The following is a 57,503-nucleotide window of genomic DNA, read 5'->3' on the forward strand; positions in this document are numbered from 1 at the left end:
CCTTTTTGGTTATGGGCATGGATTGTGTACGGGTTTATATTGTTTACGGGTTTATCAAGAATTTCCGTTGCCGGTAAAACGCGCGGCGTCTGCGGCCGCCCGTCGAATGGCGTTGGATTTATGCACCGTTTCTTGGTATTCGGCTTCGGGATCGCTGTCATAAACAACGCCGCCACCGGCTTGGATATATAGCTTTTGATCCTTGACGATGGCCGTACGCAACGCGATGCACATATCCATATCGCCCCCGGCGCTGAAATAGCCAACACCGCCGCCATACACTCCGCGTTTTTCGGGCTCAAGCTCGTCGATGATCTCCATCGCGCGGACTTTTGGAGCACCAGAAACGGTTCCTGCGGGCATGCCTGCAAAGAAGGCCGACAGCGCATCCTGATCTTCGTGCAATTCGCCAATCACGTTGGAAACGATATGCATGACGTGGCTGTAGCGTTCGATGATGAACTCTTCGGTGGGGCGCACTGTGCCGATCTTGGCGACACGCCCAACGTCGTTGCGGCCCAGATCCAGAAGCATCAAATGCTCTGCCAGCTCTTTCTTGTCGGCCAACAGATCCAGCTCATAGGCTTTGTCCTGTTCTGGCGTCGCCCCGCGTGGGCGCGTGCCAGCAATCGGACGAATTGTGACTTCGTTGCCAAAGACCCGAACAAGAATTTCCGGCGACGCTCCGATAAGCTGAAACCCACCAAAGTTGAAATGGAACATAAATGGAGACGGGTTGGTGCGGCGCAAGGAACGATAGAGCGTAAAGGGCGGCAGCGGGAAATCTTGGGTCCAGCGTTGCGCCGGGACGACCTGAAAAATATCTCCAGCCTTAATGTATTCCTTGGCTTTGATGACAGCGTCTTTGTAGCCTTGATGGGTGAAATTCGACACCGGCTCGCCCAGATCGGCGGCTTCACCCAAATCACGAGAGGCTTGGGGCAGGGCGCGTTCAAGATCACGCACGGCATCCATCACCCGCTCAGCGGCTTGGGCATAGGCGGCGCGCGCCGACATGCCGTCCTGCACCCAAGCGGGTGATACGACGGTGACTTCTCCCTTGGCCCCGTCCAATACGGCAACAACAGAGGGGCGCATCATGCAGGCATCGGGAAGTCCAAGCGGATCAGAATTGATATTGGGCAGATGCTCAACCAACCGGATCATATCGTAGCCCAGATAGCCAAACAGGCCAGCGGCGGCTTGGGGCAGGTCTTCGGGCAGATCAATTTTGCTTTCGGCCAGCAGCTTGCGCAGTTCACTCAGTGGTTCGCCACTTTGTGCTTCAAAGCTATCGGGATCAAATCGCGCAGCGCGGTTGATGCGCGATTTGGAACCATGGCATTGCCAAATCAAGTCAGGCTTCATTCCGATGATCGAATAACGACCGCGAATTTCGCCGCCGGTCACCGATTCGAGCATGAAGCTATCACGCGCAGCACCGGTCAATTTGAGCATCAAAGACACCGGCGTATCAAGATCGGCGGCCAAACGGGTATATACCACCTGATTTTTACCCGCCTTATAGGATGCGGCGAAATCGTCGAAAGAAGGCGTAAGTTCTGACATGGGCCTGATCGGACCTTATTGGAAGTTGGCGTGAACGGCGTTGATCGCCTGGCGGTCGATGTTAATGCCTGCGCGTTGTTGGATGTCTGCGGACAGGGCGCGGAACAGGTCTTGGGAGACGTCAGACGCAGCCTGATCCCCAAACAGGTTGGACAGCATCTGTGCGCTTTCATCCTCGGGATCGGCGGTCAGGATGTCATCAAGGCGCAAGATAACCGCGCCTTCTGGGCCGGGTACAACGCGCACTTGACCGGGGTCCATTTCGAACACAGCGCTTAGAATACCGGCCCCAAGATTGGCACCATAGGCGTTGCGGGTCAGACCCTCTTCGGTTTGCGCCGTCAAGGACAAGGCTTCAAAGGTTTTGCCTTCGCGGAGTTCTGTCGCTTTGAGTTCGGCCTGTTCCACCAGGGCTTTGGTCCGTTCCGCGTTGTCATAGGCAGCAATGACATTGTCTTTGACATCTTCAAACGGGATCGGCGCCGGGGGCAAGATTTCTTCAAGGCGCATTGCGAACACACCCCCATCCCCAAGTTGTGTGATGGAGGGGTAATCATCGGCAGTCGCGGCCACGGCGGCTTCGCGGAAGCCATCATAGGCTGCGATTTCGCCATCACCATCGTTGCCAGTCCAACCGATTTGACCCAGCTCTAAATCTGTGGCCTCAGCCAGTTCTTCCAAAGTGGCACCGGCAGCGAGCTCATCGTCAAAGTCTTGGGCTTGCAGCGCAATCGCGCGGCGGGCGCGATCCAGCGCCAAGGCGTCGCGCAGATCAGGCGTGGCCTCTTCGAAGCTTGTGGATTGGGCTGGAAGAACCGCGTTCACACGGAACAACGCCGGGCCAAGATCAGATGGGGCAGGTCCGACAACATCGCCAACAGACGCGGCAAAAGCGACAGTCGAAGCATCGCCAAGATCCTGTTTGGTTACATCGCCCATATCCGTATCGGACAGGGTCAGATCACGCTCAGTAACCAGGTCTTCGAAAGTTGCCTCGCCCGCTGTGACGCGGTCAACAGCGGCCTGTGCTTCGGCTTCGTCGCCATAGACAAGACGTTCAACCAATCGGCGTTCTGGCATGTTAAATTCGGTCTCACGTTCGGCATAAGCGGCCCGCAGGCTTTCTTCGTCGACTTCAACAGTGTCAAGGATCATCGCCGGGGTGAGCCATACAAACGTAATCTGTTTGGTTTCGGGCCGGGTGTATTGATCAATATTGTCTTCATACCACGCGGTGAGCTGGTCATCCGTTGGGACGGGCAAACCGGTCGTCAGGTTTTCAGAACCGTAAGACGCCCATGTAAAGGCGCGGCGCTCACCTGCGAAGTTCACCAGTGTATCCACATAGGTATCGGGGAGCTTTACACCGGCCAAAACCGAGCCTTGCAAGATAGTGCTGGCGCTGTCGGCGCGCAGGCCTTCTTCGAACTCACGCTCATTCAAGCCCGCGTTCTCCAAGGCGTATTCATAGGCCTGACGGCTGAATTGACCATCGGCCCCGTGAAAGGCCGTTGTATTGAGAATCTCTTCGGCAAGCCGTTCGTCGCCAACAGAAATCCCCATTTTGGTCGCTTCATCTTCAAGCGCGGCATTGACGACCATTTGCGCCAAAACCTGATCGGTGACGCCGGTATCTTGCGCCTGTTGAAACGTCATCGGAGCGCCGTTTTGGGCTTCGATTACAGAAATTTGATTGCGCAGGCTGCGATAATACTCCTGAACACCAATTTTGGCATCACCAACCGAGCCAATGTTGGTCACATTGCCCGAAAAATTGGTGGCCCCAAAGCCGCCTAAGCCAACAAACAGAAGCGCCATAAGGCCGTAGACAAAGATCTTGCCTATGCTGGTTTTTTTCTCGGCCATAGTGTCCTCCGAAGGATTGCTGTTCGTGCGTGTGTCGCCTTGTCTACGACGCGGCTTAAGCCCCTGCAAGGGGCCAGTCGAGGCTGGCGAGACGCTTGGTGACATTCTCGATGCCAGAACGGTTCACATTTGCGAAAGCGACGCGAAACGCGCGGTCAGCTGAGGCATCGCCCTCTGGCATAAACATCGAGGCCGGTAGGAGCAAAACGCCTGCATCCGTGACCAATTTGGGGGCCAAATCCTGGGCGCGTCCGTGGAAGGGATGAGTGACCCAGGCAAAATAGGCCCCGACACTTTGGAGTTGCCAGCCCTGTGCCCTGAGACGTGGGAAGTTTTCATGAATGGCCGCGCGTCTGTCCAAAAGCTCGGCGCGCTGTTGTGCAAGCCAGGGGGCCAAATTGCGCAATCCCCATTCTGCTGCGACCTGGCCAAGCGTCGGTGCGCAAATCGTGATTGTGTCGAGGTATTTTTCGACTTCGGACAGGAAGGCCGCATTTGCAATAATGGCTCCGGTGCGATGGCCGGTCATGCGGAAACTTTTGGAAAAGCTATAGAGCTGGATCAGGGTTTGGTCCCACTCCGGCGTCTGAACAAGATCATGCAACGGGTCATGTTCACTGTGAAAATCGCGGTATGTTTCATCAATGATAAGCTTGATCCCATGCGCGCGTGCCAATTCGAAAAAGGCGCGCAGCAAGGCCGGCGGGTACTCAACACCGGTGGGATTATTGGGGGAGATCAACAAGATCGCCTTAGTCTTGGCGGTGATCAGCTGACGGGCGGCATTTACATCAGGCAGCAGATCACCACCGACCGAGAGCGGACGGGCCTCTACACCCGCCATATCCATGCACATCTTATGATTAAAGTACCATGGCACCGGCAAAACAACGTTATCACCGACACTGCATAACGCCGCAACACAGGCGGCAAAGGCCTGATTGCAGCCCGCAGTGATGGCGATTTGGTCGGCCTCGACCTTGGCCGCATAAAACCGCGACCAGCACTGTGCCAAGGTTTGGCGCAGATTGGGCAGGCCCAACACAGGGCCATATAGATGCGTCTCAGGTGAGGTGAGGGCCTGCGCCATCACGTCTTGCAAAACGGGCGGCGGAGGATCTGCGGGAACAGCTTGGCTCAGGTCGATAAGCGGACGATCCGCAGAAAACTCGACGCCCTCCAACCACTTGCGCGCAGCCGGAATGGGGGGCGCAAAGGTGGCCTGCGTCCAGCTTGTCATATGGGAATCTCCGCCAATCCTCTAGGATCACTTAATCATCTAGGCCAGTGTAGGGTTTGACGTATTGCAGCGCCATATCCCACGGGAAAAAGATCCAGGTGTCTTGGCTGACTTCGGTGATATAGGAATTCACCATCGGCTTGCCCATCGGTTTTGCATAGATGGTGGCGACATGGGCGTTGGGCATGTGGTCCCGAACAACCTCAAGCGTTTTGCCGGTGTCGACCAGATCGTCGATGACCAGAACTCCGGTGCCATCGCCAACCAATTCGGCATTGGGCGCTTTGATAACCTGCGGTTCGGATTGGCTTTGGTGCTGATAGCTTTTGACGCTGATTGTATCAACCATGCGAATGTCCAATTCGCGCGCGATGATCATTGCGGGGGCCATGCCACCACGGGTGATCGCAACGATGGCTTTCCAGCCTTTGCCGTCTGGGCTGAGATCCTGCAAACGCCAAGCCAGCGCCCGCGCATCGCGGTGTAGCTGATCCCAGCTGACATGGAATCCTTTTTCATGTGGCAAACGATCGGTCATCGGGGTCTCCTTAGGTCAGGGCTATTTTTAGCCCAAACAGGGCAATCAAGGCGCCAAAAGCCCGGTCGGTCCAGGCTTTGACGCGGGCATAAATGGCGCGTGGGGTTGGAAGGGAAAAAACGCGTGCAACGGTCAGATACCATAGGGTCTCATTGAGCCCAATAACCGCTACAAGAACCACGCGAGACAAAACAGAGGCATCGGTGGGCAACAGCCCGACAAAGACGGCGCCAAAGAAAACAGCGGGTTTGGGGTTGGTGGCGAAGGCCAAAAAACCCATGCGCATTGCAGACATCCGGCTGCGCGGTGCCTTGTCGGTCATTTGCGGCATCGAATCTGATGCGCTGCGCCACATCAAAACCGCAACATAGATCAGGAAAAGGCCGCCGAGTATTTTGAGGGCAAAGAACAGGGTCGGGACCAATTCGAACAACAGCGCCAATCCAGCCATCGCGCCCGCAGCCCATAACATTGCCCCGATCCCAAAGCCGAGGCTAAGCATGGCAGCGGTCGCAAAGCCTTCTGAGGCGGCGGTGCGCAGACATAGCACAAAGGTCGGGCCGGGGCTGATCGCGGCCAAAAGATGGATCAGCGAGATGGACAAAAAGACAGTCAGCGCCATGCGTTAGCGACCTACCAAAAGTTTGAGCCCCAAGAGACCAAGAATGGCCCCGGCGGCACGATCAAGGATCGGTTTCAGACGCAAATATCCCGCACGGGCCGGCGCAGTGCTCAGCAAAGCTGCGAAACAGCCATAGGCGATGAGCTCCACCGCAAGGTGATTGCCGACGATCAGAGCTTTGTCAGTCAGGCTGAGACCTGCCGGAAAGATGACCACCAAAACCGAGGCCGCAAAGAGCACCGATTTAGGATTGGCCAAATTGACCAAAAGCCCACCCAAAAAGGCCTTTTTGCCCGGTGAGGCGCTGGAGGGCAGCGGTTTGGCTGCATCGCGCCAAAGCCCGTAGGCAACCCAAATCAGATACAAGGCACCGACGGTTTTGATCACGGCAAAGGCCCATGGGAAGAGGATAAACACCGCCTCAAGCCCGAGAAGCGCGGCGGCGGTCCAACAGGCGGCCATCACCGCGAGGCCCGCACCGGTGGCCATGCCAACCCAAATCCCGCCGCTGATCGCCTGGCGCAACGCAAAAAGCAGCGCAGGGCCGGGGGCCGCGAGCGCGGCAAGAAGTGTCAGGTTGAACGCGAGGAGGTGGGTCCAGTCCATGGGATGTCATTCCTTTGCGGGCCTTTGCGGACCTTTTGGGACCTTTGCGGGCCTATACAGCGTGTTTTAGGCCAGTATCGGGGGCCCAGCAAATCGAAAACAGCGCAAAACGCCGGTGCGGGCAAGTCATTTCAACTCGTACCGGCCGTTTGATTGGATAACGTCGGGGATCTGATGGCTGGTTTCGAAGGCGTTGTGGACGGTGGCAAGCTGTTGCCAAAACTCAAACCAAGGCGACCCCGTGGCTTTGGTGAGCCGGGCGTCATTCATCCGAAAGGGGAAGGCATGGACGGGCACCCAGGCCTGCCCGGCGCTAAGAGCCGCGTCGACCAGAACATAGATTTCCTCAATCAGAGGATCTGTCATCGCGTAGCAGCCCACCGAAACGCAATTGCCATGCACCATAAGAAAGCTGCCGGTGCGGTCATGCGCGCGGTCAAAGGCGTTGGGAAACCCCAGGTTGAAAGACAAATGAAAGCGTGAGTTCGGATTAAGGGCCTCCCGCGTGACGTGGTAAATCCCTTCGGGGGATTGGCCATCCCCCTCCTGCAATTTGGGGCCAAGCGCACCTGAGAAGTTGCAAATAGGATAGGTTTTGAACAGTTCAAAACGCGGGCCTTTTTGCACCCAAAGCTCCAGCTCAGCGTCTTCCTTGAAAAGGCGAATGAAAACCGGTGCCGCGAATTCAATCTCCTGTTGCGCCAATTGCGCCACAAGACGCGGACGTTGCTTGGCGCGGATGGCCGAAATATCCCCACGCAGCCCGAGTTGCTCTGCAATGGGGGCGGGAATCATAAGCCGGCTTTTGTAACCGGCAAACAAAATGCCCGCGGCGAGCGCGAGCATTAAAGAGATTTTCCAAACCCGGCGCACTAGCTTTTGGTGATGTCCGGTGCGTCGACGGCCTTCATGCCAACCACGTGATAGCCTGCGTCAACATGGAGGTTTTCGCCAGTCACACCGCTACCCAGATCGGAGAGCAGATACAGCGCGGATTTGCCAACGTCATCAGTTGTCACATTGCGGCGCAAGGGCGAGTTGTATTCGTTCCACTTCATAATATAGCGGAAATCACCGATGCCCGACGCGGCCAGTGTTTTGATCGGCCCGGCAGAAATCGCATTGACGCGAATACCGTCTTTGCCAAGATCTTCGGCAAGATATTTCACCGACGCTTCTAGTGCGGCCTTGGCGACACCCATGACATTATAGTGCGGCATAACTTGCTCGGCACCATAATAGGTAAGTGTCAGGGCGCTGCCCCCCGGTTTCATCATCTTTTCGGCGCGCTGCATGATCGCCGTAAAGCTGTAGACCGAAATATCCATGGTCATGGTGAAGTTGCCACGCGTGGTGTCGACATAGCGCCCCCGCAATTCACCCTTGTCGGAAAAGCCAATGGCGTGCACGACAAAATCAAGCTCGCCCCATTTTTCCTTGAGAACCTCAAACAAATTATCCATCGAGGCTTCGTCGCCAACGTCGCACGGCAGAACAATGTCGCTGCCCAATTGTGCGGCCAAGGGGCCAACGCGTTTTTTGAGCGCATCGCCTTGGTATGAAAACGCCAGCTCAGCACCGGCATCGGCGCAGGCCTTGGCGATCCCCCAAGCGATCGACTTGTCATTGGCAAGACCCATGATGAGACCGCGTTTACCGGCCATCAAACCATTCGACATTTTGGAACTCCAACCCTGTCCTTGTGTAGCCTTGGTCTTTAGGTGATCGACACGAGCGCATCAAGGCCACAGCTATTACGGGTTGCACATTTGGTAGAGCTGAGGGACATCTTTCTCGAAAAGGGAGGCTGATATGTCAGATAGAACCGGTATTTTCGCAGGGGATGACCCGTTTGTTTTGGCGCAAAGCTGGCTGGATGAGGCGGTGACATCTGAAATCAACGATCCCAATGCCATTGCTTTGTCCACGGTTGATGCGGATGGGCTCCCGAATACACGGATGGTTTTGCTCAAGGATATCGAAGCGGACGCCTTTGTCTTTTACACCAATTACGGAAGCGCCAAGGCGGTCGAATTGGACGGGCAGGGCAAGGCGAGTTTTGTGATGCATTGGAAATCTCTGCGTCGCCAGATTCGGGTGCGTGGCCTTGTTGAACGTGAAGATGGTCCGCAGGCCGATGAATATTATGCCTCACGATCCCTCAAAAGCCGACTCGGGGCTTGGGCCTCGCATCAATCCCAACCCTTGGGATCGCGGGCATCTTTGATGGCAGATGTGGCAAAAATAACAGCAAGTAAGGGCCCAAACCCGCCACGTCCGCCGTTTTGGGGCGGTTATAGGATTCGGCCCGTAGAAATCGAATTTTGGGCCGATGGCGCGTTCAGATTGCACGATCGCTTTCGCTGGACACGGCCAGATTGTACCAGTGATTGGGGAATCTCGCGATTGCATCCCTAAAACGGGATATGTTCTGGTTCAAACGGATAGGTTGGGTCAAAATGACCAAGTTTGTCTGTGCCCCTGACACAAAATAGAGCAAATTGTAGACCTTGAAATCCGACTGTTTTTTGTACCAAGACAGTCGGCGGGGATACGTCAGTACATCACTGGAAGGTGAGTTTGAAACAGAACGACAATGAAGTGACACGGTTACTTGGCAAGGTTAAGTGGTTTGATCCCGTAAAGGGATTTGGTTTTGTAGTTGCTGATGAGGGCGGACCAGACATTTTGCTTCACGCAAATGTCCTTCGCAACTTTGGGCAAAGCTCAGTGGCCGATGGGGCGCAAATCGAGATCGACGTTCAAGAGACCGATCGCGGCGTGCAAGCAACAGAAGTGTTGCGAATTGATCCACCCGAGGTCGCGGATAACGCGCCTTTGGCGGATTTTGAACATTTGGACCCAGAGATCATGGCGCAGGCTTCACTCGAGCCAGCCCGTGTGAAGTGGTTTGACAAGGCCAAAGGCTTTGGGTTTGCAAATGTGTTTGGAAAACCCGATGATGTTTTCATTCATATCGAGGTCCTGCGTCGGTCAGGCCTTGCGGATTTGCAGCCCGGAGAGGCATTGGCAATTCGCGTGGTCGACGGCAAGCGCGGACGCATGGCGATGGAAGTGAACGCATGGGAAGCAGCTTTGGTACGCGAGTAGGGGGGCGGTTTGGACCGGCCTTAATTGGTACAGTCACAACGACCTCTCTTATGGCTTTGCTGCTTGGCAGTCAGGTTATGGCAGACAAAACTGCTTTGGAAGAAGGATCTGGAGGAGACCACACCAAAAGTGTTGCTCCTCCAAAGATCACCTCGGCGCCGCTCGTTGAGCCAGCGCCAGGAATTGCGCCTCCTTTTACATTAAACCCTATCCCGGACGTGGCCAAAGGTGACACGATCGAGACGCCCGACGAGGTCAACGTGTCGACCCAGGGTGATGTGCAGAGCGCAGCAGCTGACAACGTTGCCGGGAATTGCCCGCATGAGACGGTGTGGTTGCGTGGGCCCTTTGGGCAGGCGCGCTTTGCCGTGGAAGTCGCCGCAACGAGGTCTGATCGGGCACAAGGCTTGATGCATGTCGCCTATATGCCCAGCAGCAAGGGTATGCTGTTTGTCTACGACTACCCTCAAGAGGTGGCGTTTTGGATGAAGAATACCCTTATCCCATTGGACATTCTCTATGCTGACGAACAGGGAGTTGTCACCAGCATTCAGGCCAATGCGGTGCCTGGTGATCTGACGCCATTGCCCGGTGGCGGGCTCATTCAGTATGTATTGGAAATCAATGGCGGCTTGTCGGCTCAACTCGGGATTGAGCCAGGAGCACAGCTCAAACACCCCGCAATTTCGACCCCAATTTGGCCATGTGAATAATTTTTGAAATTGTTTGAAATTGGGGGTTTCCATCCGGAAAAACTCTCGCTAAACACCGCCTCACGGTCGGGGTGTGGCGCAGTCTGGTAGCGCACCTGTTTTGGGTACAGGGGGTCGTGAGTTCGAATCTCGCCACCCCGACCACTTTCACTAAATCGCTAGATGTAGTCGCCTGCGGGCGCATCCCTCGGCGGGAGACCCATATGTGGTGTACGTCGCGGAGTTGATTCGAGGGGGTTCACCCTTGTTTGTGCCCCAATCGCCACATCTTGGTTAACTTAAGAAAGATTAACGGATTTTGCCGGTTATCTTCAGGTGATTTGTCAACATCTGTGGATAACTTGGCCCGAGCATTGGATTTTCCCAAGTGTTACCGGGATGCCCTCGCGTTAACGTTCTGTGGGTGAATCGGGGGAGGACCACAGCCCCTTGTGGGGGCAAGTTTCGTCAACACAAAATATATGTAGAAACTGTAAAAAAAGCCGTTGACCCAATGGCCAGATAACAGCAGTTTGTGCAGGCCGGTCGGGAAGCACACTAGATATAGTAGCCAAGACCGCACAAGGGATAGAACGCTTATCACTGTTAGGATCGCCGGTTTTCCGGTGGCTGCGCTTCACTCGCGCAGGATAGTCGCTCTTTGCCCGATGTGTTCCGTAACAGGAGGCAATTGTAACGGGACCAGCCAGAGCCGACTCCAAAGGCCAAAATCAGAGACAGGGGCAGCACAGATGAAAATCGAGCGTAAATTCACAAAAGCCGGTCAGGATGCTTACGAAGGTGTCGAGTTTGTCACCACAAGCTCTGAAATCCGCAATCCCGATGGAACAGTTGTCTTCTCGAATGACAATCTCGAAATTCCGGGCAAGTGGAGCCAAGTTGCTGGCGATGTGATTGCGCAGAAGTATTTTCGCAAGGCTGGCGTTCCAGTCGCTTTGAAACGTGTTCCAGAAGACGGTGTACCTGAATTCCTATGGCGGTCTGTTCCGGCCGAGGACGGCACGGAAAAGACGGGCGAAAACTCGGCCAAGCAAGTGTTTGACCGCCTGGCAGGTGCCTGGGCCTATTGGGGCTGGAAAGGTGGTTATTTCAGCACCGAAGACGATGCCCGCGCCTATTTCGATGAGATGCGCTTTATGCTGGCAACGCAGATGGCCGCTCCAAACAGCCCGCAGTGGTTCAACACCGGCCTGCATTGGGCCTATGGCATCGATGGACCCGGTCAGGGCCATTTCTATGTCGACTACAAGACAGGCAAGCTCACCGCGTCGGACAGCGCCTACGAGCACCCACAACCGCATGCTTGCTTTATCCAGTCCGTCTCAGACGATCTAGTCAAAGAGGGCGGCATCATGGATCTCTGGGTGCGTGAAGCGCGTTTGTTCAAATACGGCTCGGGGACGGGCACCAACTTTTCCAGCTTGCGCGCCGAAGGTGAAAACCTGTCGGGCGGCGGCAAGTCTTCGGGCCTGATGGGCTTCTTGAAAATCGGGGATCGGGCGGCCGGTGCGATCAAATCAGGCGGCACAACGCGTCGCGCTGCGAAAATGGTAATCTGTGACGCCGATCACCCTGATATCGAAGAGTTCATCAACTGGAAGGTCAAGGAAGAGCAAAAGGTTGCGTCGATCGTGGCCGGGTCCAAAATGCATGAGAAGATGCTGAACGGTATCTTTGACGCGATCAAAAAATGGGATGGTGCCGTCGAAGCCGCCTATAACCCAAAAGAAAACAGTGGCCTGAAAGAGGCCATTCGCGAAGCCAAGAAGACGATGATCCCCGAAACCTATGTCAAACGGGTTCTGGATTACGCCAAGCAGGGCTATGCGAGCATTGAATTCCCAACCTATGACACCGATTGGGACAGTGAAGCCTATGCAAGCGTGTCGGGCCAGAACTCCAACAACTCAATCCGCGTCACCGATGCCTTTTTGAAGGCCGTCAAGGAAGACAAAGATTGGGAGCTGATCCGGCGCACCGATGGCAGTGTCGCCAAAACCATCAAAGCGCGTGATCTGTGGGAAAATGTTGGCCACGCGGCCTGGGCCTGTGCCGATCCCGGCATCCAGTTCCACGACACAGTAAACGCTTGGCATACATGCCCCGAAGATGGCGAAATTCGCGGCTCGAACCCGTGTTCCGAATATATGTTCCTCGATGACACAGCCTGTAACCTGGCGTCGATGAACCTTTTGACCTTCCTCAAAGGCGATCACTTTGACGCCGAGAGCTATATGCATGCCACGCGCCTGTGGACCCTGACGCTTGAAATCAGCGTGACCATGGCGCAATTCCCGTCCAAGGAGATCGCGCAGCTATCCTATGACTTCCGCACCTTGGGTCTTGGCTACGCCAATATCGGCGGTCTGCTGATGAACCTTGGTCTTGGGTATGACTCGGTCGAAGGGCGTGCCCTTGGCGGTGCATTGACCGCGATCATGACCGGTGTGTCTTATGCGACCTCGGCTGAAATCGCCGGAGAGCTGGGTCCGTTCTCGGGTTATAAGCGCAACAAAGAGCACATGCTGCGGGTGATCCGTAACCACCGGAATGCCGCTTATGGCGCGACGTCTGGATATGACGGTTTGGACATCAAACCAGTGCCTCTGGATCATGCCGGCTGTCCTGATGGCACGCTGGTTGAGCTGGCGATGAGCTGCTGGGACGAAGCGCTGCGCCTTGGTGAGCAGCACGGTTATCGCAACGCCCAAACCTCGGTCATTGCCCCAACCGGCACCATTGGCCTGGTGATGGATTGTGACACCACGGGTATTGAACCTGACTTTGCGCTGGTGAAATTCAAGAAACTGGCCGGTGGCGGTTACTTCAAAATCATCAACCGCTCGGTGCCTGCGGCGCTTGATACGCTCGGGTATTCTTCGGCTCAGATCGAAGAGATCATCAGCTATGCGGTGGGGCATCAGACGCTCGGCAATGCGCCAGTGATCAACCACACATCGCTGATTGGGCATGGGTTTGGTCCTGCTCAGATTGAGAAGGTCGAAACCGCGCTGGCGACGGCTTTTGACATCCGGTTTGTGTTCAACCAATGGACGCTGGGCGAAGATTTCTGCGTCGATGTGCTTGGCATTCCAACGGCCAAGCTGAACGACCCGACCTTTGATTTGCTGCGCCACCTCGGCTATTCCAAAACCGATATTGACGCGGCCAATGACCATGTTTGTGGCACCATGACGCTTGAAGGGGCACCGCATCTGCGCGCCCAAGACTATTCTGTATTCGATTGCGCCAACCCATGCGGCAAAACCGGCACGCGGTATCTGTCGGTGAATGCGCATATTGACATGATGGCGGCGGCGCAGTCGTTCATTTCGGGTGCGATTTCCAAGACCATCAATATGGCCAACGACGCCACCATCGAAGATTGCCAAGCTGCCTATGAGCGTAGCTGGAAGATGGGTGTCAAAGCCAACGCGCTGTATCGTGACGGCTCGAAACTATCGCAGCCTTTGGCAGCCGCGCTGGTTGAAGATGACGATGATGCCGCCGACATTCTTGAAACGGGCAACCCGGCTGAAAAGGCGCAGGTTTTAGCAGAAAAGATCGTCGAAAAGATTGTGGTCAAAGAGATCATCAAGTCTGAGCGCACCAAAATGCCTGAGCGCCGTAAAGGCTATACTCAAAAAGCGGTTGTTGGCGGGCACAAGGTCTATTTGCGCACTGGCGAATACTCGGATGGTGCGCTTGGCGAGATTTTCATCGATATGCACAAAGAGGGAGCAGGCTTTCGCGCCATGATGAACAACTTTGCCATCGCGGTGTCGGTTGGTCTTCAATACGGCGTGCCGCTTGAGGAATTTGTTGACGCCTTTACCTTCACCAAGTTTGAGCCCGCCGGCATGGTTCAGGGCAATGACAGCATCAAAAATGCCACGTCGATCCTTGATTATATTTTCCGCGAATTGGCGGTTTCTTACCTTGATCGGACCGATCTGGCGCATGTGAAACCCGAAGGAGCATCCTTTGACGATCTGGGTCGCGGCCAAGAAGAAGGTGTTGCCAACGTTAAAGAATTGTCTGCAACCGCTGCGGATAAATCGCTGGCAGTGTTGAAGCAGATCAGCTCAACAGGGTATCTTCGCAAACGTCTTCCCCAAGAGTTGGTCGTGCTGCAAGGCGGGCAAGCGGGTGGTATGGCCTTTGGTCAAACCGGCACCGATCCGGTGCAAGCGCTGAACACATTGGTGCCCGAAACATCCGGTTCCGTCGCGCCAGAGGCGGCGGTTATGGAAACGTCCATGCCAGCAATGAATGCGGTCAGCCGGGCCAAGATGCAAGGCTATGAGGGCGAGGCCTGCGGAGATTGCGGCAACTACACATTGGTGCGCAACGGCACGTGTATGAAGTGCAACACCTGCGGATCAACATCAGGCTGCAGCTAAGACATCAAGACGAGGGGCGGATCAATGATCTGCCCCTCGCGCCTTTCGGGGGCCAGTGCGCTGGCCCTGAACGCAGATAGGGCCGCAGGCAAAAACTCAAGGGCGGTGAATATAGGAGCCCTATCGGCGAAACTAAAAGGGTCCCCAGGGGGGGCCTTTTTTTTGTGATGTGTTTGATGACGATCCCGAATTGCCATGTCTTCAGGCTTCAATATCGTCAAACCACGGGGTAACGTCTTTTAAAACGAGGGACCTGCATGAAAATTGCTGCTTTGACGATGGTTTACCGGGACTATTGGGCGCTGTCGCGCTGGTATACGCACCATGCAAAGCAATTGGGGGCCGAGAACCTGTTTGTCGTTGCACACGGCGACGATCCGCAAATTGGCGCGATATGTCCCGGTGCAAGTGTCATGACGATCCCACGCGACGGGTTTGACGATTTCGATAAAACCCGAGCGACCTTGTTGAACGGCATCCATAGTGGCCTTGATGCAGTGTATGACTGGGTTATTCGGACCGATGCGGATGAGCTGATTTGTTTCGACCCAGACTTATATGACACTCTGCCGGACGCAGTGGGTGCAAACGCGGATGCCCCTGTGCTGACGGCTTTGGGGTTTGATCTTGTGGAGATGCCGGGCGATCCCGAGATGAGAGACGGCACCGCCTTTGCCCAACGCAGGCAGATCGGATTTAGCGGTCACTATTCCAAGGCGGTGGCGTCACGGCGCGCGATTGATTTCTCGTTGCACGGTGTGCGTGTCGCGGCGCGGCGGCTCGAAACCTTTCCATTCAAGATGCCGCGCGGTTTCTACCTGGCACATTTAAAATACGCCAATAGCGATGCATTGGCCGATGGAACTGCGGTGCGCATGAACGTTGGAAATTCCGAAGGGCGTGGGTTGCCTGGGGCAGGGTGGCAGGCGGCGGATGAAGACGCCATCAAATTTTTGGACATGTTTGCAGACAAGCCCGTGCTGCCCTGGGACAAGGCAGAAAGCAAAGCCTATGCAACCCTGTCGGTGAAACCCGCGCGGATTGAGCGTTACAATCTTGTCAAAACGCGCGCGCTGAAACTTCCGTACCGTACCCAGCTTCCAGAGCGATTTGGGCACCAAGGATAGCGGCGTTCGCAATTCGGCGTACCGGGGGCTTTGCCAAGTCCCCGGCGTTTGGTTTACGTTAACCTCACCCGGCCAAAGCTTTGTTGAGGTTCTCGTCAATCTTTTCCAAGAACCCCATGGTGGTCAACCAGCCCTGATCCGGGCCAACCAAAAGCGCGAGGTCTTTGGTCATATGGCCGGATTCGACCGTATCAACGATCACTTTTTCAAGCGTCTCGGCAAAGCCCTTCAAAGCTTCGTTTTCGTCAAGCTTGGCACGGTGTTTGAGCGCGCCAGTCCAGGCATAAATCGAGGCAATCGAATTGGTCGAGGTTGCTTCGCCGGCCTGGTGTTGGCGATAGTGGCGCGTCACCGTTCCATGCGCCGCCTCGGCTTCGACGATTTTGCCATCAGGTGTCATCAATTGCGAGGCCATCATCCCCAATGAGCCAAATCCCTGTGCGACCGTGTCCGACTGAACATCACCGTCATAGTTTTTACAGGCCCAAACAAAGCCACCGTTCCACTTCAACGCACAGGCAACCATGTCGTCAATCAAGCGGTGCTGGTATTCAATGCCTGCAGCGTTGAATTTCTCTTCGAATTCATTTTCAAAGATTTCTTGGAACAGGTCTTTGAAACGGCCGTCATAGGCTTTGAGGATGGTGTTTTTGGTGGAAAGATACACCGGCCAGCCTAGGTTGAGGCCGTAGTTCAACGATGCGCGGGCAAAGTCACGGATCGACTCGTCAAGGTTGTACATCCCCATGGTCACGCCAGCGCCCGGGGCGTCATAGATTTCCTTTTCAATGACGGTGCCGTCGTCACCTTCAAACTTCATGGTGATTTTACCTTTTCCCGGAAAGCGGAAATCGGTTGCTTTGTATTGATCACCAAAAGCATGGCGGCCGACAACAATCGGTTGCGTCCAGCCCGGCACAAGGCGCGGTACGTTTTTACAGATAATCGGCTGCCGAAAGACAACGCCGCCAAGGATATTGCGGATCGTGCCGTTCGGGCTTCGCCACATCTTTTTCAGGCCAAATTCCTCGACCCGCTGTTCGTCCGGTGTGATGGTCGCACATTTGACTGCAACACCAATTTCTTTGGTTTTTTCAGCGGCATCAATGGTGATTTGATCTTCGGTGCGGTCGCGCTCTTCTATGCCCAGATCATAATACAGCAGGTCAATGTCCAGATAAGGAAGTATCAGTTTGTCTTTGATGAACTGCCACATGATGCGTGTCATTTCATCCCCATCCATTTCGACGATGGGGTTTTCTACCTTGATTTTGGTCATCCTGGCCCTCTTGGCTGGCGGTGCGTTTTCCGACTTCATACATCAAAATGGTTAATCAGAAAAGATCGTATGCAATTGTATACCGAATTTGACGCAGGGAGAATGCGTTCAATTGGAGTTAGATAGCGCCACTTGTTAAGCCCTACGCAACAGAAGTGCGATAGCGATACTTTGACTGCTCGCTTTAGGACGCATGGTTGGGTTCCGGGGTGGATCTGGGCGGGGCGAAGTCACTGAAATGCACTATTTTCGAATTTGGAGAGCGGATTGATGCCGGTCCTTTTACACGTATTAAAACGATTCAATGGGTGGGATTTGTCTCTGGTTGCCAGCATGTTGCTGGTTCCAATCACAATTTTCTCTGCGTTTTTCGCAGGCGCGTCCCTAACCGTTGCATCCATCGGAGCCATATCCCTGGCAGGGATGGCGGTCCTGTCTGGAAAATATCTGACGTCAGGTGCGGATTACGTGAAAACGGCCTGTGTCTTAGGGCAATCCATGCTGGTCACAGCCTTGTTTCAAGGGCACGCGTGGCAAAGCGATACCCATGTTTTGTATTTTGCACTCTTGGCAATTGTCTCGACAATGGGGCGGATACCGGTTTTGGTATGGGCCTGCGGTCTAACAATGGCACATCAGATCATTCTTACGGTCGTCGCCCCGAGTTTTCTGTTCGCACCTGCAGGCCTGGCCGACGATTTATTGCGCACCGGTTTTCATTGCGGCGTGGTGTTTATCGAAGCGTCGATCCTCGCCGTGACCATCGCACAGCGCGAAACGGCCCAGATGAAGATTGAAAGCAAAAGTAAGGAACTGGAAACGGAAACCCGATTTGCAGCAGATTCACGACAAGAAGCAGAAGATGCGCACAAACAAGCCAGCGTCGTGATTGCGGCTTTCCGCCAGACGCTTACCCAGTTGGCTGGCCGTGATTTGACCTGCCGCATTCAGAATGAATTTCCCGAAGAATACGATGTTCTGCGCGAGGATTTTAACATCGCGGTTGATACTCTGAGAGAGGCGTTTTCTCGAGCGGACGTTGTCGCCGATGAATTAGCGCTTGATGCCCAGCAGCTGGCCAAAGCGATGACCACCATGTCGAAACAGACAGACACTCAGGCCAAATCTCTTACTGAGATGACAGAGACCGCGAACACGCTCAAGTCTGCACTTGGTGACACCGCCCAACAAGCGAGCCACGCGGCCCAAAGCGCAGGCGAGGTCCGATCAAGTGCCATGCAGGGCGGAGAGGTGACCCAAAATGCCATCGAAGCAATGCGTGGAATCGAAGCCTCCTCGCGCGAGATTTCGCAGATTGTCGACTTGATTGACGATGTGTCGTTCCAAACAAACCTGCTCGCTCTGAACGCAGGCGTTGAAGCCGCGCGGGCTGGTGAATCTGGCAAGGGTTTTGCTGTGGTCGCCTCCGAAGTTCGCCAGCTGGCGCAGAGCACATCCGAAGCGGCCAGCGGCATCAAACGTTTGATCAGCGACAGTAGCGATCAAGTGAGCGCTGGTGCTGAGCTTGTTAACGCAGCCGGTCAACATTTGGAGGAAATTGAAGCTCAGATCGCACGGATGGATGATTTGACCACGTCGATTTCCAAGAAAAATCATCAACAAGCTGAAGCATTGAATAGTCTGCATGATATGGTCAAATCAGCCGACGGTGAAACGCAGAAAACCGTCGAAATGGGCAACAAACTTGGCGCTATGAGCCGCAGGATGACCATGGCGTCCAAGAAACTATCGGCCGATATGGCGGCCTTTACGTTGACGCAAGAGGATCTGAACGACGGAGCCGAAACAGCATGACCAGTGATTAGATACCGTTACGGAGTTCAGCTCTTGCCATTGCCATCATTGTGACGAGGGCCAGAGCTGAATACAGCAGGATGCCAATGACCAGCGGCAAAATAGTATGGTTAAAGCTCAAACTAATCGGGGCCACCAAAATGACTGCAATCACAGTTGCCAAAGCCCCCATAATTGACGCCGTCAGACCGGCGACATGCCCCATCGGCTCCATCGCAATTGCGTTTAGGTTTCCGAGAGTTAGCCCAACTTGGAAGAAGACCGTGGCTTGCCAAGCAACAAAGAAATAGAAGTTTATATCAAGGGAGAGATTGGAAAAATATGCGGCCAGAATTAGGACGCTAAACACCAACTGAGCCCGCAAAATCGAGGTAATGAGCTTACGCATCCCTAAACGCATGACCAAAGCCGCATTTACAAAACTGGAAGCGCCGGCAATGACCGCGATCGCTCCAAACCAATATGGAAAACTGTCAGCGCGATCAAAGACGTCGTCGTAAATTGGCTGAACCATGGACACCATTGAAAACAAAATCGCAAAACAAAACCCTTGAGCGATAACCGACCATCGGACAACAGGGTTTTTGTACATCTCAACACTGGCGGCCCAAATCGCTTCCCATGTGAACGGGCGCCTGTCAGAGATGGCCAAAGTTTCAGGCATACGCAGACCGAACCAAATACACGCCAATATGGCAAAACCAGCGAACGACCAGAACACCGCTTCCCAGCCATTCCACGCGATTAAAACCGCCCCTAACAAAGGGGCTATTGCGGGGACCAATGTGAACATAATCATCACAAAGGAAATCGTCCGGGCCATTTCGCGGCCAGAATACAGATCGCGTAAGATGGCCATTGCAACGATGCGGGGGCCTGCGGACCCGATGCCTTGGATCAAGCGCGCAAGCAGGAGATGTTCAAGAGTTTTCGACCAAGCCCCCCATAGCGCCCCGACGACATAAATGAGTGTGCCTGCCAAAACGATTGGTCTGCGGCCAAACCGATCTGAAAGCGGCCCTGTAAAGAGCGTGCCGACCCCCATACCAAAAACAAAGCTGGTGACGACAAACTGCGCACGATTGACGTCGTCGGGGGTCATTAACTGGCCGATTTCCGGCAACGCTGGCAACATGGCGTCGATCGAAAACGCAATGGTTGCTGACAACATAGCAATCATCGCGATGATTTCGACTTTGTGGGGATGCGAGCGCATTTTACCTCTCAAACAAATGCTACCGGTATCAGGTCTTAAATGGCTTGAACACAGGCTAAGCGTGCAATCCTGCACTTTTGTCCCGGCTGGGCGTGACGTCTAGAAACGACGCGAAATCTTAAAATGGCGGATAAGCACGTTTAGCCCATCACCTGAACCACCCAATTTTTTGGGTTTAGCCTTTCTTGCCTAAGTCTTGGGACGGCGCCTTGTCGTCGTTGGCGGCGTCTTCCTCGACTGAATAACTGTGGTCAAATCCCTCTACGATATGCTCTCGTTTCCTGATCGCAAAATGAGCAAATTGTTGAATTGCGGCGGCAAAAATACCAAGCCCGGTTATGATGAAAATGGTGGTTCCGATTTTCCCGATGGCCGTTGCGGGCACAAGTTGCCCGTAGCCGACCGTTGAGAGGGTCACAACCGTAAAGAAATAAGAGTCGATCCAAGACCAGCCTTCAACCCAGCGGAAAAAGATTGTGCCCATAATAATAACGAACAAAAGCAACCCCGCGAGTGTATAGCCGCGATACTTGGTCATACATCTTGCTCCGCGCCTTGTCTAAGTTCGGCAATAACTTGCTTCCACAACTCGGGGGGCTGCGCGCCAGGAACCGCATGTTTGCCAGCAACAATAAACGTCGGAACCGAATTGATGCCCATGCCACGGGCGGCGGCGTCACGTTCGACGATTTCGCGCTTGTCTTCATCCGTTTTCAACAAACGTAACACCACGCTGGCATCCATGGCGCAGGCATCTGCAATATCAGCCAACACCTCGTGGTCGGAGATGTCACGACCATCGGTGAAATAGGCTTGGAACAACGACGACACCACAGCGGTTTGCGTGCCCTCGATCGCCGACCAATGGATCAGGCGATGCGCATCAACCGTATTTGGCGTGCGCGTAATCTTGTCCAAATGGATGGTTAAACCAGCTTGTTCGGCTTGTTCATGCACCGGCAAATAGGCTTGGACGGCCCCATCTTGGCCACCAAATTTACCTTCCAGATAAGCGCGCCTGTCCATACCTTCGGCGGGCATCGCCGGGTTAAGCATAAAAGGGAGCCACCGGATGTTAAACGGGTGGTCGTGATGTTCGGCCAAGGCTTTGTCCAAATTTGCCTTGCCGATATAGCACCAGGGGCAAATCGGATCGGAGAAAATATCTAGTTGGATCATATCGTGTCCTCTTTGTCCCCGTGTAACAACCCAGAAGCGGATTGGCGAGGGGCCTAACCCTGAGCCATGTCTTTGAGTTGGCTGCGCAGCAGTTTTCCATTTGGGTTTTTGGGCATAGCCTCAATGCGGATAAAGCTGCGCGGGCATTTGTAACGCGCCAGACGGCTGGCGGCGACGCTTGCAAGTGTCTTTTCGTCTAGCTGGTCCTTGGACGTATAAAAAGCGGCAATCAGGCGGACATCGTTCTTGACGGCAATGTCTGTGACGGCAAGCTCAATGACCCCCGGTAGATCATTCAACGCGGCCTCAACTTCAAGCGGTGACACGCGGTAGCCGCCTGCATTCATCATATCATCCGCCCGTCCCAAATAGGTGATATCGCCATCCGGCGACATGCTGGCGCGATCACCGGTCAAAAACCAATCCGCGGCGAATTTGTCTCGGGTGGCTTGTTCGGCCCCGATATAGCCCAACATCAAGCCCGGATCAGCTTTGTGCACGGCAATGATACCTTCTTGATCAAAGGGGACGGGCTGACCGGTTTCGTCGGTAATGGCGATGTGCCGTCCAGTCTGCGGTCGGCCCAAAGTACCGGGGACAAGCGGGCGATCTGGGGCCGATGAAATAAAGGTGGAACATTCGGACATACCGTAGGCCTCAAAAATCTCGGTCTTGGCGGCGTCGCGCCAATGGTCTCGGATCGCAGAGGATAGCTTTTCACCGGCTGCCAATCCATGGCGCAGATCAGGAAGATCCGGGATTGGGAATTTCAGGACCTGACGGTAAACACCGGGGGCCGCTGCGAAAATGCTGACTTTGTTTTGGTGCAACAACAAAGGCATTTGGGCGGGATCGGTCCCGGCGGCGGGGATTAGCGCGGTGGCGCCCTTGGTCCATGGGTCCATCAAGCCGGTGCCCAAGGTATAAGTCCAATTGAACGCCCCGGCATGAAGCAAAACATCGTCAGACCGTAAAGCGTACCAGCCGTCCATCATCATCTGACGCGCCCAGATCGCCCGATGTGCATGGCCAACGGCGCGCGGGGTGCCGGATGTGCCCGATGTAAAGATGATATAGGCGAGCCGGTCGGGATCGCCCTGGTCAAAATCGGCGGGCGCAAGACTGTGCCAAGCCTCGTAAATATCTGATCTGTATGTTGGAATTTCAGTCTTGGGACAGGCAATGCCGTCGCCCAACAAGATCGCAGCCGGCGAAAGTTGACCGAGGATTTTGGCGACTTCAATATCGGTAAGCTGAGACGATGTAGGGACCGGGACGATGCCCGCGGCAATCGCGCCCAAATAGGCAATAGGGAAATCCACCGAATTGCCTAGTCGCATCAGCAAGATGTCTCCCGGATGTAGCCCCGATTGCAAAAGCCCGGTGGCGGTGCCGAGAATAGCCGCTGTCAGTTGGGCATAGGTCCAGGTCTCAGCCTGGGTCAGTGAAACAATGGACAATGCGATTTTGTCAGGTGTTTTGGCACCAGCTGCCAACACATGTTGAGCCAGATTGAAAGGGGCGGGGCAGGGTGCGAAGGCACCTTTGTCAAAGATAGAAAGGTCCATGGGTCTGGCCTAAGCATCTGGCGATTTTGTTTCAAGAGGCACGAGGGCCAGATTGGGAGGATTGCTTGAAAGGTCGCAGGCCAAGGCCTATAGCAAGGGAATGACATCTAAAGACCCGCATAGCCTAATCCGCATCGCCCGTGAAAGCGGCGAGGACGCCGTTGCCGAACCGCTCGACCTAGGCCTGAGAGTGCGCGATTTGCGCAAGGAACGAAACTGGACGCTTGAACAGGCCGCGAAACAAGCGGGGCTGGCGCGCTCGACCTTGTCCAAAATCGAGAACGGTCAAATGTCGCCAACCTATGAGGCGCTCAAGAAACTGGCCGTGGGTCTGGAGATTTCGGTGCCGCAGCTGTTCACGCAGCCGCAGCAGGAAAAGGTGAATGGCCGAATGGCGGTCAATCGTCTGGGCGAAGGGCAGGGCCACGCCACCGCGACCTACGAACATGAACTGCTGGCGGAAACGCTCACCCGTAAGAAAATGTTGCCTTACCGGGCGCGGGTGCGATCACGGTCGATGGATGAATTCGACGGTTGGGTACGCCATGACGGCGAAGAGTTTTTGTATGTGCTGACAGGGGTGGTGCGGCTGTACACGGAATTCTACGAGCCGATTGAAATGCGCCGCGGCGATAGCGCATATTACGATGCCACGATGGGGCATAATGTGGTGTCAGTGTCTGATGAGGATGCGACCATTTTGTGGGTCACCTCGCTGTCGTAAGAACAACAAAACGAACCGCTGTCATATTTGACCCAACCGCGCTTGGGTGATGAATGTCTTTAGCCGACACTCGGCCCATTGGCCGCCCATTTCTGAAATCAAACCAAAAAGGCCCGCGCAGTTTTGCACGGGCCTTCTTTGTTGTGTTGGCTCCAAAGTTATTTTTCAGGCAACAAACCGCGTGGGCTAAACCTGAGAACCAAGAGCAGAATGACACCCATGGTCAGCAAACGCATATGCGCGACGCTGGACATGAGATGGGCCTTGAGTTCCGATCCTTCGGCCAAGCCCGAGGTCAGGAACGTCATGATGCCAGGGCCAAGAGTTTCAACTTGGACCCACAAGAACCAAATGATGAACCCGCCAAGCACCGCCCCAAGGTTATTGCCTGATCCGCCGACAATGACCATCACCCAGATTAAGAAGGTGTACCGCAAGGGCTGGTAAGCGGTTGGCGCAAACAACCCATCCAGTGTTGTCATCATAGCGCCCGCAATACCGCAAATCGCAGAGCCAAGGATGAAGACCTGAAGATGGCGGAACGTGACGTCTTTGCCCATGGCGCGGGCCGACACTTCGTTGTCGCGAATGGCGCGCATCATCCGTCCCCAAGGCGATTTGAGGGCAAGTTGGGACAGAACCAGTAAAATGACCAAGACCACAGTGAAGAGCAGCGAATAGCCAATCTTAACATAAAGGGTCGAGGCAATTGTTGGGTCCAACCCATAGCCCGCTGCAGATTCGACAAAGCCGGGATCGTTTTGCAGATCGATCTCATTTGGAACGGGACGGGGCAGGCCGTTAACGTTTTTCACACCGCGCGACAGCCAGTCTTCGTTTTTGATGATGGCGATGACGATTTCGGAAATACCCAAAGTGGCAATCGCGAGGTAATCAGATCGTAGACCCAGAGCCGTTTTGCCGATCACCCAAGCCGCCCCCGCCGCCAAGAGACCACCAACGGGCCAAGCGATAATGACGGGCAAATCCATACCACCCAGATAACCAGTCGCGGCGGGATCAACAGATTCGATGGCTGATACGGCCGGGTCACGCACCCAGCGATAGACCACAAAGCCAATCAGCAGGATCAAACCAACAAGCCAGCCTTTGCGGGTCCGTTTGTACATCAGCGCGGAGCCGGCGACGGTACATCCCGCTAGGATGATTGCGAACCAAGCTCGGATTCCGCCGGCTTCCCAGGCCTCGGGAATTGAGGGCATAGACGTTAGGACAACGGCCAATCCGCCAAGAGCAACGAAGCCCATGATCCCAACGTTGAACAGGCCAGCGATGCCCCATTGCAAGTTGACCCCAAGTGCCATGATGGCACTGACAAGGCCCATATTAAGGATCACAAGAGCAAGGTTGGGGCCTTGCAAGATGCCGGTCCCGATAATCATGACAGCAACGAGGCCGAACAAAAGCAGTGTTCTGATGGACTGGCTCATACCGATTTCCCCTTGAAGATACCTGTGGGTTTGATGAGCAGCACAATCACCAGGATCATGAAGCTAACGGCAAATTTGTATTCCGTGGCAAGCAGTTGCACGAGACTTGAGGGTTCAAGGCTTTCGGGCAGCAAATAGACCAAAACCTTTTTCCACGCATAGGTCACCGCGACTTCGGAAAAAGCGATGACAAATCCCCCGGCAATGGCGCCAATCGGGCTTCCCAACCCACCAACGATGGCGGCTGCAAAGATCGGCAACAAGAGTTGGAAATAGGTGAAAGGCTTGTAGCTTTTGTCGAGGCCATAGAGTGTCCCGGCGATGGTTACCAAAGCCGCAACGATGATCCATGTCACCATGACCACACGTTCCGGGTTGATGCCCGACAACAACGCCAGATCTTCGTTGTCCGAAAACGCGCGCATGGATTTACCAGTGCGAGTTTTGTTGAGGAACCAGAACAGGGCAATCACGACGATGACGGCGGTCAGGATCGTGAGACCCTGGGTCGTTTTGAACGCCAGACCTTCCCGTAGACCGGTCATTTCCTTGAACTCTCGGGCGCGAATGATGAAACGTTCACCATCCATAAACCGTTGTTCTTCAGCCCCCAGAATGAAACGGGTCAACCCGTTATAGATGAACATAACCCCAAGCGAGACCATGACCACAATAACAGGCTTGGCCTTTTGGGCGCGATAAAACCGATATACGACACGGTCGGTTCCAAGCATCAAAAGCGCCGTGACCGCGATGCCAAACGGGATGGCCAGCAAGGCAGTTGGCAGTGGATGTAGGGATATCCCCATGGATTGGAACAACCACGTGAACAAAATCACCGCCATGGTGCCAAAGGCCATCGTGTCGCCATGGGCGAAGTTAGAGAAGCGTAAAATCCCATAAACCATGGTGACCCCAAGCGCGCCAAGCGCAAGCTGGCTGCCATAAGTCATCGCCGGGATGAGGACAAAGTTCGTAAGCGCCACAAGGGCGTTGAGAAAATCCATTACGAGTTTCCCTTTTTATCACGCATGTTCGACGTCACAGGACCAAGGGTCCTCGAAAATGTCGAAGGGTTGCGGATTGATTTGAAAGGATCGCTGGTTGCCCGAATTGCGGACACACAAATTGCGACACCGGCCAGAAAATTGCCGTTGTGGGCGAGGAAATGCAAAACGTCAGTCATTCCGCCACCCGGCATTGCCCGTCATAGGCGATCATCAGATGTGAGCCACTATAGTGAACGCTCAGCTTGGCCAAACCACCGGGACTACGCGTCAAAAGATACGCGCCATTGGCGTCCTTGGCCGAGACCCTGAGCATGTCGCCGATAAGATCGGACTTGCCTTCGGCTGGGCCAGTGTCGGGCAAAAGCGATGCGTCCCCCGGAACATTTCCCAAAGCCACATCAACAGTGAAATCGGTGAATGTGCATTCTTCGGTCTCGTAACATTCCGTGGTGAATTGACAGATCAAGGTGTGATTGGCGATGTCTTCGGCCTGCGCTGCGAAGGGCAGGGCAATCAGACCGACAAAAGCGAATAAATGTTTCATTCCTCAGCCCCCCAAGAAACTGGCGCGGACTTCTGGGTCAGCCATAAGCGATTTACCGGTTCCGGTATGGGCATTCGCCCCCTGAACCAAGACATATCCTTTGTCAGCAATATCAAGCGCTTGCTTGGCGTTTTGTTCGACCATCAGAATTGAAATACCTGACCGGGCAATTTCGATGATCCGATCGAACAACTCATCCATCACAATGGGCGACACACCGGCGGTGGGTTCATCCAAGAGCAAAACCTTGGGCTGAGTCATGAGTGCTCGCCCAACAGCCACCTGTTGACGTTGCCCACCCGACAGCTCTCCGGCGGGTTGGTTGCGTTTGTCACGCAAGATCGGGAAGAGTTCGTAAACCTGTTCGATAATAGGTTGGAAATCGTCGGTGCGCAAAAACGCCCCCATTTCCAGATTTTCCTCGACGGTCATAGAGGTGAAGATGTTGTTGTTTTGCGGCACAAACCCCATGCCCTTGGCAACACGGTCTTGCGGCGTCAGATTGGTGATATCGACACCGTCCAACGTCACATGCCCCTTGCGCAGGTTCAGCATGCCAAAGGTCGCCTTCATCGCGGTCGATTTCCCGGCGCCATTCGGGCCGACGATGACAGCGATTTCGCCTTTCTCAACCGCGATGGTGCAATCGTGCAGAATGTCGGGGCCGCTTTTGCCATAGCCACCGGTCATATTGGCACCGATCAAAAATGGCTCACCGCCGCTTTGAAAGGTTGGGCCACTTTGCTTGGTGGTGTCGATCTCGCCCATGCCATCAGCATTGCCCAAAGACAGATCTTTGTTGCCGTGGTCATCATATGGTGAATCGCTCATTCAACAGCCTCCTTGTCTTTGTTTTTCAAACCGGTGCCCAGATAGGCTTCGACGACTTGTTCATTGGCTTTGATCTGATCCAACGTGCCTTCGGCCAGTTTTTTGCCCTCGGCCATGACAATGACCGGATCACAGAGTTTGCCGATGAAATCCATGTCATGCTCAATGACGCAAAACGTGTAATTGCGCTCTTTGTTCAGGCGGATGATCGCATCGGCGATGGTCATCAAAAGCGTGCGGTTCACACCGGCCCCGACCTCATCCAAAAAGACGATCTTGGCGTCGACCATCATGGTACGGCCAAGCTCTAACAGCTTTTTCTGACCGCCTGAAATGGCACCAGCAGGGTGGTCTGCCAGATGCGAAATGGTCAGAAAATCAAGAACTTCGTCGGCCTTTGCCCGCAACGCCCGCTCTTCGTCGGCGATGCGTTTGCGGCCAAACCATGTGTTCCAAAGCTGTTCGCCCGATTGCGCGCCCGGAACCATCATCAGGTTTTCGCGACACGACATCGAACTGAATTCATGTGCAATCTGAAACGTGCGCAGCAGACCTTTGTGAAAAAGCTCATGCGGTGGCAGACCGGTGATGTCTTCACCGTCCATATAGACTTGCCCCGATGTGGGGGGAAGCGCACCTGCGATGACATTGAAAAGAGTGGTTTTACCGGCCCCGTTAGGCCCGACTAACCCGGTGATAGAGCCGGTTTCGATGGTCAGCGATGCGCCATCTACAGCTCTGAAACCGCCAAAATGGCGGTGAAGGTTTTCAACCCGGATCAAGGATTTCCCCCCATAGGAGTGCGCATGCGCTCACCAGAATAAAAGAACAGCCCGGAGTGACCGGGCTGTTCCATTGAACGTCAAGTTTTACTTGTACTCGACTGTTTCGAACTTAGACGCTTTCACTTCATAGTGACGGTAAGAACCAGCGGCCTCACCGGGGCCGATCAGCTCAACGCCAGTTGCGCCGACATAGTCGATTTCACCACCGCCCGCGAGAATCTCAAGCGCTTTGCCCAATTCACCCGGCATGATCGGCTCACCCGGAGCGTTCGCAACGTTCAGCAAGTTGGCCGCAACAGCCGCCGAAGAGGCTTCGCCACCAGCTGCCATCGCCAAAGCGATCAACGCGGCTGCGTCATAGGATTCACGGGTGTAGGAGGATTCCGCGTTCAGATCATTGTCTGCCGCCAGCTTGGTGAAGATCTCTGTGCCTTCGCCCTGCGCCCAAGGAACGGTCCCGAAGGTGCCTTCCATATCTGGGCCAAGGTCCGCCAGAAGCGAGTCGCCATACATGCCGTCACCCATCAGATAGGTGTCGAATGCGCCGGTGTCGATTGACGCCTGGATGATGCCTTTGCCGCCCTGATCGGTGTAGCCAAAGACCGCCAACAGATCGCCGCCGGCAGATGCCAAAGCGCCGATTTCAGCGGAATAGTCGGCTTTGCCGTCTTCGTGTGGTGCCGTCAGAGTGACTTTGCCGCCATTGCCTTCGAAGGCCGCAACAAACGAGTCGGCCAAACCTTTGCCATAGTCGTTGTTGGTATAGGTCACAGCGATTTCGCCGACGCCTTTTTCCTTCAGGATTTCGGCCAGAACCTCACCCTGACGGGCATCGGATGGCGCGGTGCGGAAGAACAAGCCATTGTCTTCGGCAGAAGACAGGGCAGGTGATGTGGCAGAAGGCGACACCATTGGAACACCGTTTGGAACCGCAACGTTGGACAGGATCGCGCCGGTCACGCCCGAGCAATCCGCGCCCATGATCGCAACAACGCCATCAGATGTGATCAGACGTTCGGCAGCGGCGGTGGCCGCGGCGGCGTCAACGCAGGTGCTATCAGCACGGACAGGAACAAGGGTATCACCGTTCAGGAACTTGCCGCTGTCGTTGACTTCCTTCAGCGCCAGTTCGGCTGCGCCACCCATCATCGGTGTGATCGATTCAATGGGGCCGGTGAAACCCAGAATGATACCAACTTTGACTTCATCAGCCGAAACGGCACCCGCAGTCAGTGCTGTGGCCGCAGTGGCCAGTAGCAGCTTTTTCATAATTTATCTCCCTTATTGGATCATTTGATCATAAGGGAGCCTAAGCGGGCGGTGAAAAAAAGAAAAGTGCCTTTTGGCGACTTTGTCGACAATATGTATCTTATCTTGGCGCCCGGAATTTTTGGGCTAATTTCGACCGTTGGGACAACTAAAAAATGCGCTCCTTCGGAACGCGAAAATGCATATTTATCAAACGTATAAACGCTAGTTTTCAACCCGATACTCAGTTCGAAAGTCCGCAAACGCTTGTTTTAAAGACACCTTGGATACGAGCGCATCCAACCTGACTTTTGACATGTTAGCGGAACCATAAAATCCGCTGCCTTCAAGAGCGTTCAGCATCGCGATGGTTGCGCATGCAAAACGAGTCGTGGCTCTGGCGTTAAAAAAGGTGAACGGGCCACAACAGGTTGCGACGAACCGGACGGGCAGTTTATCGTCCAAGAGCGGCGAACAATCGTTTGTCAGTGTCGATTTTAAGGAGGTCGAAATGCGTTTTGCGAATTTGGTTGCCGGGCTGCTGATTTGGTTGGCGACAACAGTTGCGGCACAAGAGGAACCGGTCTTTAAAGATTATGAAACGATGCGTCGTGAAATGGATCAGTTGATGGTCACACGCGACATTCCCAAACTGATGCTTCGGTTTGGCGGCGGTGACGAAATGACCCCGCAGCAGCTTGAGCAGTTGGATACGCAAGTCAAACAGCTTTTTCCCGATGATTTTCAGAATGTTGCCGTCATGCGTAAAGGGGAACTACAGGGCGGATTCCATCAGGAACTGATCGCCTATTGGAACGGGTTTTCCTATATTTACGCTTATGTGTTGTACCATCAGCGCGCGTCGGATGTTGTCTCTCTCAACTTTCGCTTCAACTCCAATTTTTCCAGTTTAAACAGTCTGTTCTAAGGTCGCTTTAGCGCGTAATAGCCTGTATCGCACCATTCGGTTTCACCGTAGAGAAAATTCTTTTCGGCGAAACCGACCTGCGTGAATCCGAGTTTTTCCAAGACCCTGATAGACCCTATATTTCGCGGATCCAACTCGGCGGTTAGCGTATCAACATCGGGAAAAGATTTGAAAATCAACGGAATAATAGCGTTGAGGGCCTCAGTCACCAAGCCTTGCCCCCACAAATCGGGGTGCAGAATATAACCGATTTCTGAGATCTTCCACATGCCTGCCTTGCCAACGCAACGTCCGTCATATTCCAGAATGTACTCTTTTCGGTTCTCGACATCACCAGAGATGAAATGGTCCAGAAACCTCTGGGTCTGGGCCACATCCTTATGCGGAGGCCGATCCCAGTAACGCATAGCGCGGGGATCGCTGAAAATTTCATGTAGCGGCCCCAAGTCGTCTTGGCAGGCTGGCCGCAGGACAAGACGTTTCGTCTTCATCATCGCTCAGACCGAGAGCCGAGAGGCATGCGCGCCGCGTTCACGATATGGCGTGGTTTCGTAATGTGACCTGTAGCATTTTGAGAAATGCGACGGAGAGGCAAACCCGCAGGCCAAGGCCACATTAATGACGCTCATATCTGTTTGCATCAAGAGGTTACGGGCCTTTTGTAAACGAAGCTCCATGTAGTATCTCTTGGGTGACCTGTTGAGATACCGGCGGAAAAGCCGTTCCAACTGCCGCGTCGACATACTGACATCCTTGGCCAATATCGACGGGCTGATCGGCTCTTCGATGTTGGCTTCCATCATTTGAATGACTTGGCTCAGCTTTGGATGACGCACTCCGATGCGGGTGGGCACAGACAGGCGTTGGGTGTCCTGATCGGTCCGAATTGAGCTGTAAATCTGTTGATCCGCAACGGATGAAGCCAAATCTTCGCCGTGATCCGTCGCAATAATCTGCAAGAACAGATCGATAGATGACGTGCCACCAGCCGTTGTCATACGGTTGCCATCAATCGCAAATACTGACTTTGTCAGTTCAACATCTTCGAATTCTTCGCTGAAACTGTCCTGGTTCTCCCAATGGATGGTCGCTTTTTTTCCGTCCAACAAACCCGCCTTGGCCAATGAATAAGCCGCCGTACAAAGCCCGCCTGCAACCACGCCTTTGCGGGTCTCACGGCGCAACCAGTTGAGAAGTTTTTTGGTGGTCGCATCCTGAACGCTGGCACCGCCGCACAAGACCACAGTGTCATCGCGGTGCAGCTCTTCCAGATCGCCATCAGTCTGTATGCCGATTCCCGTGGAACTCTGGACAAGTCCACCACCCTCGGCGACCGCGTACCAAGTGTACAATTCCTGGCCGGACATGCGATTGGCCAAACGAAGACAATCCACTGCTGCAGCAAAGGACAACATCGTGAAATTTTCAAGCAAAACAAAGACAAAGCGCTTGGTCTTGCCAGATGAGGATTTGAGATCCAGAACAGGTCGTTGCGGCGACGGGAGCATTCAGCGGCTTCCTTCTAAATGCGCGGTGGGGCCCATTGGAATGGGTGGTTCAAACCAGATGGGCAGAATGCGCCAATCCCGTCAAGATGTGTCGTATAAAACCAACTGGTCACGCCATACACGATTGGTTACAAGAGGCGCTGTTAACGCTGACTTTTCGGCAGCGAAGCACGATCAAGCGGAGAATTTTCATGACCGAGTGGCAGAAATCGAACTGGCGTAACAAGCCGCGGGTTCAGATGCCGGATTATACCGACACCGAGGCTTTGCACGATGTTGAGGCGAAATTGTCCAACTATCCGCCGCTGGTTTTTGCCGGGGAGGCACGCCGTCTCAAGGACGAGCTTGGAGCCGCATCGCGCGGCGAGGCGTTTTTGCTTCAAGGTGGTGATTGTGCCGAAAGCTTTGAGCAATTCAGCGCCGATGCCATTCGCGACACGTTTAAGGTCATGCTGCAGATGGCAATGGTCCTGACATACGGAGCCAAAGTTCCGGTGGTCAAGGTCGGCCGCATGGCGGGCCAGTTCGCCAAACCACGCTCGGCGGCAACCGAAACCGTCAACGGTGTCGAGCTGCCAAGCTATCGCGGTGACATCATCAATGAGCTGGCCTTTACGCCGGAATCGCGCATTCCCGATCCCAAAAAGATGCTGCAAGCCTATACACAGGCCGCGGCAACCTTGAACTTGCTTCGGGCGTTTTCGACGGGCGGCTATGCTGATGTGCATCAGGTTCACGCCTGGACACTCGGTTTTGTCGAAGGTGATAAATCCGCACGCTACCGCGAAATGGCCGGCCGGATCAGCGACACGCTCGATTTCATGAAGGCCGCTGGTGTCACGTCCGATCGCCTGCATTCGCTGCAAACGGTTGATTTTTACACCAGCCATGAATCGCTGCTGTTAGAGTATGAAGAAGCCCTGACACGTTTGGATTCGACATCTGGCAAATGGTTGGCCGGTTCTGGACACATGATTTGGATCGGTGATCGCACTCGTCAACCCGACGGCGCGCATGTAGAATTCGCCAGCGGTGTGTTGAACCCGGTTGGTCTTAAATGTGGTCCGACAACGACGGCTGAAGATCTCAAGATTCTTATGTCCAAGCTTAACCCAGAAAACGAAGAGGGTAAGCTCACCCTGATTGCGCGTTTTGGGGCCGGAAATGTTGGTGAACATTTGCCACGTTTGATTAAGGCGGTGCAGGAAGAAGGGGCCAAGGTCACGTGGGTTTGTGATCCGATGCATGGCAACACGATCAAATCGGCGACAGGGTTCAAAACCCGCCCGTTTGAATCGGTGCTGCGCGAGGTTCAAGATTTCTTTGGCGTGCATAATGCCGAGGGCACCGTTCCCGGTGGTGTGCATTTTGAAATGACAGGTCTGGACGTGACCGAATGCACCGGTGGTGTCCGCGCTGTGACTGAAGAAGATTTGTCAGATCGCTACCATACGGCCTGCGATCCGCGTTTGAACGCCTCGCAATCGCTGGAATTGGCGTTTTTGGTGGCCGAAGAGCTTACGAAACGTCGTGAAAAAGACCAAGCGGCGGCCTCTGCCTAGGTCGTTGCAATCCAGTAAATGAATGGACACGCCCCCGTCGAGAAATCGGCGGGGGCGTTGTTTTTGGGGCTGGTCAATTGGCAGCTAACTTCGCAATCTGAGCCAATTCACCGGGGCGCAGGAGTCATGCACGTGACGAAAGAAAACGGTATCAAAACACGGATCACTTCGAGCCATTGGGGCGCGTTTGAGGTTGATACACAAGGCGGTAGAATTATCGCCACACGCCCGTTTCAAGCGGACCCAAACCCTCCAACGATCCCTCAGGCTGTTCCCGAGGCGGTCCATCACAAGTTGCGCGTATCGCGCCCATCCATCCGGCGGGCTTGGCTTGAAAACCGTGATCGGGCTGGGCGAGGCGATGGTGATTACGTTGAACTCCCTTGGGATGAAGCGCTAGATATTGCCGCATCCGAAATCGATCGCATTCGTGAAAAACATGGAAATTCAGCGATTTACGGGGGGTCCTATGGCTGGAGCTCGGCTGGTAGGTTCCATCATGCACAAAGCCAGGTTCATCGGTTTCTCAATAAGATAGGTGGATATGTCTCTTCGTTTGGGAGCTACTCAACCGGTTGCGCTCAGGCGATTATGCCCCATGTTCTTGGAATTCCGTTTTTGCAGTACACCTATGACTGTCAAGAAAGCTGGCAAGGCATTGCAAAGAATACAGAAACCTTGGTTATGTTCGGCGGTATCAATCCAAAAAATTCTCAAGTGAGCATGGGCGGCGTGACCGAACATGACACTGCATCATGGTTTGATCGTTTTGCCGATCAAGGCATGAAATGCATTAATATTGGCCCACAACGTACTGATAGTGTTGATACTTGCGATTGGATTTCCATCCGCCCAGGTACGGATACCGCTCTGATGATGGCGCTGGCTTTTGTGCTTGAGGATGAGGGGTTGACTAACAGATCATTTCTGGAAAATTTCACGACCGGTTTCGAGAGGTTTCGCCCGTATTTGATGGGTGAAAGTGACGGGCATCCCAAGGACCCAAATTGGGCCGCCCCGATTTGCGAGATTGCTCCGCAAACTATCCGCGATCTGGCCCATCGCATGAGCAAGACGCGGACATTGATCACTCTGTCCTGGTCGTTGCAGCGTGCAGAACATGGCGAGCAACCTTATTGGATGTCTGTGGTTCTGGGGGCGATGCTAGGCCAAATCGGATTGCCGGGCGGCGGGGTTGGGTACGGCTATGGCGCTATTGGCGGCATCGGAAAATCTATGCGTGCAATGAGTGGAATGACCCTAGATCAAGGGCAAAACCCGATCACGCAACAAATTCCGGTCGCTCGGATCGCTGATATGCTTTTGAACCCCGGTAAGCCCTATGATTTCAATGGAAAAAACCAGCCTTACCCAGATGTCCGGCTCGTGTATTGGGTTGGTGGCAACCCGTTCCATCATCATCAAGATTTGAACCGTTTGCACAAAGCTTGGCAGCAGCCTGAGTGCATCATTGTCAATGAACCTTGGTGGACTGCCACGGCACAGCGGGCGGACATCGTCTTTCCTGCGACAACCCCATTTGAGCGTGAAGATATTGGCCGTTCAAGCATGGATGATTATCTGTTCAACATGCCGCAACTGGTGCCCCCACAAGGCCAGGCGCGGGATGATTATGATATCTTTTCGGGTCTGGCGGATCGCCTTGGTGCCGGTGCCGCATTTTCCGAGAATAAATCGAGTGAAGAGTGGTTGAGAACCCTATATAAAGATTTCGAAAAACGTTCTGAGGATGCCGGGGTATCTATCCCAAATTTTGATACGTTGAGGTCAGAAAACTGGGTTCGGTTGCCGATCAAGGACGACGATGAGAAACCGACGTATATGGCTCGGTTTCGAAATGATCCAATCAAGCATCCTCTTCAAACGCCCTCCGGCAGGATCGAGATATTTTCGGAACGCATTGAGAGCTTTGGTTATGACGATTGTGGCGGTCATCCCAAATGGTTGCCGCCATCAGAGTGGCTCGGCAAGGCCGCGGCTGACGCTCCGCTTCATATGGTTTCACCGCAGCCCGGCGATAAGCTTCATAGTCAGCTTGAGGCGGCCTTGCAGGATGTGCCGGGCGCGCGGCCTGAAACCCTTGTTATGCACCCCACCGACGCCGATGCGCGCGGCATAAAACAAGGTGACATCGTTAGGGTGTTCAACTCACGTGGTGCCTGTCACGCGCGAGCAAAGCTGAGCAGTGACATTCACCCGTCTGTTGTCGCACTTCCAACAGGGGCGTGGTACGGTGACCCCTCTGAGAACATTGATAAAAACGGAAACCCAAATGTTTTAACCAAGGACGTCGGGACGTCAAGTTTGGGTCAAGGCAGTAGCGCCCATTCCGCTTTGGTTGATGTGGCTTTGGCCTGACGGTTGAAATTTCATTTCCTGCCGATTGCGTCACGCCGTCCGTCAAACCGTTTCGGTTTAAAGAGTGTTGATACCTAACCAACATCCACCTAGGGCCGAATTTGGAACAATTGACGATAGAAGATGAAACGTCCAACGCTCTGGATGACTTGGCCGCGACGCATGGGTGTTGGCATCGCTAAAACATTCCGTTTTCGTTGGCGCTACTGTCTGGCAAAACTTGCAACACGTCCCAATGCTCGACAATTTTGCCCTGTTCATCCAGGCGAAAAATGTCGATCCCAGCATATTCCAAACCCTCTGGCCAGATTTGGTGACAGTGCAAGATAACGTGGTCAGATTCTGCAAAAGCGCGTTTCACAATGACCTGTTTGCCGGGATATTCGGCGGCCATTTTTTCAAAATAGGCAATAAAACCGTCTTTTCCACTTGCGACATGCGGGTTGTGCTGGATGTAGACGTCTCCCACAAAGGTCGCAATGGCTTCACGCGGCTTGCAGTCGTTGAACATCATTTCATAAAACGCAATCACATTGCGTTTGTTGCGGTCAAGTTGGGTCATCGGAGGCCTCGCCTTGATATGCGCGTTTGATCACGACACGACGCCGACTTTTACACAGACGTTTGTGAGGGGATTGATCAAGACGCCAGTTGGTGGTGACGTTTGACCAATCCTTTCAAAATCTCCCCCGCCATGTCAAACGATCGCAGCCGGGCTTGATGGTCATGGATCATGCCTGTGACCATCAACTCATCCGGTTGATAGCGGTCAATCAAACGCGCAAGTTGCGCCTGAACGGTATCAGGTGCCCCAGTTGCGGAGCATGACAGGGCCTGCTTGACCTGAGCGAGAACAGGGCGCGGTATGTCCGCCGCGATGTCATGCGTAGGATAGGGGAGTTTGCCGGGGTTTCCGGTGCGCAACTTTGCAAATGCCAAATACTGAGAGGAACGCAGATACTCTGCTTCTGCGTCGGTTGCAGCCACACAAACACCCGCCGCCATCATCACATAGGGCTCGGCCAAGATGTCAGATGGTTGGAAGCTTGAGCGATAGACCGAGATTGCGTCCTGGAGCATCGCTGGCGCAAAGTGGGACGCAAACGCATAAGGAAGGCCAAGGTGCGCCGCAAGCTGGGCACCATACAAACTGCTGCCCAAAATCCAAATCGGAACATGGGTTCCGGCACCGGGGATGGCGCGGACCGGGGCGTTTTGGCCGGTGTCGCCTAAGTAGGCCATTAGTTCCTGAACGTCCTGCGGGAAGCTGTCGTCCGGGGCCATGTGGCGGCGCAAGGCCCGCGCGGTTGCCATGTCGGTTCCCGGTGCCCGCCCGAGGCCCAGATCGATGCGATCGGGAAAGAGCGTCGCCAATGTGCCAAATTGCTCGGCCACAATCAGAGGCGCGTGATTGGGCAACATAATACCACCGGCCCCAACACGGATTGTCTTGGTCGCGCCAGCAATATGACCGATCACCACGGCGGTGGCCGCGCTGGCGATGCCGGGCATGTTGTGGTGTTCGGCCAGCCAGTAACGGTGATAACCGGCGGCCTCGGCGGTTTGGGCCAGTTGTACCGAGTTGCTCAAGGCATCGCTGGCAGATCGGCCCTCAGGGATCGGCGACAGGTCGAGTAGGGAAAACTTTTGCATCTTGTGCTCCTTGCTTGGCACATAGGTCTGAACCGCATCTTTCCAAGGGGTTGACGCCCATTTCCATTGCCCCGTGGCACCGGTTCGTAACAGGTTTTCGAACGGTCGGGACAAAAGGGCAAGTGCCAAAGGAGATCAGCGTCATCTCATGTCGGGACATCGGCGGGAATGGTTGTGTAACTTTAAAACCGCTTTGTCCCAGAGATGACTCGCACGCAGTGATCTGTTCTGACCAAGAGCACCCGTTCGGAACCATTTACGCATTATGGAACGGGCATTCTCACATTGCCCAAACCCAACACAACACGCCTGCCGAACATGCGTTACACGACACAGATCACACGCGCCTCGACATAGGAAATTGCCGTGCTGAGGGGCAGGGCACCGCAGTCCAACGTCGATGCAATCTTGTCGTAGCGAGACGTGGTTTAGTCAAACCTCCGGCAGGGGCGGAACACTCGTTTTACGCAATTTCCCATCTTTTGGGCACCCACATCGGGATGAGCCCGCGTCAGTCGCCCAAACCATCAATCGCCGTCAACGCGTTGCGGGGCCGGACCACGATATTTTTCGGTAAATTCCTGAGGCACTTCGGAGCCATCCACCATAAACGGCAAGATCCCCTTGCGAAGCGAGGCACCTCGACCCGATTGAATTTCATCATCGGATTTGGTGACCCGTTGCGCACAACGCCGCAACCATTGCGCGAACAAGTCATAGAGCCGATCTATTTCAGCTTGGTGCGCATCCGCCTTTGCCAAATCATGGAACTCTTCTGGATCGGTTTTCAGATCAAAGAGAATGGGGCGAAAACCGCCTTCGGCATGCATCATCTTGTACCGCCCATCATACACCATAAAGAGCCGGCACTCTTTGGGCGTGAGGCCCAGTTTCACGGCCTGAGGCGTGGGCGAATAATCATATTCGCTGATGGCGCAACGCCGCCAATCGGGGGTTTCACCGCGCAACCATGGCGCAAGAGAGCGGCCTTCAAGGATATGATCTGGCACGGTGCCGCCTGCGGCTTCGACAAATGTTGGCACCAAATCAATGGATTCCACCAAGGCGTCGCAGGTTGTTCCGCGCGTGGTATCGGCCTCTTGGCGGGGATCAAAGACAATCATCGGAATCTTGACTGCGGCCTCGTGAAACAAATCCTTTTCGCCCAGCCAATGATCGCCAAGATAATCACCATGATCAGACGTCAGGACAATCATTGTATCATCCATACGCCCGGTTTCTTCGAGATAATCAAGCAAGCGCCCAAGCTGATCGTCGCATTGTTTGATCAATCCCATATAGGCCGGAATTACTTTTTGGCGGACATCCTCACGTTGAAATGCTTGCGCAATTTTGTTGTCCTGATATGCGCCCAAAACCGGGTGCGGATTGTCCCGCTCAACCTCATGTCGATTGGCGGCGGGCACGTGCTGTGATCCGAACATGTCATGATAGGGGGCCGGGACGATATAGGGCCAATGCGGTTTGATAAAGCTCACATGAGCACACCAACTGCCTTCGCCTTTGCTCATCTCTTCGACAAAATCAATGGTACGAGAGGTCAGCCAAGGGGTTTCGCTATCTTCTTCGCGAATATTGGCGGGTTTGTCGGCGTTGGCAAACATCCAGCCCGACGCCATATCGCCGTTTTCTTCAATGCCAGCATTGGCAAAATCGGCCCAAGGGTTGTCGCCCTCATAGCCTTTGGTTTTCAAATATTCATTATAAGGAGAGCGTTTTTCATCGTAAAACCCGTCTGGCCCATGCCCCCAAAGCCCGTCATCCCGAACCCAAGCATCAAATCCGCATTCAGCTTGGCGTGCGCCAATTGTGCTATCTGGGCTTAACCCGAGGCGGGCCATACCTTCGGCATCCGCCTGCATATGGGTTTTGCCAATCAGCCAGCAATCCATCCCCAATTTGCGCAGATGGTCGCCCATAGTTTGTTCACCGACGCGCAATGGAAACCCGTTCCAAGACGCTCCATGCGACGACACATAACGACCGGTATAAAAGCTCATCCGGGATGCACCACAAATGGGTGATTGCACATAGGCGTTGGTAAAGCGCACACCCTTTGCCGCCACACGGTCAAAATGTGGTGTTTCAAGGTCCGAATGCCCGGCACAGCTCAGGTAATCAAAGCGCAGCTGATCATACATAATAAAGAGGATATTCATTCAGACGGCTCCGGCCATTTGGTGCAAGGGATGTTTGATTTTTCGCCCCATTCAGAGCGCGACTATTGCTTGATTCGTCGCAATAGGCTAGCGGGCGGTTCACCAGGCGAACCGACCATGCCCCACATCCTGGATCCCTATGACCGAGAATACTGAAAATCCCAAAGATCGTATCCGCGCGTTGGAGCGTGGGCTTGATGTCGTTGAACACCTGTCTCGACACGGTCAAGTCACACTGGCTGAACTGCGCGTAGCCACGGGGTTGAGCAATGCCACATTGTTTCGCGTTCTTGCGACGCTGCGCCATCGCGGCTGGGTGCGGCGCAACATAGTTGAAGGGCGCTACGAGCTTAGCCATTCCTTGGGAAATATTCTGGGCGAACAAGCCCGAGCCCATCCCCTTGCAGAGTTTGCGGAACCGATCCTCCTTGACATGAAATCACGTCAAGCCGGGTGGCCATCTGACCTGTGCGCGGTCCTAGAAGTCGGGCGCCTTGAAATCGTCGAAAGCACCCGAATACGCGGTCCGATGGCTCCAACACAAACGGCATTGGGCATTCGCCCATCCATGGTGCTTTCCGCTCATGGTCGTACCACCTTAGCGTTTTCATCTCCCACGGACTTTGACAAACATATCAGCCATCTTAGACAAAACGGTACGCGTGCAGAACGCATGTGGATCGAAACCGGACGGCTCGATGATGCTATTGCCCAAACGCGTCAAAGCGGGTTTGCTTTGAGGGAAAGACACTATTGGGCACCGCCCTTTGACCCCGGTCCCGAAGTCAGTGCCATGGCCGTTCCGATTGTGACAAAAACCGGGCTGCATGGTTCATTGAGTGTTTTGTGGCTCACGGATGAGAACGTGCTAGAGGATTTGCTTGACCAGGGTATGTTGGAAGACCTGCGTCGTAGCGCGGCCCGTATCGCCCACGCTCTTGACTCCGAACGAATTTCGGCCCCGTCATTGTGATGCCTAGTGCTGTGTGATGCCTTGTGCTGTGTCCGTGCGAAGGGCCGGGGCGTTAGCTAACTTATGGTCTTCGTCGCTCCCAAGGCCTTCTATCATCAAATTCAATCCACCTTTTTTCAATGTCTGATACTGCCACGTCTGATACTGCCACAACCATAATGTTTCCTGAAATTTTGTCCGTAATATCGGGGATTGTGCGCTGAAACCCGGTGCGCCTCTGGTCGTTCATGCCGTGGTGGTGAATTCACCACGGCGTTTCAAAAGTGCCTTGCCATCCGATCAATTGTCGACTACTTCACTCGGGAATAAATGCCAGCCCTCCCGTGACCGCGTTGACCGCGTTGACTGGGACGCCAGCGATATCCTTGACCTCAGATTGGACATCGTATGGCAACCCGCACAGATTTAACTCCTGATCGTATTTTGGAAGCAAAGGCCGCCTCGAAACTCCGGCCACGTGATCTGGCGGATGATTTGGGCATCCACGAAGCGGAGTTGTTGGCCGCGCAGGTTGGCCAAGAGGTCACCAAAATCGAAGCGCATCCAAATTTACTTATCCCAGAGGTAGAAGCGCTTGGCGCCGTCATGGCCCTGACACGCAATGATAGCTGTGTGATTGAAAAGGTCGGGCCGTACGTTGACTATAGACCGGGTGATCATGCGTCGATGATTTTTTCACCCACCATTGATTTACGGTTCTTCCCGGCGCAATGGGTGCATGCTTTTGCCTGCGAACAGCCCACTGATGCGGGGGTGAAACGCAGTATTCAGGTGTTTGATGCAGCGGGCGATGCGGTTCATAAAATCCATTTGAGGCCTGAGTCAAACCATGACGCTTGGGCTGGTTTGGTCGGCGGATTGGACCTGCGCGACACCAATCGTCAACTGGAGCTTGAACCGCGCAAGCCGGTAGAAGCGGCGAAATCCAATTCCAAAAACCTGACCATTTTGCGCCAGGAATGGGAGAGGTTAACCGATACCCATCAGTTCTTGCGCCTATGTTCCAAGCTGAAAATGAACCGTCTTGGCGCCTATCGCATCGCCGGGCGGCCATTTGTGCGCCCCCTTGCTGTTGGTGCGGTAAACAAGATGTTTGAACAGGTCCAAAAAACCGGCATCGAATTTATGTTTTTCGTTGGCAATCAGGGCTGTATCGAAATCCACTCTGGGCCTATCGGACGGCTTGTTGAGATGGGACCGTGGCAGAATATTCTGGATCCGGGCTTTGACATGCATCTGCGGTCCGATCACATCGCCGAAGTCTGGGCCGTTGAGAAACCCACGAAACGCGGACCAGCTGTTTCTGTCGAAGCCTTTGACAGTCGCGGTGCGTTGATTTTTCAAGCCTTCGGTGTCGGATTTGAAGGGCGGGATTGCCGCCCGCAATGGAACGAGATCGTAGCACAACTCCCCGAACGCGAGGCGGTATCCGCATGATCCGGCGCGATTTTTTAACCTCAGGCCTGGCGTTAATCTGTGCAGGCATTAGCGCATCGGGCACCTTACCAGTGTGGGCTGAGCAAGCCAGCGACACAGTGAAAGTTGCCCCTGATACGCTGGCCATCGGTGGCACCGTGACGGAAATCGTCTTTGCCTTGGGGCAGGGGCACCGCCTTTTGGCCCGCGACACCACATCAAACTTTCCACCTGAGGCGCAAAACCTTCCTGATGTCGGCTACATGCGGGCCCTGTCGCCCGAAGGCGTGTTGTCGGTCGGCCCGACCATGATTATCGCTGAAGAAGGGGCCGGCCCGCCGGAAACACTTGATGTTTTGCGGGCGGCGAATGTCTCATATGTTGATGTGCCTTTGGGGTATGATCTCGCTGCAATTGTTCAGAAAATTCGGATCGTCGGGGCCGCTTTGGGTGTGTCAGAGCGTGCCGAAAAACTCGCCCAGGATGTAAGCCGACGTTTTGACGTCGCGGTCGCCGCCGCACAGGCCAAATCCAGTCGCCCAAAGCGGGTGATGTTTCTGCTCAGCGCCCAGCAGGGCAAGTTATTGGTCGGCGGAGAACAGACAGCCGCCGACGCCATCATCCGCCTGTCGGGCGGCGTGAATGCAGTTCAGGGGTTGCACGGTTTCAAGCCTTTGACAGACGAAGCCGCGGCCGCGGCTGCCCCCGATGTCGTCTTAATGATGAGCCGTGGTGGCGCACATGACATGTCGGCCGCAGCCTTGTTTTCGTCGCCATCATTGATGGTCACACCCGCCGCAACCACGCAGGCGTTGGTCAAGATGGATGGTCTCAAATTGCTGGGTTTTGGCCCACGGACGGCGGAAGCGGTCAATGACCTTAGCAAAGCTTTGGGCGATCTTTAAATGACGCTTGCCCAGACAAACCATGCAATGCCCAACCGGCTGACCAAAAGCCGGGTGTTGCATTGGGGATTGCTTGGGGGCGTATTCTTGGTCTCGCTGGCCAGTCTGGCAACCGGTGCGACGGATGTGTCCATTGTCACGGTGCTGGCAAAACTAACGCAAGGCCAGCCGCTTAGTCGCATAGAGCAGGTTGTTTTGGTCGATATCCGATTGCCACGCCTTGCGATGGGCCTCTGTGTCGGCGCAGCTTTGGCGGTATCTGGCGCGGTGATGCAAGGGGTGTTTCGCAACCCTCTGGCGGATCCGGGCATTGTCGGCGTTTCTGCAGGGGCCGGGCTTGGCGCGATACTCGCAATCGTGCTGGGGGCGATGTTGCCGGTTGGCATTTTGACGGTGGTCGGTTCCCAACTTGTGACCATATCCGCCTTTCTTGGGGGCTGGGGGGCCACAATCTTATTGTACCGGGTCAGCACACGGCATGGGCGCACCTCGGTTGCCACCATGTTGCTTGCCGGGATCGCATTGGCGGCTTTGGTTGGTGCCGCCAGCGGAGGCTTGATTTATTTGGCCGATGACGCCCAGCTGCGGGATGTGAATTTCTGGAGCCTTGGATCGCTTGCCGGTGCAAGTTGGACCAAATTAATGGTCGCAGCCCCAATCATGGCTGGGTCGATTGTTGGGGCGTGTCTGCTTGGCTCGGGGTTGAATGCCTTGGCTTTGGGCGAAGCAACGGCGCATCACATCGGAATCGATGTGCAACGGCTCAAAAACCTTGCAATTCTAGCAGTGGCAGCAGCCACCGGTGCCGCTGTTGCCGTTTCAGGGGGCATCGGGTTTATCGGCATCGTGGTCCCGCATCTTCTACGTCTTGCTACCGGCCCAGACCATCGTGCCTTGCTCCCAAATGCAGCCTTGCTTGGGGCGATCTTATTGGTACTGGCCGATATGATCAGCCGTGTGGTCATCGCGCCCGCAGAGCTTCCAATTGGGATTGTAACAGCTATCCTTGGATCGCCCGTCTTCTTGTGGGTTTTGCTGCGGCAAAAGGGTGTTGTGGACCTCTAACATGATAAAAGCACAGGGCGTTTCCGTGTCACTTGGGCGCAAGATAATTTTGGATTGCGTAGATGTGATCGCGATACCAGGTTCGGTGACCTCAATCGTCGGCCCAAATGGATCGGGCAAAACCACATTGCTGCGGGCTCTGACCGGCGATCTTGCCTATACGGGCAGGGTGACGCTGAACGGGCTGGACATCAAGTCGTTAAAACCTTGGGAGCTTGCCGGTTTGCGCGCTGTGTTGCCTCAGGCAAGCGCATTGGCCTTTCCCTTCTCGGTGATCGAAATCGTGCATATCGGGCTGCAACGGGGCGTATCGGGGCAATGCGATGCTGTGGCATTGGCGGCTTTGGCCAAGGTCGGATTGGATGGCTACGCATCGCGCAACTATCAGGAACTCTCGGGTGGGGAACAACAGCGTGTCCAATTGGCCCGTGTCTTGGCCCAGGTCTGGACCCCCTTGGATGGCAACACCCCCAGATGGCTGTTCCTCGATGAACCGGTTTCGGCTCTCGACATTGCGCATCAGCTTCAGGTGATGAAACTGGCCCGCGACTTTGCCGATCAAGGTGGTGGTGTTGTCGCTGTGATGCACGATTTGAACCTGACAGCGATGTTTTCAGACCATATGATTTTGATGTCCCAAGGGGCTGTCCAAGCCGTCGGCCCCGTGGCGGACGTTTTGACAAACTCCCACATGTCAAAGGCCTATGGCTGTACGCTAAAAGTCAACCGCACGCCCAATCCCAAAACGCCATTTATTTTGCCGCAAGTGGCCAAAGCTTAGAAGGATATTCAAGGTATCCCCCTGTATTCACTCCGTCGCGTAAGTCACTCCGTTTTCGGCAAGTAATAGGGTTTTCCTATCAGGCGTTTGTCCTATTTGGTCAGGATCAATTTTCCTGATTTGGTGATACATAGCGTATAGGTTTTGTCATCCAACTGAATTTGGGCGCGGCGGCCGCCTTGGGTCAACTCCAAGGCATCATGGATCGGTCTATACGCCGGTTCGGGCAGGTCAGACAGGTCTCTCTCACTTGCGGTTTGCTGGTTTTTTCGGTCCATCGTCCATTCAATCCGCCCACAATCGGGCATCTCCATCTCTCCGACCATCATCCGCAATTCGTCCAGATTTCCACGGCAAGCCAGCCAAGAAGGGGAGTGATCGACATGCGTCATTGATGAGGTCCAAAGTCATAAAGTTAAGTTCTGAGCATCAACCTGACTTAAACAGTCGGATAATTCAAGTCTGAGCTTTTAAGTAAGGTAAATATTCAACCAGTTTCGGGATGTGATTTGAGGTTCTATCGCTCTCAGGTGGTTTTAAAGTCCGGGTAAAGGTCGCTTCTAAAAAGGCGATCCGTTGCTTGATGGCCCATGCATGAATTGGCCAAGGATCTATTGGACCTTTAAGGATTTCGCGGCTGAAAACATCCTCGGTTTGACATTCATAAATCATGCTAAGGCGGTTTCTGAACATTCTTTTGTCGGCCATAAAGAGCCAGCTAAGCAGATGTTTTAGCCAAGGTAACACCAATATTTCAACTCTGGTGAGGTGGAATTACAACGCCCATTCAGGTATCTGACTAATTTTATCGGAATTGCGAAAATTGCCGTTGAAACCGCCTAAAGCTTTGACTAACCCGACGGTGAATGGTTCGTAAAACGAACCCCGCCAACCCAGCTTTCTGCCAGGTAACTATTGTTGAACCTGCCCTCTAAGGAAAGCTTATGACCTCACGCTGCGTGTTGAAACTCTCTATATCTGCCCTGGCCTTTGCTGCCTGTGTGTCCACCCCTGTTTTCGCCCAAACCCCGGAACCAATGCATCTTGGAACCATCGTAGTTGTTGGAACAGGCCTGCCTTCGGAAATTCGTGACAACCCTGCCTCAGTCAGCGCGATTGATGACACAGACATCCGCCGCGTTCCGCCAAGTTCGGTGGCTCGGATTTTGGAACAGGTGCCCGGTGTGCGGGTGACCCAAAGTGGCATCGAACGCATCACCATTCGGGGCGAAAGCTCTCAGCGTGTGTCGATCATGATCGACGGTCAGGCGCTCACTGATCATACGGGATATGGCACACCGATTTTGGTGTCGCCGGCCAATATCGAACGCATCGAAATTGTGCGCGGTTCGTCATCGGTGGTTTCAGGCAACAGTTCTATCGGCGGTGTTGTCAATATCATCACCAAACGCGGTGCGGACAAGCCTATCGAACTTGATTTTAGCTCCGCATATTTTTCGGCCACAAATGGTCATCGCACATCACTATCTGCCGGTGGCACAACGGGCAATTTTGACTATCGTCTCACCGCCTCGCGCTCAGATTTTGGCGACGTGCAAACCCCCGACGGCTCCTTGGATAATTCAGACATCAATGACCGCGAATTATCGGCGTTTTTGGGGTATCGGACCGGAAATCATTACTTTGGCCTGCGGGCGCAAGATTTCGATCTGGCAGCAAATGTCTATACCGGCGATCCCGATTTCACCATCGAACTGCCAAAACGAGATTTGCGTAAATATGGCGCATTTTACGAAGTCGAAGATGTAACCCCGTGGTTAAACAGGCTCAAAATTGATGCCTATAAACAAGAAATCGACCGAGAGTTTCGCAATGATATGACCATCGCGATGGGGCCGGGCATGTCGATGAATGTCACATCAACCTCTGAGGATTTGCAAGAAACCTGGGGGCTCAATGCCATGGCCGAGATGGCTTTTGCACCCGGACATCGGACCATCGTCGGGTTTGGCTATGAAAACGATAGCCAGATCGCGGATAAGGCGACAATTGTGACGACGCCATTTGGCCCGCCCTCGTCAACCCTGCGGTATTCGGACGCTTCGATCCGGACGTTTTCAATCTATGCACAGCACGAAATGGCGCTGTCTGACAAGCTGACCGGGACACTGGGCGCGCGCTATTACAAGGTCGACAGCGACCGCGACACCTATCGCGTCAACGGGGTCGATCAAGGCGGTTCATCAAACAGCGATGATCGCCTTCTGGGGGCGTTGGGCTTGGTATACAAACCAAGCGAAGATGTGACGTTTCGCGCCAATCTGAGCCAAGGGTATAAATACCCGACATTGTCGCAGCTGTATTTGCAAACCTCAGCCGGGTCAGGTGGTTTGACGATTGGAAATCCAAACCTTGAGGCTGAGACATCTACCACCTATGAAATCGGTGCCCGATTGGATCGCAATGCATTTAGTTTTGATGGGACGTTGTTTTATTCGGACTCCGAGAACTACATCACGACGATGCCAACGGGCAATCCATCGGAATTTACCTACGAGAACGTGAATTCCGCCAAGACCTGGGGCATCGAAATCAGCGCCGAGTATCAATCAACCCTGTGGGAATTGCGGCCCTATGCCAAGGCGGAGTATCTGCAAAGAGAGTTCACCTATTCAAACGGTTACAGCACCAAAGATAGCGGAACACCGGAATTTGCCGCAACACTCGGTCTGCGACGCGACTGGTCACTTGGAAGTGTGTCCGGTGAGTGGGATCTGTTTGTGATGGGCGAAAGCAAAGCAACTTTGCGCGACGCTTCTGGGAACATTGTAAACCAAGCAGACGCTTATAAAACCGTCAATTTTCGCGCCTCAGCGGATATCAACGATCAGTTTTCGCTGAATTTCGTTGCAGGCAATCTCTTGGATGAAAGCTATCAACCCATCAATCAATACGACGGGGCAGGTCGCAATTTCAGCGTTGTGTTGAACGCCAAGTTCTAAGAGTTTCAGCACTGATTTCGTCAGGGGAGCAGGGAAACATTGCTCCTTTGACAAATCATGGCACCTCTACAAAACCTACTGTCTCAAGGGTTTTATTGTATGGCCGCCCCGTGACAAACAGCGCCGCCTTGAACAAAAACCGCCCCTCACCGCATGTGTGTGGGGCGGTTTTTTGTGTTCGGCGTGATATAAACACGCCAATTCGTTGACCTGCACGAGACGTCACTCTTAAGCTGAAATCGTGCACGGGGATGGTACAACAGGCTTACACGCCTGAGACCTTACACGCCTGAGACCGCGTTTTCAGTTCGGATTGCTCTCGCTAAGCCTTCGGACGGCTGCCGTTTTCACCACAGTTCTGCGTTAACGCCCTTTGATCGCAATGGAAAAGGACCGTTTTGCACCTGCTGGCGGTTTTGGAAAGGGCGCTGCGCGGCGCACCAGCTGCAAGGCCGCTTTGTCCAGCGCCGCAGAACCGGAGCTTCGCGAGATTGATGCGCCTGCGATCCCGCCAGTTGCGGAAATACGAAAGGACACCGTCGCACTGCCGCGCGCTTTGATCCTTGGCCGCGACACACGAGACAATTTTCGCATAACCAGCCCCGGATAGTTGCTCACTGCGGCATTGCCGGTTTTCTTCGATTTGCCACCGCTGCCACCGGAGCGGGCCGTCGCACGTGCGGTACCATTGGCTTGCCCTGAGCGGGCCGTGACCTGGCCATTGCCGCGCGCCGCCGGTTTGGGCTTGGGTTTGACCGCGGCCTGCGTTCTTGGTTTAGGTTCTGTTCTGGGTTTGGCTCTGGGCTTGGGCTTAGGTTTAGACTTGGCGCGAGGCGCGGGCTTGTGGGCTGTTTCGAACTCTTGGCTGCGCATCCGAGGACGCAACGAACGCGAAACAGCGGCTGTTTCTCGGTCTTGGGAAAACAGCGTAACAGGCTGGTCTGGCGATAGGGTTGCGGTTTGCTCAGCGCGCTCCGCTGTTAGCATTTCGGGGGTTTGAGACGCAACGGCCCCATAATCCGATGTGATGCGCAGCGCAGATTCAGGTAGCGGGGGGGCAGCATCCCCATGAGCGATTGGAAGCGCCGTTGTTGGTGTGACACCCTCAACTCCAAGCGCCGCCGATCTCTGCAAAGGCTGTAGGGGCTTGGCTGTGGAAAGCTCGGATCTTTGCGCCATAACAGGCGGGCGCACCGAATTTTCGGAGAGCTCAGAAGGGTCTACGGCTTTGACGACAGGGGCCTTTGGAACCGGGGGGCTAGGGGGCGCAGCCTCTGGTGCGACCGTTTCGAGGGCTGCGACGGGGACGGCTTGTTCGGTGATGTCCAAGACCGTTAGATGTCCGGCAGCCATATCGGCAAAGCTTGAACCGATTGCGGCCTCCGCCTGGCCGGAGGCTCCTTCGACGTCAACTGGGGGCGCGGGGATTGCGACCAAAGCAATCGCGCCATGGGCCGCCGCTGCGCATACAAATGCAGACAGTTTGAACACTCGGGATGTTACGATCATTGCAAGGCTCTTTCCGTCACAATCACGACCCGCTCAGCACCTGCCGCGCGAAGGTCGCTTGCTAAGCGGACCAGTGTTTTGGCGGCCAAATCGCGATCCGGCACCACACGCAACGGACCGGATTGATACTTCAAATGTTTGAGCGCGCCTGACGCGGTTTGGACAGGGGTTCCAAACACGCTGATCGCGCCATCTGCGTGAATGACAAGCGCGTCAACAGGTGGTGCGCCCGCCAAAGAGGAGGTTTTCACCAGTGTCAGGGTCTTGTCCAACGGTTTGGCAACGGTGCCCGCCACCAAAAAGAACACCAGCATAAGAAAAACGATATTGATAAGCGCAATCGTCGGTTCACGCTGCGATTTCTTGCGACGGCGGATCATGACGCCCCCAAAACAGTGGTTTGAAGGCCCGGAACCCCACGCAAGACCACCAATACGTCAGTCAATCTTTGTGCCGTGACCGCGCTTTTTAGCGCGATGATCACCGGCAAATTGTCGTTCCCAGCCTTTTGGTCAGAGAGGACCTGGGGCAGGTCGCTCAGGTCAACACTCTGGCCATTCACGCCAATACTGTCTTCGCCTAGCCGCAAAAACAACGGTGCCACACCGGACACCCCAGCTCCGCCAGTGGCCGAAGTCAGGTCAACCTCGGAAAACCGTGTGAAGGTTGAGGTCAGCATGAAAAACAACAGCAACAAGAAGATAACATCGATCAAGGATGTCATCGACAACCGTCTTCTTGGGAGGCGTTTACGCATGGGCTGTTGCCGCTTGGAAAGGGGGGCTTTCTGTGTTTTGCGCCTGCATTGTGTTTGCATTTGGGCTCATGATGGTGGCAATCGCGTGTCCTGCAAGAACCCGGTCACGATCAAGGCGTGCTTCTAACCAGCTCAGAACCACAGATGTTGGCATCGCGATGACCAGTCCAACAGCCGTGGTCAAAAGCGCCACCCATATCCCGCCCGCTAATATCGACGGGTCCACTTGGGAGCCTGCATCTTGTAAGGCCTGAAAAGCGGAGATCATTCCCAAAACGGTACCAAACAAGCCTAGCAAGGGGGAGAGCTGGGCGACACTGTCCAAAAACCGCATCCCGCTTTCGAGTTTCGCAAACCGGCTCTCTGCCTCGGTTTCCAATCGGGGTCTGTCCACATCTTGGGCAAAAGCCATCCCAATCACCGGAGCAAGGTAACTGCGCGACGCGCAAAGCGCCTTTTGGGCCTCTTCAGGCGCTCCCCGATCCCATGCTAACACAGCGCGCGATAGTGCCTGATGGCGCCCAACCCCAGCCGCGGAAAACTGCCAGAGTTTGTAGAGCATCACCGCCATTGTCAAAACCGACACTGCCAACATCACCAAAACTACTGGTCCACCAAGATCGTAGAGGTCAACAAGCGCTCGTTGAACAACATCCATTATCCCTGTACCTCGGTGTTAACCCGCGAGCCGACATGAAGACCATCAATACAGGCCCGGTCAGGCAATCCTTGCCCGTCACATTGATTGGCACCGTTGATCAAAATGAGCGACAGGTTGGCACAAGCCAGATCGGGGACCATAAATTGTCTGACGCGCGGGCGCTTGGTGGGCAGCTCGCCAAAATCAAACAACATCAGCCGGTCAACTTGATGGTTTTCATCAAATAAAACAGCCTCATAGACGGCTTTTCTAACATCATTTTGGTGACCATTCGTTGCCAAAAAGCTAAGCGTACATCCGCTATCGCTTGGCTGCGTTGCATTCAGTTCAATTGAAACCGTGTTCTCAATTTCGGTTTCTGCGCAGACGCCGCAGGCGAAAAACGCGCCTCCCATGAGGGCTGTCCGAAAGAGTGTCATGATTGGGTCTCCTGGCCAGGAATAGGTGGGTTTCCTGTTCGTTTGGCTGGAGGACGGTGGGGCTGGCTGATCGAACACCTTCGTTTTACATGTCAGCTTCCGCAGTGCAATAGTTTAGTGTTTTAGTGGGAAAAGAGGTTTGGGCTGCAATATTGGCAATCGGGCGGTCCGTTGCCCTACCAACGACCGGCCCCACGTCAGAGGTTTGCCAAACAGGCGGATGGGCTGAGGCCCGTACGTCCAATCCGACTGGAACCGTGACGGGAGGTATCGAAAGACGCGAATCCGCCCGATAACATTTTCTCCAAGGTCACCCACAGACGTGCCAAAAGCGATGAAACGCCCCGAAACTCTTCGCGTGGTCAAAAGGGTATAAGAAATCTTACCCCTAAAAAAATTCGTTTTTGAAGGGATCGGGGGGAGGGGGCTGGCTCCGACGGTAGGGACCGGAGACAACTATTTTAAGCCTAAAAAAGCCTAATTTTACTGGCTTTATCAAAGCATCCATCCGGCGGTGGTTTCGCTCTCTCGTGCCGCACTTTTAGACCCAGACCGGCCTTTTCTCAAATTTCTTTACCCACTGTTTCCTTTCCCTTTTTTCAAAGCTCCATGGTGGAGCGGCGGAACGCTCCGAACGATAAGGGCTCTCGTGTATCAGGTCCGGACATCCTATGTGCCGATAGGTCCACCTAGCCAATCATTAGAGCATCATCCCCGAGATCATGTCGCGCGACCTTCAAATGGTCACGAAATGCGTGGAGGGGTTTGCCCACTCCAAAACGATCGGCGATGTCACCCACCATCTGATTGATCTCTTCCGTCAACTGATCCAGCACGGTTTTACGGCGGCCGACGTCTTCCTCGCGCTGTGCTGCCTCGCGAGTCCTGGCGTTCAATGCCTCCTCCTTGGCCGCGATTTCATCGGGCAAATCTTGGTACAACTGTTGCACGGACCTATTCTAGATTTGGCTGGGCTTATCTCCCCACAGGCAATCCGCACAGACTTCCGCAGACCACGTTCAATTCCGATAGCGTGTTTGGCGATCCCTTCGGCCGCGATGTCCTGCGCCGGGCCCCCTTCATCACCCGCGACATCGGCCCCCCCGACTGATCCCGGCAATCCCAGACGACATGAGCGAGCGGCGCGGTTTCATCTGCATGCACAACGAGGCCGCGCAGGGCGGTGCCCTATTCTTCTGCAATACGTTGGGCGATATCGAGATATGCCGCATCCTGTTCCTTTGCCGTCAGCGCGTCGAAGATAGGTTGTTCCCGTTGTCCAAACGTTATGATCCCAATGGTAGCCTCAGCGGCACCGGTGCGCATCGTCCGCGTTGGGTTCGTCCGTTCGCGCAGCTATCAGGCCCGGATCGTGATGTGTGTGGGCAAGGGGGGGGGCACGATCACCCGGTTCAGATCGGCCGTTCACCATCAACATAACCTGGCTGATGCCCGATCCGAAGATCATGCCGCTTCTGGTTTTTGTACCGGGATCGAAGTGCATGTTTGACTCGTACCGAGATCGCATTGGACTGCTGGTCTTGGGACATGATGGGCTTCCTTTTGTTGCTGCCCGTAGTGTCCGTGAGATTCATGAAAGTACAAAATCAGTTTCGCCGGATCATAAAACATTCGTTTTGTAATCTACGAGCCGTAACCACCCCAAGGGGAGCTTACATCTCTCCGGGAAAGGGGCGCGCTACCCCTTTTGAAACCCGGATTGAGGATTGCGAAATTTGGGTGGTGGGGGAAGCGAGACCCTGAGTCGCCATTCACCGCACCACCTTGCCAGCCGCAGAAGCGAAGATTTCGCGTTGCTGCCAATGGTGCATGGCGCGGCACCTTTGGGACAAAGGCATAGTTTTGCCGGCAGTTACGCTATTGGCAGCGTCGCTGTAGCTCGAAATTTCGCGTTACGTGTTTATCCTGACCGATGGTGATTTTCTGGACGATCTGCTTACGTCCCTGAGACATTCAACGTGGAGTTTTTATGCCCTGTGGTCATGGAACATATTTCAGAAACAACGAGGAATTGCAGGCAACGGAATTTCTTCGGAGCCAAGGCTTGACCGAAAATCAGATTTCTGGCGTGCGCGCATGGGAACGATCGCAGATCGGTGCGCAGGTATCGATCTGGTCTGGCGCTTCATTGGTTTGGGGGGGATATTCGGTTTTTTGTAGCCCGCATCTGGTTCACCGGATGCTGGTTTTTCGAAAGGGCACATTATTAAAATTTTTGCGGACGGCCCTACCAGTCATTCATCAGATCAGGCCATGCAGTCCGCAGTTTCAATAGAACGGGCTTTCGTTGCATATGTGCGAGCGTCTGCTATTTATGACACTTGGTCTGTGGTATTGGACAGGTATGTTGATTAAGTTCTTTGAGAAGCTGGAAAAGTCCAAGTGGTTGCCATGGGTTGGCACAGCACCATTCATTCTCATTCCTATCGCAGTCATATTTGACGGTGAGGTATCGAGAGGGGCGGGCATTCTCGCACTTTTCGCCAGTACGTGGGTCGGGATCATTCTAGGCGGCAAGTTCGCTCACATCGTTTCGACTCACCTCCTCAAGACTTCCGAGGACATAGACAAACGAATGACTGCGGGCGGCAATGCCTTCGGTTTCCTATTCCTGCCTGTGCTGGTCGGTTCGTTTACAAATGCCTATCTAGGAACCAGAATCGAAATGCATTCGCTCGGCGCTCATTTTCTGTGGGCCTGCATTGGCGCGGTAATCTTTTTCTGTGTGAGTGCTGAAAACCCTGAAGACGGTAGCTAAACCAGACATTGGTTCCATGCCCAGCATCAACCTTTTTTAGGCTCACTTCAGTCATCCGACAACTTTGGTCGGGAAAATTTGCGATCTTCTGGTGTGAAGATCAGCAGCGCGGACAAGTCGGGAATTTAAAACAACTGCTCGACAGACGGTCCATCGACTTGGGACATATTGCCTGAATATTGACTTTCTTGGGTGGGCAAGGCTTCCAACTGCTGTAACTATTGAAGAAACTATCTGAAGGAATTCTAGTGCGCCTCTTTTATTTCCTACTTCCTAGCATTCTATTCATCATTACAGCGACAGTCGTACAGGGCGACAACTCAGAACTGAACTTTCCAAATCCTAATCAGGCACTTGAGCGGTATCAAGAAGCAGCATCCAAATGGCCGGAGGTTCCTCGCACCACCTTACAGGCGTTTGTCGCGGCAGAGGATACGCTTTTCTTTGAAAGGCCAGTTCAAATCTCCACTATCACTCGACAGATTGGAAGCTGGGTTTTTCAATCCCGAGCAAGGGGACTCCACAAAGTAGCGATTGCCTTTTCGATAGGCGAGGTGCTCTCACACGATGAGGTTCTGAACTGGTATACGAACCAAGTATATCTTGGCTACGGCTGCTTTGGTGTCCATACTGCAGCAATGGCTTACTTTGGTCGACCAGTTGGGAGCTTAAATCTTGAAGAAACCGCGTTCTTAGCAGCGCTGCCCAAATCCCCAGGGAGTTTCCATCCAATTAGGTCATACGACCGGGCAGTAGAGCGCAGAAACTACGTGCTTTGGGAAATGAAGGAAGCAGGGTTCATCTCGGACGATGAGGCAAAAACCGCGATCCAAACAGCCCTGATCGTTATTGAACCGTTAGAACTCTGCAACGAACAAGACTAAATGACGTACGTTCTCGGGGTTGTGTCGGTCAATTGGGACGTCGACATACTATTCACAGTTGATACGCGATTTTTGACCTTCGAAGGTCTGCTCTTGGCTTAGCCAAGATAACAGTTTTGCACGTGCGGCTGTGGCAGTTTTTGCCATTGTTACCCTGGTAAATTTGGGCTGAAAGCAGTCACCCGATTTGAGCACCTGGGTTGGTGACAGAATATTTTGTGCAAATTTCACTCTATGCACCGAAGCATATCGGCAGTGAGCCCTTGTTGACAAAAGCAAGGTTGAGCAGGAAAGGATGCTCTCGGTAGCGTGGGTCATCAATGCCGCAAGGAATTGTGGAATTGAACTTGTTGTCACTTTCATATTTGATTATTTACTCCCCAATCCGCTCCAACCAAATCAGGCAGGAAATGCACGTTTTCATTCGAGACTTTGGCCAGCATTCCATGGAGTTTGTTGATATTATCAATGACGACATGTCGCGTCGTTTTTTATTGCGTCCATTTCAAAACAGCTTCGTTAATGATGTCACAGAAGGTAATGGGATGCTCTTTTGTTTGGCTGGCTCATTATATGATGACGAGCAAAAAACTTATTCTACTCAGCTTGCCGTATTTGACAGCGAAACAGGCAAGGAGATACGCCGATCCGTATTGCCGAAAAGGGCAGGTACAGTTGTATACCTTCCTAAAAACAACTTGCTTGCCATACAATTTATGGCGCGTGACATCTGTTTTCTGAAAGCGGACACCTTAGAGATTGTTTGGCAAACGCAACCGGTTTTCACGCCGGAACTTGTTAAGAAGTGGGGCATAGATTGGCGCAAGGTTGATCTTGATTCCTATGCGGTGGCTCAAAACTACACCGAAATTTCGCCAGATCTGCGCCCCTACCCACCGGGATGTGTCTATGTCGGCGCGCGTCTTTTTGAAGATGTTGACGGTAGAATTTGGGGGCTTGCGTCTTCGGACTGGGGCGACAGGCAAACCCATGAGATCACAGGGACAAGTGCCGGCGTGTTTTCATTTGACGTGGGCGCACATAAACACGCTTTCCACCCGATTGAGTTTTCAACATGGGGCGCGCCTGAGTTGATGTCGCCAAGCCCTGATGGGCTTAAAGCGGTCAGGACATCCCCCAACTGGGAACTTGGGCAGGCCTTTGATGCGGGGCATGATCGAGACAAATTTGTTTGGATGATTGACCGCAAATATTTGGATGTTTGGTCTGTGGCCGGGCAAAAGCCAGTCAATCGGTTGCACATTTCCGACATGCCGTCACGCGCGTATATCGGATCGCAATACGCAAAACCTGAAGCGCATTTACGTAAATTGGCACGTTGGAGCGGCCGCGCCAAAGATGCCTTTCGAATGCCGCGGGGAAAACCACCGGGGACTAAAAAGCTAAACACCCAATATGATGCGCTTCGCGACCTGCGCGACCTCAGAAAATCCCAACGGCTTTCAGTGCATTGGGAAAAAGACAGCCAAGCGCTGTGGATTGAGACCAATATGAGTCTGAGCAGGATAAGCGCGGATGGAAAACGCGGACCGCTTTTGATTTTTGATCGGTTTTTGAATGACGAATACCGTTCAATCTTGGGCAAGCGCGCACCGGGAACCGACATCGGTATTGGCGAAACTTATCCCTCCGCGAGAATGCCCCTGATCAAAACGCTAACGACGACGGAAACCGATGTAGAAATCTGCCTTTCCGATATTTTGATCCGCTTTCCCCAAAGCCTGTCGATCGCCGATGCACCGATGCTGCTTTTAACGGATGATATGATCTCCGTGTCCCACTTGCCAAAACTATCAGCCAAGGACATCGCGGCCAAGGTTCCTGGCCTTATCAAGATAAAATCTTGGAGAGAGGTCAATGTCGCTTCTGGTTTGCGCGTGCTGGCCCAGACGCTTCGCCATGACATAAAAAGCCTGATGGCCAATGGGCTCAGCTTGGTGTTTCAAGTCCGCTCCAGCTTTATGGATGAAAAGCAATTCTTCCAAAAGCTGTCCGAGAAAGACGTCGATGTCGGAACCGAAGCCAAAGAGGTGATCGACGGCTGGTGCGCGGCCATCAGGGCGCAAAACCTTATGTTGGCGGGAAATGAAGAGGGCGCGGGCCCCTTATGCTACGTCCTTGAATACCTTGCTGACCGAGATGACACTTGCGCCGAACAACTTCGCAATTACTGCATTCTGCGCGATGGGGAGCATGAAAGCTATTCACGGGACACTGTGCTCAGATCTTATCTTGATCGTTTGGGATACACGCACCCAGACCTCTGGCGCCTTGGGATTTTGTATTGCCTGCTGTTCGGACGTGATGGCAGATCTATGGTCGTTGATGGTCAACAAGTATCCGACTGGGTTCACACCGGCCTTTTGTCTAGCGCCCGAGAGAATTTGCAGCCCCAAGATTTTGCGCGTTTCGTACGGATGGAGTTGGCGGAATTCGAAAAACAACCCGACAAGTTCGCGGCCTTTGGAACACATGCCGAAGCCGCCTCAAGCGCCTTGCAGGATCTCCTAAGTCAACTCACTGAGACCCCATGGAATTTGGCGGTTAAGGCGGATCTGCTTGCATAGAACGTGTTGACAAAAGGGATTCACACCGGGGCTTGGACGTGCTTCAAGCTGGTATCTGCTCTGGAGATCAGCTTGCCCCGAGACCTGATGAGCGACGACGAGTGGTCGCTGTTTGAACACTTCATTCTTGCGATCCAAACCCGGAATG

52 protein-coding genes, 1 tRNA gene and 1 pseudogene (1 of these 54 cut by a window edge) are annotated in these 57,503 nt (G+C 54.1%); 22 read left to right on the top strand and 32 right to left on the bottom strand.

The features are described 5' to 3' along the window. Positions 1-54 precede the first annotated feature (54 nt). The 8 genes from trpE to fabI form a co-directional block, all read right to left on the bottom strand. Positions 55-1,569, bottom strand: coding sequence for an anthranilate synthase component I (trpE, locus tag ACRBB0_RS14605; protein ID WP_431375174.1), 1,515 nt, complete (start codon positions 1,567-1,569; stop codon positions 55-57). A gap of 15 nt (positions 1,570-1,584) precedes the next feature. Then, a complete protein-coding gene (locus ACRBB0_RS14610) occupies positions 1,585-3,435 on the bottom strand; it encodes a peptidyl-prolyl cis-trans isomerase (RefSeq protein WP_431375175.1) in 1,851 nt (616 codons plus the stop codon). 55 nt (positions 3,436-3,490) lie between these two features. Next, the gene (locus tag ACRBB0_RS14615; protein WP_431375176.1) at positions 3,491-4,675 is read right to left on the bottom strand and encodes an aminotransferase; all 1,185 of its coding nucleotides are present in this window, start codon (positions 4,673-4,675) and stop codon (positions 3,491-3,493) included. A gap of 31 nt (positions 4,676-4,706) precedes the next feature. Further along, positions 4,707-5,213, bottom strand: coding sequence for a xanthine phosphoribosyltransferase (gpt, locus tag ACRBB0_RS14620; RefSeq protein WP_431375177.1), 507 nt, complete (start codon positions 5,211-5,213; stop codon positions 4,707-4,709). A 10-nt stretch (positions 5,214-5,223) separates the two neighbouring features. Next, complete coding sequence (locus ACRBB0_RS14625; protein WP_431375178.1) at positions 5,224-5,835, bottom strand: LysE family translocator; 612 nt, start codon at positions 5,833-5,835, stop codon at positions 5,224-5,226. A gap of 3 nt (positions 5,836-5,838) precedes the next feature. After that, positions 5,839-6,441 (bottom strand): LysE family translocator, encoded by a 603-nt coding sequence (locus ACRBB0_RS14630; protein WP_431375179.1) that lies wholly within the window; start codon positions 6,439-6,441, stop codon positions 5,839-5,841. Between the two features lie 126 nt (positions 6,442-6,567). After that, on the bottom strand, positions 6,568-7,287 hold the full coding sequence (locus ACRBB0_RS14635; RefSeq protein ID WP_431375180.1) for a hypothetical protein: 720 nt from the start codon (positions 7,285-7,287) through the stop codon (positions 6,568-6,570). A gap of 26 nt (positions 7,288-7,313) precedes the next feature. Beyond that, positions 7,314-8,120, bottom strand: a complete 807-nt coding sequence (gene fabI / locus ACRBB0_RS14640) for an enoyl-ACP reductase FabI (RefSeq protein WP_431375181.1) — start codon at positions 8,118-8,120, stop codon at positions 7,314-7,316. Between the two features lie 133 nt (positions 8,121-8,253). Between fabI and pdxH the strand changes: the two genes are divergently transcribed. The 6 genes from pdxH (at position 8,254) to ACRBB0_RS14670 (ending at position 15,795) form a co-directional block, all read left to right on the top strand. Further along, positions 8,254-8,859, top strand: coding sequence for a pyridoxamine 5'-phosphate oxidase (pdxH, locus tag ACRBB0_RS14645; protein WP_431375182.1), 606 nt, complete (start codon positions 8,254-8,256; stop codon positions 8,857-8,859). Positions 8,860-9,021: 162 nt separating this feature from the next. Beyond that, positions 9,022-9,552 carry a cold-shock protein gene (locus ACRBB0_RS14650; protein WP_431375183.1) on the top strand — a complete coding sequence of 177 codons (531 nt, stop codon included), beginning with the start codon at positions 9,022-9,024 and terminating at the stop codon, positions 9,550-9,552. Positions 9,553-9,629: 77 nt separating this feature from the next. Beyond that, positions 9,630-10,265 (top strand): DUF192 domain-containing protein, encoded by a 636-nt coding sequence (locus tag ACRBB0_RS14655; protein ID WP_431375184.1) that lies wholly within the window; start codon positions 9,630-9,632, stop codon positions 10,263-10,265. 67 nt (positions 10,266-10,332) lie between these two features. Then, a tRNA-Pro gene (locus ACRBB0_RS14660) sits at positions 10,333-10,409 on the top strand. A gap of 587 nt (positions 10,410-10,996) precedes the next feature. Then, positions 10,997-14,668 carry a vitamin B12-dependent ribonucleotide reductase gene (locus ACRBB0_RS14665; protein ID WP_431375185.1) on the top strand — a complete coding sequence of 1,224 codons (3,672 nt, stop codon included), beginning with the start codon at positions 10,997-10,999 and terminating at the stop codon, positions 14,666-14,668. A 257-nt stretch (positions 14,669-14,925) separates the two neighbouring features. Beyond that, entirely contained in the window at positions 14,926-15,795 is an 870-nt protein-coding gene (locus ACRBB0_RS14670; protein ID WP_431375186.1) for a glycosyltransferase family 2 protein, read from the top strand. Positions 15,796-15,859: 64 nt separating this feature from the next. Here ACRBB0_RS14670 and ACRBB0_RS14675 read toward each other — a convergent pair whose 3' ends face one another. Further along, positions 15,860-17,074: an NADP-dependent isocitrate dehydrogenase gene (locus ACRBB0_RS14675; RefSeq protein WP_431375187.1), complete on the bottom strand. Its 1,215-nt coding sequence runs from the start codon at positions 17,072-17,074 to the stop codon at positions 15,860-15,862. Between the two features lie 333 nt (positions 17,075-17,407). Here ACRBB0_RS14675 and ACRBB0_RS14680 point away from each other — a divergent pair, with 333 nt between their 5' ends. Continuing rightward, complete coding sequence (locus tag ACRBB0_RS14680) at positions 17,408-18,889, top strand: methyl-accepting chemotaxis protein (protein ID WP_431375188.1); 1,482 nt, start codon at positions 17,408-17,410, stop codon at positions 18,887-18,889. A gap of 7 nt (positions 18,890-18,896) precedes the next feature. Here ACRBB0_RS14680 and ACRBB0_RS14685 read toward each other — a convergent pair whose 3' ends face one another. The 4 genes from ACRBB0_RS14685 to ACRBB0_RS14700 form a co-directional block, all read right to left on the bottom strand. After that, positions 18,897-20,105 carry a multidrug effflux MFS transporter gene (locus ACRBB0_RS14685; RefSeq protein ID WP_431375189.1) on the bottom strand — a complete coding sequence of 403 codons (1,209 nt, stop codon included), beginning with the start codon at positions 20,103-20,105 and terminating at the stop codon, positions 18,897-18,899. A 175-nt stretch (positions 20,106-20,280) separates the two neighbouring features. After that, on the bottom strand, positions 20,281-20,643 hold the full coding sequence (locus tag ACRBB0_RS14690) for a potassium channel family protein (RefSeq protein ID WP_431375190.1): 363 nt from the start codon (positions 20,641-20,643) through the stop codon (positions 20,281-20,283). Then, positions 20,640-21,284, bottom strand: coding sequence for a DsbA family oxidoreductase (locus ACRBB0_RS14695; RefSeq protein ID WP_431375191.1), 645 nt, complete (start codon positions 21,282-21,284; stop codon positions 20,640-20,642). The genes ACRBB0_RS14690 and ACRBB0_RS14695 overlap by 4 nt, the downstream gene beginning before the upstream one ends. 53 nt (positions 21,285-21,337) lie before the next feature. Beyond that, positions 21,338-22,852, bottom strand: a complete 1,515-nt coding sequence (locus tag ACRBB0_RS14700) for a class I adenylate-forming enzyme family protein (RefSeq protein ID WP_431375192.1) — start codon at positions 22,850-22,852, stop codon at positions 21,338-21,340. A gap of 100 nt (positions 22,853-22,952) precedes the next feature. Here ACRBB0_RS14700 and ACRBB0_RS14705 point away from each other — a divergent pair, with 100 nt between their 5' ends. Then, positions 22,953-23,576 (top strand): helix-turn-helix domain-containing protein, encoded by a 624-nt coding sequence (locus ACRBB0_RS14705; RefSeq protein WP_431375193.1) that lies wholly within the window; start codon positions 22,953-22,955, stop codon positions 23,574-23,576. A 158-nt stretch (positions 23,577-23,734) separates the two neighbouring features. Here the strand turns inward: ACRBB0_RS14705 and ACRBB0_RS14710 are convergent, their stop codons facing one another. The 6 genes from ACRBB0_RS14710 to ACRBB0_RS14735 form a co-directional block, all read right to left on the bottom strand. Further along, on the bottom strand, positions 23,735-25,027 hold the full coding sequence (locus ACRBB0_RS14710) for a branched-chain amino acid ABC transporter permease (protein ID WP_431375194.1): 1,293 nt from the start codon (positions 25,025-25,027) through the stop codon (positions 23,735-23,737). Beyond that, positions 25,024-26,034, bottom strand: a complete 1,011-nt coding sequence (locus tag ACRBB0_RS14715; protein WP_431375195.1) for a branched-chain amino acid ABC transporter permease — start codon at positions 26,032-26,034, stop codon at positions 25,024-25,026. The genes ACRBB0_RS14710 and ACRBB0_RS14715 overlap by 4 nt, the downstream gene beginning before the upstream one ends. 175 nt (positions 26,035-26,209) lie before the next feature. After that, a complete protein-coding gene (locus ACRBB0_RS14720; protein WP_431375196.1) occupies positions 26,210-26,581 on the bottom strand; it encodes a hypothetical protein in 372 nt (123 codons plus the stop codon). A 3-nt stretch (positions 26,582-26,584) separates the two neighbouring features. Next, on the bottom strand, positions 26,585-27,412 hold the full coding sequence (locus ACRBB0_RS14725; RefSeq protein WP_431375197.1) for an ABC transporter ATP-binding protein: 828 nt from the start codon (positions 27,410-27,412) through the stop codon (positions 26,585-26,587). Continuing rightward, positions 27,409-28,194: an ABC transporter ATP-binding protein gene (locus ACRBB0_RS14730; protein WP_431375198.1), complete on the bottom strand. Its 786-nt coding sequence runs from the start codon at positions 28,192-28,194 to the stop codon at positions 27,409-27,411. The genes ACRBB0_RS14725 and ACRBB0_RS14730 overlap by 4 nt, the downstream gene beginning before the upstream one ends. Positions 28,195-28,281: 87 nt before the next feature. Further along, entirely contained in the window at positions 28,282-29,466 is a 1,185-nt protein-coding gene (locus tag ACRBB0_RS14735; protein WP_431375199.1) for an ABC transporter substrate-binding protein, read from the bottom strand. Between the two features lie 490 nt (positions 29,467-29,956). On the opposite strand from ACRBB0_RS14735, the gene ACRBB0_RS14740 reads away from it, so the two are divergent. Continuing rightward, positions 29,957-30,373, top strand: a complete 417-nt coding sequence (locus tag ACRBB0_RS14740) for a hypothetical protein (protein WP_431375200.1) — start codon at positions 29,957-29,959, stop codon at positions 30,371-30,373. Here the strand turns inward: ACRBB0_RS14740 and ACRBB0_RS14745 are convergent. Both ACRBB0_RS14745 and ACRBB0_RS14750 read right to left on the bottom strand, forming a co-directional pair. Beyond that, complete coding sequence (locus tag ACRBB0_RS14745; RefSeq protein WP_431375201.1) at positions 30,370-30,864, bottom strand: GNAT family N-acetyltransferase; 495 nt, start codon at positions 30,862-30,864, stop codon at positions 30,370-30,372. The two genes, ACRBB0_RS14740 and ACRBB0_RS14745, sit on opposite strands and share 4 nt — an antisense overlap. A gap of 6 nt (positions 30,865-30,870) precedes the next feature. Beyond that, positions 30,871-31,881, bottom strand: a complete 1,011-nt coding sequence (locus tag ACRBB0_RS14750) for a GlxA family transcriptional regulator (protein WP_431375202.1) — start codon at positions 31,879-31,881, stop codon at positions 30,871-30,873. Positions 31,882-32,072: 191 nt separating this feature from the next. Between ACRBB0_RS14750 and ACRBB0_RS14755 the strand changes: the two genes are divergently transcribed. Further along, entirely contained in the window at positions 32,073-33,443 is a 1,371-nt protein-coding gene (locus ACRBB0_RS14755; protein ID WP_431375203.1) for a class II 3-deoxy-7-phosphoheptulonate synthase, read from the top strand. Positions 33,444-33,575: 132 nt separating this feature from the next. Beyond that, the gene (locus ACRBB0_RS14760; RefSeq protein WP_431375204.1) at positions 33,576-35,822 is read left to right on the top strand and encodes a molybdopterin-dependent oxidoreductase; all 2,247 of its coding nucleotides are present in this window, start codon (positions 33,576-33,578) and stop codon (positions 35,820-35,822) included. Between the two features lie 178 nt (positions 35,823-36,000). Here ACRBB0_RS14760 and ACRBB0_RS14765 read toward each other — a convergent pair whose 3' ends face one another. The 3 genes from ACRBB0_RS14765 to ACRBB0_RS14775 all read right to left on the bottom strand — a co-directional run bounded on the left by ACRBB0_RS14765 (position 36,001) and on the right by ACRBB0_RS14775 (position 39,655). Next, positions 36,001-36,384 (bottom strand): nuclear transport factor 2 family protein, encoded by a 384-nt coding sequence (locus tag ACRBB0_RS14765; RefSeq protein WP_431375205.1) that lies wholly within the window; start codon positions 36,382-36,384, stop codon positions 36,001-36,003. 77 nt (positions 36,385-36,461) lie between these two features. After that, entirely contained in the window at positions 36,462-37,475 is a 1,014-nt protein-coding gene (locus ACRBB0_RS14770; protein WP_431375206.1) for an LLM class flavin-dependent oxidoreductase, read from the bottom strand. Between the two features lie 527 nt (positions 37,476-38,002). Beyond that, positions 38,003-39,655 carry a sulfatase-like hydrolase/transferase gene (locus ACRBB0_RS14775; RefSeq protein ID WP_431375207.1) on the bottom strand — a complete coding sequence of 551 codons (1,653 nt, stop codon included), beginning with the start codon at positions 39,653-39,655 and terminating at the stop codon, positions 38,003-38,005. Between the two features lie 139 nt (positions 39,656-39,794). Between ACRBB0_RS14775 and ACRBB0_RS14780 the strand changes: the two genes are divergently transcribed. The 5 genes from ACRBB0_RS14780 to ACRBB0_RS14800 all read left to right on the top strand — a co-directional run bounded on the left by ACRBB0_RS14780 (position 39,795) and on the right by ACRBB0_RS14800 (position 44,795). After that, on the top strand, positions 39,795-40,628 hold the full coding sequence (locus ACRBB0_RS14780) for a helix-turn-helix domain-containing protein (protein ID WP_431375208.1): 834 nt from the start codon (positions 39,795-39,797) through the stop codon (positions 40,626-40,628). A gap of 387 nt (positions 40,629-41,015) precedes the next feature. Then, positions 41,016-42,065 (top strand): hemin-degrading factor, encoded by a 1,050-nt coding sequence (locus tag ACRBB0_RS14785; RefSeq protein WP_431375209.1) that lies wholly within the window; start codon positions 41,016-41,018, stop codon positions 42,063-42,065. After that, the gene (locus ACRBB0_RS14790; RefSeq protein ID WP_431375210.1) at positions 42,062-42,949 is read left to right on the top strand and encodes a heme/hemin ABC transporter substrate-binding protein; all 888 of its coding nucleotides are present in this window, start codon (positions 42,062-42,064) and stop codon (positions 42,947-42,949) included. The genes ACRBB0_RS14785 and ACRBB0_RS14790 overlap by 4 nt, the downstream gene beginning before the upstream one ends. Continuing rightward, the gene (locus ACRBB0_RS14795; protein ID WP_431375211.1) at positions 42,950-44,014 is read left to right on the top strand and encodes a FecCD family ABC transporter permease; all 1,065 of its coding nucleotides are present in this window, start codon (positions 42,950-42,952) and stop codon (positions 44,012-44,014) included. A 1-nt stretch (position 44,015) separates the two neighbouring features. Next, complete coding sequence (locus ACRBB0_RS14800) at positions 44,016-44,795, top strand: heme ABC transporter ATP-binding protein (protein WP_431375212.1); 780 nt, start codon at positions 44,016-44,018, stop codon at positions 44,793-44,795. Between the two features lie 92 nt (positions 44,796-44,887). Here ACRBB0_RS14800 and hemP read toward each other — a convergent pair whose 3' ends face one another. Then, on the bottom strand, positions 44,888-45,187 hold the full coding sequence (gene hemP / locus ACRBB0_RS14805; RefSeq protein WP_431375213.1) for a hemin uptake protein HemP: 300 nt from the start codon (positions 45,185-45,187) through the stop codon (positions 44,888-44,890). 64 nt (positions 45,188-45,251) lie between these two features. Then, positions 45,252-45,503, bottom strand: a complete 252-nt coding sequence (locus ACRBB0_RS14810) for a hypothetical protein (RefSeq protein ID WP_431375214.1) — start codon at positions 45,501-45,503, stop codon at positions 45,252-45,254. 236 nt (positions 45,504-45,739) lie between these two features. Here ACRBB0_RS14810 and ACRBB0_RS14815 point away from each other — a divergent pair, with 236 nt between their 5' ends. Then, on the top strand, positions 45,740-47,758 hold the full coding sequence (locus ACRBB0_RS14815; protein ID WP_431375215.1) for a TonB-dependent receptor: 2,019 nt from the start codon (positions 45,740-45,742) through the stop codon (positions 47,756-47,758). Positions 47,759-48,121: 363 nt separating this feature from the next. On the opposite strand, the gene ACRBB0_RS14820 is transcribed toward ACRBB0_RS14815, so the two are convergent. The 6 genes from ACRBB0_RS14820 to ACRBB0_RS14845 form a co-directional block, all read right to left on the bottom strand. Then, positions 48,122-49,267, bottom strand: a complete 1,146-nt coding sequence (locus ACRBB0_RS14820; protein WP_431375216.1) for a cell envelope integrity protein TolA — start codon at positions 49,265-49,267, stop codon at positions 48,122-48,124. Further along, positions 49,264-49,647, bottom strand: a complete 384-nt coding sequence (locus ACRBB0_RS14825; RefSeq protein WP_431375217.1) for an ExbD/TolR family protein — start codon at positions 49,645-49,647, stop codon at positions 49,264-49,266. Before ACRBB0_RS14825 ends, ACRBB0_RS14820 begins: the two co-directional genes overlap by 4 nt. Beyond that, positions 49,644-49,991 carry an ExbD/TolR family protein gene (locus ACRBB0_RS14830; RefSeq protein WP_431375218.1) on the bottom strand — a complete coding sequence of 116 codons (348 nt, stop codon included), beginning with the start codon at positions 49,989-49,991 and terminating at the stop codon, positions 49,644-49,646. Before ACRBB0_RS14830 ends, ACRBB0_RS14825 begins: the two co-directional genes overlap by 4 nt. Positions 49,992-50,016: 25 nt before the next feature. Beyond that, entirely contained in the window at positions 50,017-50,682 is a 666-nt protein-coding gene (locus ACRBB0_RS14835; RefSeq protein WP_431375219.1) for a MotA/TolQ/ExbB proton channel family protein, read from the bottom strand. Further along, on the bottom strand, positions 50,682-51,104 hold the full coding sequence (locus ACRBB0_RS14840; RefSeq protein ID WP_431375220.1) for a hypothetical protein: 423 nt from the start codon (positions 51,102-51,104) through the stop codon (positions 50,682-50,684). The genes ACRBB0_RS14835 and ACRBB0_RS14840 overlap by 1 nt, the downstream gene beginning before the upstream one ends. A gap of 689 nt (positions 51,105-51,793) precedes the next feature. Then, positions 51,794-52,033, bottom strand: a complete 240-nt coding sequence (locus ACRBB0_RS14845; RefSeq protein ID WP_431375221.1) for a hypothetical protein — start codon at positions 52,031-52,033, stop codon at positions 51,794-51,796. A 359-nt stretch (positions 52,034-52,392) separates the two neighbouring features. On the opposite strand from ACRBB0_RS14845, the gene ACRBB0_RS14850 reads away from it, so the two are divergent. From ACRBB0_RS14850 to ACRBB0_RS14870, 5 genes and pseudogenes are all read left to right on the top strand, one after another. After that, positions 52,393-52,614: a hypothetical protein gene (locus ACRBB0_RS14850; RefSeq protein WP_431375222.1), complete on the top strand. Its 222-nt coding sequence runs from the start codon at positions 52,393-52,395 to the stop codon at positions 52,612-52,614. 855 nt (positions 52,615-53,469) lie between these two features. After that, positions 53,470-53,883 (top strand): hypothetical protein, encoded by a 414-nt coding sequence (locus ACRBB0_RS14855; protein WP_431375223.1) that lies wholly within the window; start codon positions 53,470-53,472, stop codon positions 53,881-53,883. Between the two features lie 248 nt (positions 53,884-54,131). Continuing rightward, positions 54,132-54,767 (top strand): transglycosylase domain-containing protein, encoded by a 636-nt coding sequence (locus ACRBB0_RS14860; protein ID WP_431375224.1) that lies wholly within the window; start codon positions 54,132-54,134, stop codon positions 54,765-54,767. 716 nt (positions 54,768-55,483) lie between these two features. Then, the gene (locus tag ACRBB0_RS14865; RefSeq protein ID WP_431375225.1) at positions 55,484-57,355 is read left to right on the top strand and encodes a hypothetical protein; all 1,872 of its coding nucleotides are present in this window, start codon (positions 55,484-55,486) and stop codon (positions 57,353-57,355) included. A gap of 66 nt (positions 57,356-57,421) precedes the next feature. Next, a pseudogene (locus ACRBB0_RS14870) lies at positions 57,422-57,503 on the top strand (IS5 family transposase); it runs 700 nt beyond the window's last position.

The sequence above is a fragment of the Pelagimonas sp. genome, assembly GCF_050633425.1.
Taxonomy (GTDB): Bacteria; Pseudomonadota; Alphaproteobacteria; order Rhodobacterales; family Rhodobacteraceae; genus Pelagimonas.

Bases quoted from the DNA above. Each gene is read 5' to 3' on its own strand.
- trpE (WP_431375174.1), bottom strand. From the start codon at position 1,569: ATGTCAGAACTTACGCCTTCTTTCGACGATTTCGCCGCATCCTATAAG.
- ACRBB0_RS14610 (WP_431375175.1), bottom strand. From the start codon at position 3,435: ATGGCCGAGAAAAAAACCAGCATAGGCAAGATCTTTGTCTACGGCCTT.
- ACRBB0_RS14615 (WP_431375176.1), bottom strand. From the start codon at position 4,675: ATGACAAGCTGGACGCAGGCCACCTTTGCGCCCCCCATTCCGGCTGCG.
- gpt (WP_431375177.1), bottom strand. From the start codon at position 5,213: ATGACCGATCGTTTGCCACATGAAAAAGGATTCCATGTCAGCTGGGAT.
- ACRBB0_RS14625 (WP_431375178.1), bottom strand. From the start codon at position 5,835: ATGGCGCTGACTGTCTTTTTGTCCATCTCGCTGATCCATCTTTTGGCC.
- ACRBB0_RS14630 (WP_431375179.1), bottom strand. From the start codon at position 6,441: ATGGACTGGACCCACCTCCTCGCGTTCAACCTGACACTTCTTGCCGCG.
- ACRBB0_RS14635 (WP_431375180.1), bottom strand. From the start codon at position 7,287: ATGCTCGCGCTCGCCGCGGGCATTTTGTTTGCCGGTTACAAAAGCCGG.
- fabI (WP_431375181.1), bottom strand. From the start codon at position 8,120: ATGTCGAATGGTTTGATGGCCGGTAAACGCGGTCTCATCATGGGTCTT.
- pdxH (WP_431375182.1), top strand. From the start codon at position 8,254: ATGTCAGATAGAACCGGTATTTTCGCAGGGGATGACCCGTTTGTTTTG.
- ACRBB0_RS14655 (WP_431375184.1), top strand. From the start codon at position 9,630: ATGGCAGACAAAACTGCTTTGGAAGAAGGATCTGGAGGAGACCACACC.
- ACRBB0_RS14665 (WP_431375185.1), top strand. From the start codon at position 10,997: ATGAAAATCGAGCGTAAATTCACAAAAGCCGGTCAGGATGCTTACGAA.
- ACRBB0_RS14670 (WP_431375186.1), top strand. From the start codon at position 14,926: ATGAAAATTGCTGCTTTGACGATGGTTTACCGGGACTATTGGGCGCTG.
- ACRBB0_RS14675 (WP_431375187.1), bottom strand. From the start codon at position 17,074: ATGACCAAAATCAAGGTAGAAAACCCCATCGTCGAAATGGATGGGGAT.
- ACRBB0_RS14680 (WP_431375188.1), top strand. From the start codon at position 17,408: ATGTTGCTGGTTCCAATCACAATTTTCTCTGCGTTTTTCGCAGGCGCG.
- ACRBB0_RS14685 (WP_431375189.1), bottom strand. From the start codon at position 20,105: ATGCGCTCGCATCCCCACAAAGTCGAAATCATCGCGATGATTGCTATG.
- ACRBB0_RS14690 (WP_431375190.1), bottom strand. From the start codon at position 20,643: ATGACCAAGTATCGCGGCTATACACTCGCGGGGTTGCTTTTGTTCGTT.
- ACRBB0_RS14695 (WP_431375191.1), bottom strand. From the start codon at position 21,284: ATGATCCAACTAGATATTTTCTCCGATCCGATTTGCCCCTGGTGCTAT.
- ACRBB0_RS14700 (WP_431375192.1), bottom strand. From the start codon at position 22,852: ATGGACCTTTCTATCTTTGACAAAGGTGCCTTCGCACCCTGCCCCGCC.
- ACRBB0_RS14705 (WP_431375193.1), top strand. From the start codon at position 22,953: ATGACATCTAAAGACCCGCATAGCCTAATCCGCATCGCCCGTGAAAGC.
- ACRBB0_RS14710 (WP_431375194.1), bottom strand. From the start codon at position 25,027: ATGAGCCAGTCCATCAGAACACTGCTTTTGTTCGGCCTCGTTGCTGTC.
- ACRBB0_RS14715 (WP_431375195.1), bottom strand. From the start codon at position 26,034: ATGGATTTTCTCAACGCCCTTGTGGCGCTTACGAACTTTGTCCTCATC.
- ACRBB0_RS14720 (WP_431375196.1), bottom strand. From the start codon at position 26,581: ATGAAACATTTATTCGCTTTTGTCGGTCTGATTGCCCTGCCCTTCGCA.
- ACRBB0_RS14725 (WP_431375197.1), bottom strand. From the start codon at position 27,412: ATGAGCGATTCACCATATGATGACCACGGCAACAAAGATCTGTCTTTG.
- ACRBB0_RS14735 (WP_431375199.1), bottom strand. From the start codon at position 29,466: ATGAAAAAGCTGCTACTGGCCACTGCGGCCACAGCACTGACTGCGGGT.
- ACRBB0_RS14740 (WP_431375200.1), top strand. From the start codon at position 29,957: ATGCGTTTTGCGAATTTGGTTGCCGGGCTGCTGATTTGGTTGGCGACA.
- ACRBB0_RS14745 (WP_431375201.1), bottom strand. From the start codon at position 30,864: ATGAAGACGAAACGTCTTGTCCTGCGGCCAGCCTGCCAAGACGACTTG.
- ACRBB0_RS14750 (WP_431375202.1), bottom strand. From the start codon at position 31,881: ATGCTCCCGTCGCCGCAACGACCTGTTCTGGATCTCAAATCCTCATCT.
- ACRBB0_RS14755 (WP_431375203.1), top strand. From the start codon at position 32,073: ATGACCGAGTGGCAGAAATCGAACTGGCGTAACAAGCCGCGGGTTCAG.
- ACRBB0_RS14765 (WP_431375205.1), bottom strand. From the start codon at position 36,384: ATGACCCAACTTGACCGCAACAAACGCAATGTGATTGCGTTTTATGAA.
- ACRBB0_RS14770 (WP_431375206.1), bottom strand. From the start codon at position 37,475: ATGCAAAAGTTTTCCCTACTCGACCTGTCGCCGATCCCTGAGGGCCGA.
- ACRBB0_RS14775 (WP_431375207.1), bottom strand. From the start codon at position 39,655: ATGAATATCCTCTTTATTATGTATGATCAGCTGCGCTTTGATTACCTG.
- ACRBB0_RS14780 (WP_431375208.1), top strand. From the start codon at position 39,795: ATGACCGAGAATACTGAAAATCCCAAAGATCGTATCCGCGCGTTGGAG.
- ACRBB0_RS14785 (WP_431375209.1), top strand. From the start codon at position 41,016: ATGGCAACCCGCACAGATTTAACTCCTGATCGTATTTTGGAAGCAAAG.
- ACRBB0_RS14790 (WP_431375210.1), top strand. From the start codon at position 42,062: ATGATCCGGCGCGATTTTTTAACCTCAGGCCTGGCGTTAATCTGTGCA.
- ACRBB0_RS14795 (WP_431375211.1), top strand. From the start codon at position 42,950: ATGACGCTTGCCCAGACAAACCATGCAATGCCCAACCGGCTGACCAAA.
- ACRBB0_RS14800 (WP_431375212.1), top strand. From the start codon at position 44,016: ATGATAAAAGCACAGGGCGTTTCCGTGTCACTTGGGCGCAAGATAATT.
- hemP (WP_431375213.1), bottom strand. From the start codon at position 45,187: ATGACGCATGTCGATCACTCCCCTTCTTGGCTGGCTTGCCGTGGAAAT.
- ACRBB0_RS14810 (WP_431375214.1), bottom strand. From the start codon at position 45,503: ATGGCCGACAAAAGAATGTTCAGAAACCGCCTTAGCATGATTTATGAA.
- ACRBB0_RS14815 (WP_431375215.1), top strand. From the start codon at position 45,740: ATGACCTCACGCTGCGTGTTGAAACTCTCTATATCTGCCCTGGCCTTT.
- ACRBB0_RS14820 (WP_431375216.1), bottom strand. From the start codon at position 49,267: ATGATCGTAACATCCCGAGTGTTCAAACTGTCTGCATTTGTATGCGCA.
- ACRBB0_RS14825 (WP_431375217.1), bottom strand. From the start codon at position 49,647: ATGATCCGCCGTCGCAAGAAATCGCAGCGTGAACCGACGATTGCGCTT.
- ACRBB0_RS14830 (WP_431375218.1), bottom strand. From the start codon at position 49,991: ATGACATCCTTGATCGATGTTATCTTCTTGTTGCTGTTGTTTTTCATG.
- ACRBB0_RS14835 (WP_431375219.1), bottom strand. From the start codon at position 50,682: ATGGATGTTGTTCAACGAGCGCTTGTTGACCTCTACGATCTTGGTGGA.
- ACRBB0_RS14840 (WP_431375220.1), bottom strand. From the start codon at position 51,104: ATGACACTCTTTCGGACAGCCCTCATGGGAGGCGCGTTTTTCGCCTGC.
- ACRBB0_RS14850 (WP_431375222.1), top strand. From the start codon at position 52,393: ATGATCCCAATGGTAGCCTCAGCGGCACCGGTGCGCATCGTCCGCGTT.
- ACRBB0_RS14855 (WP_431375223.1), top strand. From the start codon at position 53,470: ATGTTGATTAAGTTCTTTGAGAAGCTGGAAAAGTCCAAGTGGTTGCCA.
- ACRBB0_RS14865 (WP_431375225.1), top strand. From the start codon at position 55,484: ATGGCGCGTGACATCTGTTTTCTGAAAGCGGACACCTTAGAGATTGTT.